Annotated in this window: 35 protein-coding genes, 2 tRNA genes and 1 riboswitch (1 of these 38 only partly in view); of the genes, 22 read left to right on the top strand and 15 right to left on the bottom strand. The window is 46.8% G+C overall.

What is annotated here, in order from left to right; all coding sequences use genetic code 11:
- On the top strand, positions 1–363 hold a 363-nt coding region (locus tag V2I46_02085; GenBank protein MEE4176277.1), incomplete at its 5' end, for a hypothetical protein.
- A 14-nt stretch (positions 364–377) separates the two neighbouring features.
- A complete protein-coding gene (locus V2I46_02080) occupies positions 378–1,919 on the top strand; it encodes an aldehyde dehydrogenase family protein (GenBank protein MEE4176276.1) in 1,542 nt (513 codons plus the stop codon).
- 691 nt (positions 1,920–2,610) lie between these two features.
- On the opposite strand, the gene V2I46_02075 is transcribed toward V2I46_02080, so the two are convergent.
- Together V2I46_02075 and V2I46_02070 are read right to left on the bottom strand one after the other, a co-directional pair.
- Positions 2,611–2,697 (bottom strand) — tRNA-Leu (locus V2I46_02075).
- Between the two features lie 37 nt (positions 2,698–2,734).
- Positions 2,735–2,818: transfer RNA gene (locus V2I46_02070), tRNA-Leu, on the bottom strand.
- Between the two features lie 177 nt (positions 2,819–2,995).
- Here V2I46_02070 and V2I46_02065 point away from each other — a divergent pair.
- Positions 2,996–4,636: a sodium/sugar symporter gene (locus V2I46_02065; GenBank protein MEE4176275.1), complete on the top strand. Its 1,641-nt coding sequence runs from the start codon at positions 2,996–2,998 to the stop codon at positions 4,634–4,636.
- Positions 4,637–4,665: 29 nt separating this feature from the next.
- Here the strand turns inward: V2I46_02065 and V2I46_02060 are convergent, their stop codons facing one another.
- Positions 4,666–5,751 carry a nitronate monooxygenase gene (locus tag V2I46_02060; protein ID MEE4176274.1) on the bottom strand — a complete coding sequence of 362 codons (1,086 nt, stop codon included), beginning with the start codon at positions 5,749–5,751 and terminating at the stop codon, positions 4,666–4,668.
- Positions 5,752–6,029: 278 nt separating this feature from the next.
- On the opposite strand from V2I46_02060, the gene V2I46_02055 reads away from it, so the two are divergent.
- A complete protein-coding gene (locus V2I46_02055) occupies positions 6,030–6,581 on the top strand; it encodes a DUF5063 domain-containing protein (protein MEE4176273.1) in 552 nt (183 codons plus the stop codon).
- Positions 6,582–6,654: 73 nt separating this feature from the next.
- Positions 6,655–8,076, top strand: coding sequence for a thioredoxin-like domain-containing protein (locus V2I46_02050; protein MEE4176272.1), 1,422 nt, complete (start codon positions 6,655–6,657; stop codon positions 8,074–8,076).
- Here V2I46_02050 and V2I46_02045 read toward each other — a convergent pair.
- Together V2I46_02045 and V2I46_02040 are read right to left on the bottom strand one after the other, a co-directional pair.
- Positions 8,073–9,608, bottom strand: a complete 1,536-nt coding sequence (locus V2I46_02045; GenBank protein MEE4176271.1) for a DUF4301 family protein — start codon at positions 9,606–9,608, stop codon at positions 8,073–8,075. The genes V2I46_02050 and V2I46_02045 overlap by 4 nt on opposite strands.
- An 87-nt stretch (positions 9,609–9,695) precedes the next feature.
- Positions 9,696–10,079 (bottom strand): co-chaperone GroES family protein, encoded by a 384-nt coding sequence (locus V2I46_02040; GenBank protein MEE4176270.1) that lies wholly within the window; start codon positions 10,077–10,079, stop codon positions 9,696–9,698.
- A gap of 98 nt (positions 10,080–10,177) precedes the next feature.
- On the opposite strand from V2I46_02040, the gene V2I46_02035 reads away from it, so the two are divergent.
- From V2I46_02035 to V2I46_02025, 3 genes are read left to right on the top strand one after another with little or no spacing between them, the layout of a single operon-like run.
- Entirely contained in the window at positions 10,178–11,362 is a 1,185-nt protein-coding gene (locus V2I46_02035) for a DUF4831 family protein (GenBank protein ID MEE4176269.1), read from the top strand.
- Between the two features lie 11 nt (positions 11,363–11,373).
- Positions 11,374–12,129: a (S)-benzoin forming benzil reductase gene (locus tag V2I46_02030; GenBank protein MEE4176268.1), complete on the top strand. Its 756-nt coding sequence runs from the start codon at positions 11,374–11,376 to the stop codon at positions 12,127–12,129.
- Positions 12,130–12,136: 7 nt separating this feature from the next.
- A complete protein-coding gene (locus tag V2I46_02025) occupies positions 12,137–13,699 on the top strand; it encodes a bifunctional GNAT family N-acetyltransferase/carbon-nitrogen hydrolase family protein (GenBank protein ID MEE4176267.1) in 1,563 nt (520 codons plus the stop codon).
- 11 nt (positions 13,700–13,710) lie between these two features.
- Here the strand turns inward: V2I46_02025 and V2I46_02020 are convergent, their stop codons facing one another.
- The 3 genes from V2I46_02020 to V2I46_02010 form a co-directional block, all read right to left on the bottom strand.
- On the bottom strand, positions 13,711–16,179 hold the full coding sequence (locus V2I46_02020; protein ID MEE4176266.1) for a hypothetical protein: 2,469 nt from the start codon (positions 16,177–16,179) through the stop codon (positions 13,711–13,713).
- Between the two features lie 41 nt (positions 16,180–16,220).
- On the bottom strand, positions 16,221–17,252 hold the full coding sequence (rlmN, locus tag V2I46_02015; protein ID MEE4176265.1) for a 23S rRNA (adenine(2503)-C(2))-methyltransferase RlmN: 1,032 nt from the start codon (positions 17,250–17,252) through the stop codon (positions 16,221–16,223).
- Between the two features lie 84 nt (positions 17,253–17,336).
- On the bottom strand, positions 17,337–17,987 hold the full coding sequence (locus tag V2I46_02010; protein MEE4176264.1) for a hypothetical protein: 651 nt from the start codon (positions 17,985–17,987) through the stop codon (positions 17,337–17,339).
- 193 nt (positions 17,988–18,180) lie between these two features.
- Between V2I46_02010 and V2I46_02005 the strand changes: the two genes are divergently transcribed.
- The 3 genes from V2I46_02005 to kdsA are packed head-to-tail and all read left to right on the top strand — an operon-like array spanning position 18,181 to position 19,990.
- Complete coding sequence (locus tag V2I46_02005; protein ID MEE4176263.1) at positions 18,181–18,801, top strand: L-threonylcarbamoyladenylate synthase; 621 nt, start codon at positions 18,181–18,183, stop codon at positions 18,799–18,801.
- A gap of 15 nt (positions 18,802–18,816) precedes the next feature.
- Positions 18,817–19,143 carry a cupin domain-containing protein gene (locus V2I46_02000; GenBank protein ID MEE4176262.1) on the top strand — a complete coding sequence of 109 codons (327 nt, stop codon included), beginning with the start codon at positions 18,817–18,819 and terminating at the stop codon, positions 19,141–19,143.
- Between the two features lie 19 nt (positions 19,144–19,162).
- On the top strand, positions 19,163–19,990 hold the full coding sequence (gene kdsA, locus V2I46_01995; protein ID MEE4176261.1) for a 3-deoxy-8-phosphooctulonate synthase: 828 nt from the start codon (positions 19,163–19,165) through the stop codon (positions 19,988–19,990).
- On the opposite strand, the gene V2I46_01990 is transcribed toward kdsA, so the two are convergent.
- From V2I46_01990 to V2I46_01980, 3 genes are read right to left on the bottom strand one after another with little or no spacing between them, the layout of a single operon-like run.
- The gene (locus V2I46_01990) at positions 19,965–21,356 is read right to left on the bottom strand and encodes an alpha/beta hydrolase-fold protein (protein MEE4176260.1); all 1,392 of its coding nucleotides are present in this window, start codon (positions 21,354–21,356) and stop codon (positions 19,965–19,967) included. The genes kdsA and V2I46_01990 overlap by 26 nt on opposite strands.
- Before the next feature lie 19 nt (positions 21,357–21,375).
- A complete protein-coding gene (locus V2I46_01985; GenBank protein MEE4176259.1) occupies positions 21,376–22,644 on the bottom strand; it encodes a peptidoglycan DD-metalloendopeptidase family protein in 1,269 nt (422 codons plus the stop codon).
- A 26-nt stretch (positions 22,645–22,670) separates the two neighbouring features.
- Positions 22,671–23,240, bottom strand: a complete 570-nt coding sequence (locus tag V2I46_01980; protein MEE4176258.1) for a YIP1 family protein — start codon at positions 23,238–23,240, stop codon at positions 22,671–22,673.
- A 61-nt stretch (positions 23,241–23,301) separates the two neighbouring features.
- Between V2I46_01980 and xerD the strand changes: the two genes are divergently transcribed.
- The 5 genes from xerD (at position 23,302) to V2I46_01955 (ending at position 30,570) form a co-directional block, all read left to right on the top strand.
- A complete protein-coding gene (xerD, locus tag V2I46_01975; protein ID MEE4176257.1) occupies positions 23,302–24,213 on the top strand; it encodes a site-specific tyrosine recombinase XerD in 912 nt (303 codons plus the stop codon).
- A 107-nt stretch (positions 24,214–24,320) separates the two neighbouring features.
- Positions 24,321–28,010 carry a chitobiase/beta-hexosaminidase C-terminal domain-containing protein gene (locus V2I46_01970; protein MEE4176256.1) on the top strand — a complete coding sequence of 1,230 codons (3,690 nt, stop codon included), beginning with the start codon at positions 24,321–24,323 and terminating at the stop codon, positions 28,008–28,010.
- Between the two features lie 387 nt (positions 28,011–28,397).
- Entirely contained in the window at positions 28,398–29,831 is a 1,434-nt protein-coding gene (locus V2I46_01965) for an endonuclease (protein ID MEE4176255.1), read from the top strand.
- Between the two features lie 46 nt (positions 29,832–29,877).
- Positions 29,878–30,060 (top strand): PspC domain-containing protein, encoded by a 183-nt coding sequence (locus tag V2I46_01960; GenBank protein ID MEE4176254.1) that lies wholly within the window; start codon positions 29,878–29,880, stop codon positions 30,058–30,060.
- A 3-nt stretch (positions 30,061–30,063) separates the two neighbouring features.
- The gene (locus V2I46_01955; GenBank protein MEE4176253.1) at positions 30,064–30,570 is read left to right on the top strand and encodes a DUF456 domain-containing protein; all 507 of its coding nucleotides are present in this window, start codon (positions 30,064–30,066) and stop codon (positions 30,568–30,570) included.
- Between the two features lie 77 nt (positions 30,571–30,647).
- On the opposite strand, the gene V2I46_01950 is transcribed toward V2I46_01955, so the two are convergent.
- Positions 30,648–30,824: a hypothetical protein gene (locus V2I46_01950; protein MEE4176252.1), complete on the bottom strand. Its 177-nt coding sequence runs from the start codon at positions 30,822–30,824 to the stop codon at positions 30,648–30,650.
- Between the two features lie 12 nt (positions 30,825–30,836).
- Positions 30,837–31,038, top strand: a riboswitch (cobalamin riboswitch).
- A 134-nt stretch (positions 31,039–31,172) separates the two neighbouring features.
- Between V2I46_01950 and V2I46_01945 the strand changes: the two genes are divergently transcribed.
- The 6 genes from V2I46_01945 (at position 31,173) to ligA (ending at position 38,193) form a co-directional block, all read left to right on the top strand.
- Positions 31,173–33,107, top strand: a complete 1,935-nt coding sequence (locus tag V2I46_01945) for a TonB-dependent receptor (protein ID MEE4176251.1) — start codon at positions 31,173–31,175, stop codon at positions 33,105–33,107.
- Between the two features lie 70 nt (positions 33,108–33,177).
- The gene (locus V2I46_01940; protein MEE4176250.1) at positions 33,178–33,687 is read left to right on the top strand and encodes a DUF6452 family protein; all 510 of its coding nucleotides are present in this window, start codon (positions 33,178–33,180) and stop codon (positions 33,685–33,687) included.
- On the top strand, positions 33,641–34,321 hold the full coding sequence (locus tag V2I46_01935; protein MEE4176249.1) for a DUF6048 family protein: 681 nt from the start codon (positions 33,641–33,643) through the stop codon (positions 34,319–34,321). Before V2I46_01940 ends, V2I46_01935 begins: the two co-directional genes overlap by 47 nt.
- A gap of 139 nt (positions 34,322–34,460) precedes the next feature.
- Complete coding sequence (locus V2I46_01930) at positions 34,461–35,132, top strand: HD domain-containing protein (GenBank protein ID MEE4176248.1); 672 nt, start codon at positions 34,461–34,463, stop codon at positions 35,130–35,132.
- Between the two features lie 72 nt (positions 35,133–35,204).
- Positions 35,205–36,056: a universal stress protein gene (locus V2I46_01925; GenBank protein MEE4176247.1), complete on the top strand. Its 852-nt coding sequence runs from the start codon at positions 35,205–35,207 to the stop codon at positions 36,054–36,056.
- An 88-nt stretch (positions 36,057–36,144) separates the two neighbouring features.
- A complete protein-coding gene (gene ligA, locus V2I46_01920; GenBank protein MEE4176246.1) occupies positions 36,145–38,193 on the top strand; it encodes an NAD-dependent DNA ligase LigA in 2,049 nt (682 codons plus the stop codon).
- A 376-nt stretch (positions 38,194–38,569) separates the two neighbouring features.
- Here ligA and V2I46_01915 read toward each other — a convergent pair whose 3' ends face one another.
- From V2I46_01915 to V2I46_01905, 3 genes are all read right to left on the bottom strand, one after another.
- Entirely contained in the window at positions 38,570–39,220 is a 651-nt protein-coding gene (locus V2I46_01915; protein MEE4176245.1) for an ABC transporter ATP-binding protein, read from the bottom strand.
- Between the two features lie 218 nt (positions 39,221–39,438).
- A complete protein-coding gene (locus V2I46_01910; GenBank protein ID MEE4176244.1) occupies positions 39,439–40,149 on the bottom strand; it encodes a hypothetical protein in 711 nt (236 codons plus the stop codon).
- 33 nt (positions 40,150–40,182) lie between these two features.
- Positions 40,183–40,898, bottom strand: partial view of a BamA/TamA family outer membrane protein gene (locus V2I46_01905; GenBank protein MEE4176243.1) — the 3' portion only. 658 nt of this gene lie beyond the right edge of the window; 716 of the gene's 1,374 nt are visible here — the last part of the coding sequence; its start codon lies beyond the right edge, outside the window — the gene reads right to left on this strand; the stop codon is at positions 40,183–40,185.

Raw genomic sequence — 40,898 nt, 5'->3', positions numbered from 1 at the left:
TCAGGGAGGGTTTCTCAACTCCGCTGCGCTCCTGGATTGCTTATCTTTTGCCTTTTCGACCAAACTATGCTTTCGGGAAGTATAAATGTTGGTACCTGGACTAGGCTGTGTTTTAGAAAAGATAGAATGTTTTCCTCCCGGCTATGGGGCCCTTCGCTCGAAGACCTTGGGGTTCGACATGAAATAAGAATGCTTAAGGAGAAAGGGTTAGCAGTGGAGGCCGGAGCACAACGGAAGCGAAGCCCTGAAGAAAAAACCTTCATATTCATTTTTCTTAAAAAACCATCTAAAAAGCGTAAATTAGTAAACAGCAACATTCATCCAATGAATGGTCAGGCATTTCACAATCTAAACAGAAAATAAACATCCTTCAAACAATGAGAAAGAAAGAAGTTTTAGCAGCCCTGGGCATCAACGACATCAATCCCGGGGCCTGCACTGGCACAGCCTGGTTAAAGACCAACGGGAAGGAAACCGTATCCCTCTCCCCCATTGACGGGAAGCCCATTGCAAAGGTCACCAATGCCTCGCTTGAGGATTACGAACGGATCATGGAAAAGGCGAAGGAAGCCTTCCTGGAGTGGCGCAAATGGCCGGCCCCCCTCCGCGGCGAGGTCGTCCGCAAGATCGGGCTGGCGCTGAGGGAAAACAAGGAAGCCCTGGGCCACCTGATCACCATCGAGATGGGCAAGATCATACAGGAAGGACTGGGCGAGGTGCAGGAGATGATCGACATCTGCGATTTCGCCGTGGGGCAGTCGAGGCTGCTGAACGGCTATACGATGCACTCTGAGCGGCCCGACCACAGGATGTACGACCAATACCTGCCCCTGGGCATCGTGGGGCTTGTCACCTCCTTCAACTTCCCGGCGGCGGTATGGGCCTGGAACAGCATGATCGCCGCCGTGGCCGGCGATGTGGTGGTGTGGAAGCCCAGCAGCAAGACACCACTAACAGCCGTGGCCATCCAGAACATCATTGCAGGCGTGCTGAAAGAAAACAAGGTGCCCGAGGGCGTATTCAATATGATCGTTGCCCAGTCGTCGGTGCTGGGCGATAATTTCGCGGCCGACAAGCGCATCCCCCTGTTCTCGGTGACGGGTTCAACGAAAGTGGGCAAACGCATCAACGGCATCGTCGGCCAGCGGCTTGGCAAGGCCATCATGGAGCTGGGGGGCAACAACGCGGTGATCATCTCCGACCAGGCCAACCTGGAAATGGCCATCAAGTCGGTGGTGTTTGGCGCCGTGGGCACGGCCGGCCAGCGCTGCACCTCCACCCGCCGCCTGATCATACAGGAAAAGGTCTATGACACGGTGAAAGAGAAATTGCTGATGGCCTATCAGAGCGTATCGGAAAAGATCGGGAACCCGCTGGATGAAGAAACACTGGTGGGCCCCATGATCGACACCACTGCCGTTGCGGCCTTCGAAAACGCCATTGCACAGGTAAAACAGGAAGGCGGGAAGGTGATTTTCGGCGGGGAGGTCCTCGACGGCGAGCCTTATTGCTGCGGCCATTACGTGGTCCCCGCCCTTGTGGAGGCCGAGAACCATTACCATATCGTCCAGGAAGAGACCTTCGCCCCCATCCTTTACCTGATCAGATACAGCACCATCGAAGAGGCCGTGCGCCTGAACAACGATGTCCCCCAGGGCTTGTCGTCAGCCATCTTCACCCAAAACCTCATCGAGGCTGAGAAGTTCCTTTCAGATGCCGGGTCAGACTGCGGCATTGCCAACGTGAACATCGGCACCTCGGGCGCCGAGATCGGAGGTGCCTTTGGCGGGGAGAAAGACACCGGCGGCGGGCGCGAGTCAGGCTCCGATTCCTGGAAATACTATATGCGCAGACAAACCAACACCATCAACTACGGCGAGACCCTGCCCCTGGCCCAGGGCATCAAGTTTGGGTTCTGATCCAAACTAATTAATCGACACCCTTTTTTCAGGGTTCATTCACAGCAGGAGGGATATCCCGGCAGATTCAACAGCCGGGGTATCTCTCCTCCTTTTTTCATGGCATCATCTTCAGAGTTCAGACGTAGTTCAGACGTAGTTAACACGTAGTTCAGACGTAGTTTAGACGTGCACACACGTCTGAACTACGTGTCATCTACGTTTAATCCTCGTGTTATTTACGTTTTATTTCTGAATGTGATTAAATTTGCTTGTGGATTCAAATCAGTGAAAACTCATTAAAACCAGTGTGTTATGGCATCCCCGCTGAGCGGAAATTGCATTTGGGCTCTGAACATTGCTGAATTTGAAATTGAGCAAAAATGGATAGTTTTGCTAAACCACCCCAGGTAATAATTTAATGATGTTCTTTGTTTTAACAGAGGTCTGGATAATAACAAATTATCCTGTTTTCCGGGCGGCATTACAAATACCGCTCAGCTGGGCTAAGAAACCAGCACGCAGTAAGAAGAAAGAAGAAAATTCGTAAAGATCCGTTGCATTGGTGTCATCCGTGTGCCAAAAAAAGAGTGGTGAGACAAATACCAGAAAGCGGGGGGATTGTTTGGGAAAGGGCCTGGAGCAAATAAATTGGGGCTAAAAAAGAAAAAGGCTGTTTCATTTTCATTTGAAACAGCCCTTTACAATATAATGGTGCCCAGAACAGGACTCGAACCTGCACATTGTTACCAATACTAGTCCCTGAAACTAGCGCGTCTACCAATTCCGCCATCTGGGCAATAAAAAACAGAGCGTTCCCTTTTGTAAAAAACTAGTGCCCAGGACAAGACTCGAACTTGCACAACCTTACGGTCACTACCCCCTCAAAGTAGCGTGTCTACCAGTTTCACCACCTGGGCAAAAGGTTTGGCAAAAGTATAAAAATCTTTTCAATCAGCAACAAAAAGTTTCAGGGCTTTTTAATTTTTTAAGGAATACAATAATGTAAAGAAATTAATATTGTAAATTAGCCGCTGGCAATGATCAGGGCTTACTTCAGCTCCCCATATTTGTTGTTACACTAAAATCTATTGGCAATGAACACCTTTCATACACTTGATTATATTGTGTTTGCCGCATACGGCATTTTGATCCTCTCGGTAGGCTTATGGGTTTCCCGGACCAAGAAAGGGCACAAAAAAACGACAGAGGATTATTTCCTTGCCGGAAAAAGTCTGCCCTGGTGGGCGATTGGGGCTTCACTTATCGCCGCCAACATCTCGGCCGAGCAGTTCATCGGGATGTCGGGTTCAGGTTTTGCCATAGGCCTGGCCATTGCCACTTACGAATGGATGGCCGCATTGACGCTGATCATTGTGGGTAAGTATTTCCTGCCCATTTTTATCAAACAGGGCTTGTACACCATCCCCGAATTTGTAGAACGGCGCTTCAACACCCAGCTTAAGACCATCCTGGCGGTGTTCTGGATCGGGCTGTTTATTTTCGTTAACCTTACCTCTGTTTTGTTTCTTGGCGCCAAGGCGCTTGACACCATCCTGGGCACCGGGGACGGATCGATGATCATATGGTTTATCATTGGCCTGGCCTTTTTTGCTGCGGCTTACTCGATTTGGGGCGGACTTTCGGCTGTGGCCTGGACGGATGTGATCCAGGTGGTGTTGCTGGTCATCGGGGGGTTGATCACCACCATCATTGCCTTGCAGAACGTGACCCCCGATGGTGGGATTTTCAACGGTCTCTCGCATGTATACAATGTGGCGGGCGATAAGTTCCATATGATTCTGAAGAAAAATGACCCCGAATATATAAACCTTCCGGGCATCGGGGTGCTAATCGGGGGGATGTGGGTTGCCAACCTTTATTACTGGGGCTTTAACCAGTATATCATCCAGCGTGCCCTTGCCGCCAAGTCCTTGCAGGAAGCCCAGAAAGGGCTTGCCTTTGCCGCCTTCCTGAAGATGCTGATCCCGGTGTTTGTAGTCATTCCCGGCATCATTGCCTATGTGATGTTTACCCAGCCTGCCGGCACCACGATCATTGATGGCGTAAAAACAGTTTTCACCCGTCCCGATGGTGGCGTGAATTATGACGTGGCTTATCCCTGGCTGATCCGTACCTTCATCCCGGTAGGGTTGAAAGGCCTGGTGGTTGCGGCCCTGGGCGCGGCTATTGTTTCTTCGCTGGCCTCGATGCTGAACTCCACAGCCACTATTTTCACAATGGACATTTATAAGCCCTATTTTGCCAAAAAGGAGAGCAAGACTAACCTGGTGACCGTTGGGCGGATCACGGTGATACTGGCCTTAGTGATTGCAGTGGTGCTGGCACCTGCCCTGAGCAGCATGCCGCAGATGTTCCAGTACATCCAGGAGTACACCGGCCTGGTGAGCCCGGGTATCCTGGCCGTGTTCCTCATGGGTCTGTTCTGGAAGAAGACCTCGGCCAAAGGGGCCATTGTTGGGGTGCTGGCTTCCATTCCCATTGCCATCCTCCTTAAGGTGCTCCCCATCGAGATGCCATTCCTCGACCAGATGTTTTACACCTGTGTCATGACCATGGCCGTAATCCTGATGGTAAGCCTCACCACGGCCGATGGCGATGATGATCCCAAAGGGATTCCTTTACAAAAAGCGTCCTTTAAAACTCCAAAGTCGTTCAATGTTTCAGCATATATTATTATGCTGCTACTGGCATTGATTTATACTATTTTTTGGTAATTGGGTAAATTTCATTCAAAGAAGCAGGGTTAAAGCCCTGCTTCTTTTTTTATTGCTGCCTGAAATTCAGTGGCCAGGTCAGAAAATATTTGCTTCACGGTAGTGATTCCTTTCGCCAGGTAAGCATTGGTGCCAGCAAAGGCAAATCCGCTTTTCATATTGCCTTTATAGGCATTATATAAAGCATTAACGATACAATAAGGACTGTTGGTCACATCACAAGTCTTAATGCAATGAAATGGGCATTTAATGGGTCGTTTTAAGCCAGCCCTGACCTTGTCAATAAAGAGGTTGTTAACTGCCCGGCCAGGCATTCCCACGGGACTTTGAATAATTTGAATATCCTTTTCAGATGCATCGATGTAGGCTTGTTTGAAACCCATGGAGGCATCGCACTCTTCGGTGGTAACAAAACGAGTGCCCATTTGAACTCCTTTGGCTCCTAACTCCATGATATTGAAAATGTCAGCGCCAGAGTATATCCCTCCGGCCGCTATTACCGGGATTTCCCTTTGATACTTTTCTTCAAAAAAAGAGACCTCACGAATGACTTCAGGGATAAGTTCTTCCAGGGAATGCTGGGCATCTTCAAGGTGATCCTTTTTAAACCCTAAATGGCCTCCGGCCTTTGGACCCTCAACAACCACTGCATCTGGAAGGTAATTGTGTAATGACATCCATTTCTCGCAGATGAGCCTGGCAGCCCTGCCGGAAGAAACAATAGGGACCAGTTTGGTAGTGCTTCCGGCTTGTAAAAATGCGGGGAGCTGAAACGGCAGACCCGCCCCGGAAAAAATAATATCGACCTTTTCGGAAATGGCAGTACGCACCATATCGGCGAAGTTCGACATGGCCACCATAATGTTTACCCCAATCACTCCTTTGGTTTTTTCCCTGGCAAGCCTGATCTCTTTAATTAACCCATGAATATTGGCTTCCAAAAAATCAAGTGTGGGGTTACGGTGCACCAGCCCAAGGCCAGCTGCGGAAATGACCCCTACTCCTCCCTGGTTTGCAACGGCTATAGCGAGTCCGGACATGGAGATACCGACTCCCATACCGCCCTGGATTACCGGAATCGGAATCGTTAACCCACCTATTTTTAGTTCTCTCATCTGATGTTTTTGTTAAAATGTTTGTTTAATCCAGCATAAAAGTACTTCAACCAAATTAAACTTATTGAAAATGAGGGGTTTATTGTGATTAATTAACATTCGGGATACCTAAAATTCGGCCGATTCTTTCAACCAGGCGGTCTGAACAACGGTTTTCTGTCAAAGTTTTTTGGAACTCCTGGTACTTTCGCAGAAGCATTTCTAAAAAAACTTGATTTCCTTTGCATAACAAAAAGCGGGGGCAAAGCGTTAAATTGCCACGGAAACCAATACAAGAAATGGAAGCCTTTGATTCAGATGACTTGACCCTGTCGAAAGCCGCAATCGAGATGTTGACGGTTGCCAATGAGTATTGCCTGTTTTTTGAGGATGCTGAAAAATTCAAAGCGGAAGACATTCTGACTTATTTTCAGCGACTGGCCCCTCTGCTTTATTTAAAAGGGAGTTTGCTGCCTGTTACTGAGGTTGAGGATGAGGACTTCGCTGAGCGCTTTGTCACCGAAGAACAATGGGAGGAAATCTTCAAGGCACTTCGTGAGAAGCTGGGTCCTGAGGAGCGCTATTACGTGCACGATCATAACTATGATACGCAGGAAGCCAGCCTGGCTGACAACATGGCTGACATTTACCAGGACATGAAGGACTTTGTCATGGCCTATCAGAAAAACACCCTGCCAGCCAGGCAAAATGCCCTGGCAATGTTCGGGGGGCTTTTTGCCAGCCATTGGGGACCTATCGTTTTGCATGCCCTGGGAGCAATACACCGTTTGTTATACAAGGATGCATTAGACCCTGACCTCTTTGAAGGTGAAGAACCTTCGCTGCTTTAACATTTTTGCACGTTTTTTGTTACCTTACAGGAAAACCTGCGTAAAATATCCTGAAAAAGAAAAATATCTACTTATGAATTTAAAAAGAATCTTCCTTCTGATCGCCTTTTTGACTTATACCTTTGGCTGTGCAATGGCCGATAAGGGATACCGCATCACTGTTGAGGTTGAAGGCCTGAACGAAGGTGACTTGCTGCTGGCTTATCATTTTGGTGACAGGCAGTATCTTCAGGACACTGCCCGAATGGTTCAACCTGGATATTATGTCTTTGAGAAAGAGGAGGGCCTGGATCCTGGCATGTACCTGGTGGTCGTTCCCGGGCAGAAATACTTTGAGGTGATCATTGATGACAACCAGCACTTTGGCATAAAAACCGTGATGGACGGGTTTATTGAAAAAACCCAGTTTGATGGTTCGCCTGACAATGAGGCATTTTATGAATACCTGGGGTTTGTTCGCTTGATGGGTGAAGAGATCGGATTGATCAGGGAGGAATTGACCCGGGAAGACCTCAGCGAAGCTGACCGGGAAGAGATCACCGCCCGAATGGACAACATCAATGAACAGGTGACCCAAAAACAGGAATCCTACCTAGAGCGTTTCCCAGACGGGTTGTTTAGCAAAATCCTGCTGGCGCAGAAAGAGCCTGAGGTTCCGGAGAAACCCTTAAAAGAAGATGGCAGTCCGGACCAGCAAGCGCTTTACCAGCTTTACAAAACGCGTTACTGGGAGAATGTTGATTTCTCGGATGACCGCCTGCTTCGCACCCCTGTTTTCCACAACAAGCTTCAGACCTATTTCTCCAATGTTGTAGTCCAGCTCCCCGACAGCATCATAGCAGAGGCGGACCGAATGGTGGAGAAATCCAGGGCCCACGATGAAGTATTCAAATACACCATTTGGTTTATTACCAATCATTTTGAGCGTTCACAAATCATGGGGCACGATGCGGTATTCGTCCACATGATCGAGAAATATTACATGAGTGGGGAGGCCCACTGGGTGGAAGCCGAAAACCTGGCCCGAATCAGCGAACGTGCCATGAAATTAAAGCCCCTATTGATTGGCAAAGCAGCGCCTGACATTAACATGTTCAGCCCTGACCAGACCCGGATTTCACTTCATGAGGTAAACTCCAAATTTACAGTGTTGTATTTCTGGGATTCGGAATGTAGCCATTGTAAGCGGGTCACCCCACAGTTAAGATCTGTATCGGAAAAATTGAAGTCTCTGGGCGTTACCGTTTTTGCGGTGAATCTTGAGGAAGAGAAAGAGTCGTGGCTTAAATCAGTCGATAGTTACCAGATACAAGGCTGGATCAATGTTTTCGACCCCGCCAATCTTTCGGGCTTCAGAGAAAAATACGACCTCTACGCCACGCCAATGATTTATTTGCTGGATGCCGACAAGAAGATCATAGCCAAGCGCATTTCAGCAGAACAGGTGGAGGAGATTATCCAGCATGAGTTAGGACGGGAAACCAGCAGCAATTAGCTGTGTTCTTTGCGCAGTAAATCGTTAACGGTTTTAACCGGGTTGAATGTAATAAGGGGCACTTCCACAAAGAGGGTGATCCAGTTGGCCATGGCACCATTCCATAGTCCCGGTAGTTCAAGGGCTTTTAAATCCATACCGTCTTTTGATTTCTGACTGATAAAGCCAGTATCAGGGTCTACAAAATTGGGTAAATGGAATTTCTCGCCTTTATTATTTTTCAATGCACATACAAGGTCCACGGGATTAAAGTGGGTTGATGCCTTAAAAATTCTATTCTGCGCCTCATCGTTCAGGTTTATTTGAGAGGACTCAACGATTTGCAGAGAGTTCCTGCCAGTTTCTGGGTCAGTGACCCAAAATGGACCACCTCCGGGTTCCCCTTCATTTTTCACCATTCCGCAAACCCTGAAAGGCCGGTTCAGGAATGCGATCAGGTGCTTCCGGCAGGCTTCGTCATTTTCAGGAATTGAGCCGGGTTCAAGGTTAAGGTGTTTAACAGCAAAATCAAGGACCTTTTGGCAGGTTTCCCTGGAAGGAATTTCCTTTTCAAGAATGTTAAGCCAATCGAAAACCTCTTGCTGGCGTTTGAGTAAAACACCTGCAATTACTTTTTTGTAAAGGAAGGTTTCCAGTTTTAAATGGTCGGGGACAACATTATCGATATTCTTAATGAATACCACATCGGCATCCAGGTCATTCAAGTTTTCGATGAGTGCACCATGACCAGCGGGTCGGAAAAACAGGCTGCCATTACTTTCGCGGAAAGGGTTGTTATTTAAATTAACAGCAACCGTATCGGTAGAGGGTTTTTGAATGGAGAAGGAGATTTCATAATTCACGCCAAACTTCTTCTCATATCCAAGGGCTGTATTCTGCACCAACATTTGAAATTTCTTAAGGTGCTCGGGTGAAACGGTGAAGTGGATATGAACCTGTCCATTTTTATTTTGCGCATATTCGGCACCTTCCACCAGATGCTCCTCCAGAGGGGTCCTGGCATCGCGTCCATATTTATGAAACATCAGCAAACCTTTGGGAAGGGCAGCATAATCTAAACCGTATTCAAAGAGGATATAGTCGAGCAGGGTCAGATAATGCCCGGTAGCCAGCATATGGTCGGCGTCCACGCGGTCGCGTTGCATGATAAGCGCGAGGTCATCCCAGAAGGCAAAGGATTTAATATCAGAAAAGAATTGCTTTGCTGAAGGGTCGCTATCCATGAGTTCCCGGGGCAAGACTCCGCTTTTTAGCTTCTCACGCCAGGTAAAAAGATCTTTAAACATCCGGGTGGCGGCTCCGCTTGCAGGAACAAATTTCACCACTTTTTTTTCAGGAGCACTGCTGCTGAAGAAATTGACCAGTTCAACGACATCTTCTTCTCCCAACCGAAGAATTCCATCGCCGGGAATAGCAGGCCGGTGAAGCCTGACAGGTGGAAAACCCTTAATAAACTGATCGAGTTGATGCTGAAGCTGCTCCGGGCTAATGCCCTTATCCTTTAACTGCTGATGATCTTTCTCGCTGAGCATGGTATATGTGAATTAAGGTTAAACAAAAATAGGAAAATTGTGAGAATCAAGTCTATAAGCTTACTTTCCTCCCGCTGGAAAAGTGGTTTATTCAAAAAGGGTATCATCGCGAATAAGCATCAAAATGGCCGAGTGAGGGAGGATGATGTATTTCTCACGGTTAAATTCAATGTCAATTCCCCCTTCCTGCAGAAAAACGGCCAGGTCACCTTCATGGGCCTGAAGGGTAATATACTGGGTTTTGTCCTTTTGCTCTTTCCAGGGTTCATCGGTTTCAGGGCTGGAGGGGATAGGGTATCCAGGGCCACATTTGATGACATAGCCCCACTGCACACGCCTTTTTTCCTCTACTCCGGGAGGGAGGTAAAGCCCGCCTTTGGTTTTCTCTGAACCTGAACGGGGTTTTATCAACACCCGATCGCCAACCATTATTAACCGGGCAATATCCTGATCTTCTATCTTTAATAGCATAGGAATGTATTTACAAACAAATTTAGAAAAATATTCTCCCATTATTTTTCCTATTTTTGAAGATAATTATAACTTATCCTCATAAAATTCCGCTCTTCATGAAAAGGATCTTCCCCATTCTGCTCATTATTTTTTTTCTCACGGTTCCAGCCTGTCAGAGTCAAAAGCCTCTGATTGTAACGCATGTGCGCAGTGCAGATATTAAGGCAGGAACCCAAGGGCTGTTCTATGTTCTACCCCGGACGGTAATAACTGTAGATGTTACTGTGAAACGGATGCAACAGGTTCCCGGGCCCTATGCAGAATTTGCCATGAAATATCTTGGCTTGCAAAATGTAATCCGGTATCCCTCCACCAGTTATGAAATTTCGGAGATCACCATCAACAGCTATTCCGAACCTGATCCCGACCAGTTTTATTTTGTGGAGTTTCCTGAAAAAGCTGATGAAGCCTACCCCCTGTTTCTTTCCCTTAGTGAAACCGGCTTAATTCAGAGTATCAATAAGTCCTTCAACAACCAGGAATTCCTAAGGGGAATGGATGAAACCAGGGAGCACGGATATTATGGTTCGGATGCTACTTTTAATTACTTCATCGATTCCAACTTGCAGGAAAAAGTTGACACCATTCTGGAGCGAGTGCGTGTGGACACTTTGACTGTAGAGCGCCAGACACTCCGCAGGAGTATGGTAGAAAAAAGCCCGGAGGTGAGGGCTAAGGAAGTGGCTGATTTTATCCTTGAGGTAAGGGATAAGCGTTTTGAGATCATTCATGGCTATGCCGAGGTTCCTTACAGCAAGGAAGCCCTTGAATATATGTTCACCGAAATGGCAAAGATGGAAGAGGATTATCTTCAGCTTTTCAAAGGGCTGGAATCCACCAGCGAAATCTATTACCGTTACACTATTGTCCCAAATCCTGATCTGGGCACATCTCCGCGTACTCTTTTCTATTTCAGTGAACGGGAGGGGGTATTGCCGGCAGAAAAACGTGAGGGTACTCCGATCACCCTTTCGACAGAAAGGAATGAGACTACGCGTCAGCTTGGGGTTTTCGTAAACCGTAATGTTGATCCTGAACTACCTGCCAATGGTTTTTATTACAGAGTGCCAGAGCATGCCAATGTGGTAATTCGCACAGGCAATACCATTCGGGCCAGTGCAAGACTGCTAATCAATCAATTTGGAGTAGTTACGAATCTTCCTGATTACATTGAAGAAGTGGAGTTTTATCCTAACACAGGTTCAGTCAGGTCTTATGGGAAATTAGAAGAGAAAGAATAAAACAAAAACATATGAACTATATCATCATTACCGGGGCCAGCAAAGGCCTCGGAGAGGGCATTGCCCTTGAATTACTGCATGAGACGCATCACCTGATCTGCGTTTCCCGTGGAAAAAGTGAAAAGCTGGAAAAGCTGGCTTCTGCCAGAAACTGTCCGATAACCTTTATTTCATTCGATTTTGGGGTTACAATGGATGTTCCTGAACTGGGCCGAATGATCTTTGAGGAGATACCCCTGGATAAAGCCAGCGGGGTTTATTTGATTAATAATGCAGGGGTCATTCATCCTGTTGGCAGAATTGAGGATTGTTCCCCGGAGGAGGTGGAACAGCATATGCGTATCAATTTGATTGCTCCCATGTTATTAACTTCAGCATTTATTAAATACACCAAGGGGTGGAAAATGGAAAAGCGAGTGATCAATATATCATCAGGTGCTGCAAAAAATCCTTATCATGGATGGAGCAGCTATTGTACCGGAAAGGCTGGCATGGACATGTTTACCCGTTGTGCAGGAACAGAGCAGGAAGACCTTGATTATCCCGTTGAGGTCATGGCAGTGGCTCCCGGGATCATAGACACAGAGATGCAAACAGCCATCAGGGCCACTACCGATGAACAGTTTATTCACCGTAAGAGATTTATTGAATTAAAAGAGACAGGACAGCTGGTTCCTCCCCAGGTTGCAGGGAAGCACCTTGCAAAATTGTTGTTCTCCCCGGAGTTCACCAATGGTGGCATAATAGATATCCGCGAAAAATATTAAGACTTATATGGAAAAGTTTGATCTCCACGAATTTGAAAATAAACTCCATATCCGGCAATTAATGCCGGAAGACTTCGAGCAACTCATAGACATGCAGAAACGCTCCTTTCCGGGGATGAAGGTATGGACAGAAAACAATGTTAAAAATCAGCTTGCCCGATTCCCGATGGGTCAAATAGTCATTGAGATCGATGACCGCCTGGCGGCATCAAGTTCGAGCCTCATCATAGACTCGGGAGATTTTGACATGAACATGTCTTGGGATGATATCTGCGATAATGGGAATATCGGGACACACGATCCGGAAGGCGACACACTTTACGGAATGGAAATGATGGTTCATCCTGATTTTAGAGGGATGAAATTGTCCACCCGCTTATACGAAGCCAGAAAAGAACTTTGCAGGAAACTGAACCTGCGCCGGATTGTAGTAGGAGGCCGGCTGCCAGGTTATAAGGATCACCGGACTGAGCTTAGCATTAGCCAATATGTGGACAAAGTAACCAGCCGCGCCATTTTTGACCCCGTGCTTACCCCTCAGTTGTCAAATGGGTTTTCGCTCAAAAAGATTATCAGAGAATATCTGGAGGACGACAAGGAGTCTTCAAATTTTGCCACTTATCTTGAGTGGACCAACTTCGAATATAAAGAGGAGAAGGAGCGTCAGTTTTTCGCTGCCTCCCCGGTCAGAATCTGTGTAGTACAATACCAAATGCGCCCTATCCGGGGGTTCAATGAGTTTGCCATTCAGTGTGAATATTTTGTGGATGTAGCCTCGGGGTATAAAAGCGACTTTGTCCTTTTTCCCGAGATTTTCACCTTGCAGCTGTTATCCCTGTTCCCAAAAGAAAACCCCGGCACTGCAGCCCGTAAGATAGGAGAATTTACCCAACAATACCTTGAATTGTTCAGCGAATTGGCTATCAAATACAATATCAACATCATAGCTGGTTCACATTTTACTCCGGAAGGAGAGAACCTTTACAATATTGCCTACCTCTTCAAGCGCAATGGGGAGATTGGGAAACAATACAAGCTACATATCACGCCAAATGAGAAAAAATGGTGGGGTGTAATGCCTGGCAACTCGCTGGAAGTTTTTGACACGGATAAAGGGAAAGTAGCCATTTTGATCTGCTATGACATGGAATTCCCAGAGCTTACCCGTATTGCTGTGGAGCGGGGTGCGCGAATCATTTTTGTTCCTTTTTGCACGGATGACCGTCAGGGCTATTTGAGGGTCAGGTATTGCAGCCAGGCCAGATGCGTTGAGAACCAAATATTTGTTGCCATCGCTGGCACCGTTGGCAACCTCCCTCAGGTTGACAACATGGACATTCAATATGCTCAGTCGGGGATCTTTACCCCTTCAGATTTCTCCTTTGCCAGAGATGCCATTGCCGGGGAATGCACGCCAAATGTTGAAACAGTGATCATCAACGATATTGACCTGGAGTTACTGCGCCGTCACCGTAATCGTGGAACCGTAACCAACTGGAATGACAGGCGTACCGACTTATACCAGGTTCTCGCCCTTGATGCTCAAAAGGAAAAAGAGGAAAAGGATTAGCAGGCAGCAGCTTAATTATTGCCCCAGTATCGAATAAAAGTTTGCTCAAAAAGGCGGAACCAACGATCATTCTGGGTAAGACTATTTACAAGCGACTCAGGCTGTATTTCTGGTTCTTTGGAATAATAATAACGGGCCAGTTTACGTCCTGCGAGTTCCTGCAAGGCACGCGTATCAGAAGAGGGAAGGCCCTGCCCCTTTAAAAACCATAAGAGGGAAACCGATTCTGAAGCATAGTTTTCAGCTTGCTCAGCCATATAGGCCACCCCTGCCTTTGCCAATTCCACATTCTTTGAAGAAGTGATGAAGGTTATTAAATTAACGTGGTTCAGCCCCTGTTGAGTAAGATCCTGTTTTTCAAAATAAAATTCCGCTTCATGGTATTTTCTCAGGAAATCAGGGTACTGTTCCAATGAGGCAGATTGGTAAAACGAAGTCGCAGCATCTGCCAGGTTAAGGTAAATAAGAACAGGTTCCAGATTTATAAGTCGATCAATGGAGTCACTAGCATGAAAGCTGCATTGTGGAAAGCTTTCAATCCGTTCTTTGATTTCCATTCCTGCTTCGAAAGCGCTTTTGTATTCAGAAAAGGCCAGGTATCTCATCCCTTTCTGCAGCAGGGCTTCCAATTCCCGGGCAGCAAGTTCGCATTCTTTTTCCTGAATCATTACGCCGAGTTTATCCATTTCTGAAGCAATTCTGGCATCATTTTTGAGCCTAAGATTTTGGATGGTCAGCAGGATTTTTTCTTCTGCAGCTTTTGCATCCTCCACTTTACCTGCCCATGCAAGAAACTGTCCCTGGCTGATTAGTTCAAGCATTTCTTCCTCTGGTTGCCAGAATATGTCATCAGAAAATCTCTCATTGGATTCTGCCGGATTGACAGACTCAGTATGGATGCGGGAATCAGTTTCTTTTTGCTGAACATAAGCCAATACCATTTGCTGCCTGGAAGAAAGATCATCCGGGCAGAAGAGCCCGGGATATTGACTGCATAACTCAAGGGCAGCATTAAGGCTTTCATAGGAGCGCTGGAATTCTCCTACAGCAAAACGTTCTCCTGATATTTCAATATACCGGTAAACGCATTGCTGCAAAATATCGAAAGCCTCCCTGGCATCAGGAATAAAACGCTGGTTATTTTTCTGGTAATCCAGAGCACTGGAAACATAAGTGCGGCAAAGGGAAAGGTTGTCGTTACGCAATGCTCTTCCACCAACAACCAGGAAGGAGCGGTACATCCCCATATGAGTCTGATTCAACCGGAACTCCAGTTCGTACGGGCATTCAAATTCTCCTTCAACCCTTTCACAAAATTGCTCCAGTGGCGCCAACAGGTCCAGGCTTTCCTTAAAACGACCTTCGCGGTTAAAGTTGAATGCATCCCTGAAAAATTGAGCCATGATTGAATCGGTAAGGATTTCAGATTCCTTCCTCAGCTTCCCATGTGGAATGATTACTGAAAAGACTTCCCCAAGACGCTCTATTGCTTTTCTTTTTTGCCCCCCTTCAAGGTCAATCTTTGCCAGGGCCAGATACGAAGGCACAAACAAGGGATTGAAGACCAGGGAGCTTTCAAAACTTTCACGGGCGGCACTGGGCTGATCTGATGCCAATAAATTCATGCCTTTAGCATAAATGAGACTATCAACAATGGCCATGCGTAGATTAAATTCGTTCCTGAGGAATTGAACGCGTTTGCTCAGCCTTCCATGTTTAAGAAAAATTCCTTCAGGATCACCTGCCTGCGGGTCAAGGTTAACAAAGAACCCTTTTACAGCAAAAGATGCCAATTTTTTTTCGGCTTCGCAAAGGGAAAATTCTTCCAGGATAAGATGTGAGGGATCGGAAAAGTTCAGTGTTGCCAGAACATTTTCCAATTCTTCTATCTGAGTAACTGCAGCATAATAATCTTCAAAAAATGCAAACCACTCATCCAAGCGATGATACATCGACTCACTGTAACTGAAATGAATATCTTCAATTCTGACCACCAAGTCATTATTGCTTTTTCCACCAGGTATTTCTTCCTGAAGAATAACATTGCTGCCAATTACCGGAAGGTCCTTATGTTCTTTTTTGCCAATAAGCTTCCCGTCAGGCTGGCTAATCAAAACATTAAATTGCACCAAATCGGGCATCAGTAGTTTTTCAAGGCTAAAGCCACCATAAGAAATATCGCCGCTGACCCTCAGGGTTTCAAGCGAAACGAAAGCCAATTGCCTTCCGTCATCCATCACATCTAATTGAAGAGCAATTTGGCCTTCAAGGGAATAAGATACCATCGACCTGAGTCGGCCACTCCCATCTGCAATATGTTGCAACAGGTGGTTGGTAATTCTTTCTTTTGAATCCGGGTAGGGTTCAAAAACGATTTTCTGATCAAAATGAAAGCTATTAGCAGGGCTTTCCTGCGCAGCACAAGGCTTTACTGCAAACAGAATAACCCAAAAAATAAAGGAAAGAAAACGTAAAGGCACTGGTCAACAAATTTATTGATCGCAAAGGTAGTATTTTCCATTTACCTTGGCTGTTGTTCCTTTGTGGAAAGCAGGCCGCAAGCAGCATAAATATCCTGTCCGCGTGACTTTCGGATTGTTGTAGTAAGGCCCTTTTTTTCGAGGGCTGTTTTGAATTCCTGAAGGGTCTTCTCATCCGGGGCTTTCAATGGAGTGCCTGGAACTGGGTGAAAACGCAACAAGTTGATGCGGCACCGAATTCCATTGAGAATGCGTGCCAGTTCTTTAACATGCCGCGGGCTATGGTTAAGGTCCTTGAAAACAATGTACTCAAAAGAGATGCGTCTTTGTTTCCCTAGGGGAAAGCTCCGGATGGCCTCCAGGACTTGGGTAAGGGAATAAACGTGCTCGATAGGCATAATACGACGTCTCTCTTCCTCAAAGGGTGAGTGCAAACTTACAGCAAGATGACAGGAGCTTAATTCAAGGAAAGTCTTTATGGCAGGAATAATACCAATGGTTGAGACCGTAATGCGCCGCGGGCTGATGGCAAGACCATACTCAGCAGTCAGAATTTCCAGACTTTGCATAACGGCCTCCATGTTATCAAATGGCTCACCCATCCCCATGTAAACAATATTGGTAATCAACTGCCTTTCCGGAAGGCTCCAAATCTGGTTCAGGATTTCACCGGCATTAAGATTTCCCTGAAAACCCTGTTTGGCAGTAAAGCAAAAAAGACAACCCATTTTACAGCCAACTTGTGAGGAAACGCATAATGTATGCCTGTCTCGCTCAGGAATATAGGCGGTTTCAATAAACTTACCGTTATGAGCGCGATAAAGATATTTTTTTGTCCCATCCACCGATACCTGAACTTTCACAGGCTCTGAAAGCCCCATTTCATATCGCTCAGAAAGCTTCTCACGGGCTTCTTTGGAAAGGTTGCTCATTTCATCGATGGAAGTCACATCCTTTTTGTAAAGCCAGTCGGTGATCTGTGTGGCTGTATATCGGGGAAGGCCTAATTCAAATACCTCCGATTCCAGTTGCCTTAAAGTCTTACCAAAAAGCACACCTTGTTTCTCTTCCATGCTCAGCAGCTTTTTAACTTTGAAAAAAAAATCCATTCCAATGATTTCTCATTGGACTTGCATAACCTGAATTTTACACCAAAGTTAAAAGAATATCTCGGCAACCACATTTTCAAAAGGCACGCCTCGTTCAATCAGAAGGTCTCTGACATCGACCACCATTTCGGCGCTCCCGCAAAGGTAATATTTCAGCCCAGGGTCCAGGGTTTCCTTTTCAGACAGGAACTTCAGCACGCGGCCGTAATAAAGGCCTTCTACTTCCTCACGGGTGCAGGAAGGGAAATAACGATTTCCCATTCCTTTCTCAAAATCCTCACGAAAATAAAGCCCGCTGGCAAAGCGGTTCCCCTGGATAAGAACCTTATTGTTTGAAACTCCAGAATAGAACATGCTTGCAAATGGGGCTATCCCTGTGCCCGTAGCCACCCAAAAAGCTGGTTCTTCGCCGCAGATAAAACCACCAAAAGGCTCTGAGACAAATATGGAATCGCCAGCCTGCAACCTTGCCAACCCAGGCGTTAACTTCCCACCTGGTTTTATGGTATAAAGAATACGAATCACCTGTTCTTTGTTACCACTAGCTATGCTGTATAAACGGGGTTTCTCCTCAGGATTCATGGCAATCCCGATCACCTGTCCGGGCACAAAATCAAAGCTGCGAGGAAAACTCAAAATATATGCCCCAGGGGCTGTTTCAAGGTTGGATATTATGGTTGATTTTTTTAGTGTCTTCAAAGTTATTACCGATTAATAATTTTTTCACACATTAAACCAATCAAAAAGCCATATGTTCAAAAACAGTAGTGACCTTTTCAGTAAAAAGCCAGCAAGAGATCAGAATACAAAATCCAAGGACCATAAAATGGACATCAGAAACAAGATTACTCTAAAAATGTGTATATTTATTGCTGTTTTAAACGAGGTAAAAATGCTGTTACGAATATATCCTGAGAATCCAAACGCCAAATATATACAATTGGTTGCGGGTTGTTTGCGCAGTGGAGGGGTTGTGATTTACCCTACTGACACGGTTTATGCTATTGGTTGTGATATTTACCAGTCAAGGGCAGTGGAACGAGTCGCCCAGATAAAGGGGATCAGGGCTGAGAAAGCCAATTTCTCCTTAATCTGCCAGGACCTCAGCCACATTTCTGACTTCACCAGGCCATTCAGCACCAGTGTATACAAGGTGATGAAGAAAGCTCTGCCCGGGCCCTTTACCTTTATTCTCAATGCAAACAACCAGGTGCCCCGTATATTCCAGAGCCGAAAGAAAACCGTGGGAATCCGCGTTCCCGATAATAATATCACCCGTGAAATCGTCAGGGAATTAGGAAACCCCATCATTTCTACCTCTGTTTACGATGAGGATGAAATTCTGGAATATACCACCGACCCTGAATTGATTTACGAAAAATACAAGGACCAGGTAGACATTGTGATTGACGGCGGTTATGGGGATAATGAGGCCTCAACAGTCATTGACTGTACCCGCGACGAGATGGAGGTTATGCGCCAGGGGAAAGGCATCCTGGATGAGATCCTTTAAAAAGAACTAACAAAGATGCAGGCAAAAAACATTCTCTCAACAGGACAGATTCCCTTTGTGACTGACCAGGAGCATTTCGAAACCCTCTTCAGTGATCGGGAACTTCACATTGAAAGAATCGTAAGCAAGGGGCAGGTCACGCCTCCTGACATTTGGTATGATCAGGAAGAAAACGAATGGGTTATGTTGATTCAAGGTAAGGCCAGTCTGGAGTTCGAAAAAGGTGAAATGGTGCATCTAAGCCCGGGAGATTATATTTTCCTGCCCGCCCGTCTGAAACACCGGGTGACTTACACCAGTAAAACACCTCCATGTATCTGGCTTGCCATTCATTTTAAATAATATTTTAAATTTACCGGCTATGAATTCTGTCCTTGAATCCATTGTAAACCGTGAAGCCCTCAAAGGAAAGCCCTTTTTCCTGATGTCAGGCCCCTGTGTGCTTGAAAACGAAGAAATGGGTTTTGAGATCGCAAGAAAAATTTCAGACATCACCCGTAAGTTTAACATACCATATATCTTCAAGGCTTCCTATAAAAAAGCTAACCGTTCAAAACTGGAGAGTTTTACTGGTATCGGCGATACCATTGCCCTGAATATCCTTCAACAAATTGGCCAGGAACTGGATATTTCGGTGGTCACGGATATTCACACCAATGAGGAAGCCTATATGGCCGCCCGGCATGTGGATGTGCTGCAGATTCCTGCTTTTCTATGCAGGCAAACAGAATTGCTGGTCGCTTCCGGCAAAACCGGCAAGGTTATCAACATAAAAAAAGGGCAGTTTCTTTCCCCATCCGCAATGGAGTTTGCCATTGAAAAAATCCGCTCAACTGGAAATCAAAAAATCATTGTTACCGAAAGAGGCACGACTTTTGGCTATGGTGACTTGGTTGTGGATTTCAGGGGAATACCCATTATGCAGGAACTTGGTGTTCCGGTAGTCCTTGATGTCACCCATTCACTTCAGCAACCCAACCAATCAACTGGTGTAACAGGAGGACTGCCTCACTTAATTGAAACCATGGCCTGTGCAGGTATTGCAGCAGGCGTTGATGGTTTATTCATTGAGGCTCACCCCGATCCAAAGAATGCAAAATCGGATGGTGCCAATATGCTCAAACTTGACAAGTTAGAAGGGCTTCTGGAAAAATTGGTTCGTATCAGGGAAGCCAGATTTTCTGCGTAAACTGAAGGTCATTGCCGATTACCCTAGCAATTACCAGACCTCGCAGGTGAGGAGGGAGATGAATGGCTTGTCCGGCCATTATATTTACACCATACAATGCTTGGCCAAACAGATTAAAGATTTGCAGGTGGTATGGCCCCTCCGGTCTGCCTTGGCCTTGTTCCAGCCATATTCTGTTTCCCTGCTGCCTTAGCTTAATCTCCCTTTCGGGGTAAATTACTGGTGTATAGGTGGCTGAAGTATTGAACAACCACTGGTAGGCCTGCCCAAACTGCGACTGCCACAAAATTTCATTGTGCTGTCCCCCGGGGACCACCACAAGTGTTACCTCACTTTCCCCGAAGCCAATGGAAAACAGGGTATCGACCATGGCTTGCATTTGATCAACCAAACCTGAACTTTCGTTACTGCCTCCCATGATGAAATATTTCATAGGGTGTTGTTTACCTGTTTCGCTGGCAAAGGTGTATACAGAATCTGAAAACCAGAAAGAGGGAGAGAAGATCCCCGCCTTTGAGAAAACATCCTGATGCTTATGGGCAATATAAAAGGAAATTAGCCCCCCAAGGGAACTACCCATTACTCCAGTATGCTCCCTTCCCGGAAAGGTCCGATAATTCTCGTCAATAAATGGTTTCAGCGTTTCAATAATAAAATTGGCATAAAGGTCACCATCGCCTCCCCCATACTGGTTATTCAACCAAGGAGTATATTCATCGATACGATCCCCTCCCCCGTTATCAATACCAACCACAATGGGAACAGGCTGGCCTTCCTCAAACAAATCATTCAGGGTTTCATCAACCTCCCACTCCCCTGCGAAAGATGTGGCCTGATCAAAAAGGTTTTGCCCATCGTGCATATACAAAACCGGATATTGCTCACCCGAATTCTCATAATCCGGAGGGAAATAAATCCAGATACGCCGCGTGCGATTCAACTGAGGCATCTCGAAGTCAGTACTCAGGATAATAACATTCTCTGCAGCAGTGGAGTTTGTTTCCCCAGTATCTTCCCAACTTAAGATGTTTACCTGGAGGGTATCGGCAGTACCAAAAGTAAAACTGCGGTTCGGTAAAAAACCCCCGTTTTCATTGCCTTCAACGGTCTGCCAGCTCCCTCGGGTGAATTTAAAACTAATGGTTCCCTCCCCTGTAAGTACAATCTCAGGTTCACCTTCATCATTGGGTTCAAGGATAAAAGAAGCATGACCCGGGTCCCAATTATTAAAGGTTCCCGCAATAAATATCTGGGCCCCTTCAGGAGTATTAGCAGGTATTGACGTAACAATAACAGTAACCTCTTCTGCGCGAAGGCTGCCAGCCAGCAAGATCAAAAGAATACCCAGGAAATATTCTGGTTTCATGAATTCAAATTATGAATAATTAAACAGGTAATTCCTGACTGAAAGGAATCTTATTCAATTCCCGGGTAAGGCTGTCGCGGATTTCAACAAACGCAGACATATAATCAACTGGGAGCGGATCTGCTGAAGGAAATTCTTCCCTCAGGTGGTCAACTTGATGTCCGTTTTTCCAAAAACGAAAACATACGTGAGGCCCGGTAGCCAGTCCCGTAGCGCCCACATAACCAATTACCTGCCCTTGCTCCACTTTAACACCTGGTCTGATTCCAGCAGCGAAACGCGACATATGGAGATACTGAGTCTCATATACCGAGTTATGGCGGATCCGAACATAATTTCCGTTTCCAGAAGAATAGGCTGTCTGTGTCACTACTCCATCCCCAACAGACAGGATAGGTGTTCCATGTGGGGCAGCGTAATCGGTTCCGTAATGAGGACGCCGGTGCTTTAGGACTGGATGCATCCTGCTTGAAGAAAACCGGCTGGAAATTCGCCCGAATTCAAGAGGGGCCTTCAGAAAAACTTTGCGCAGATTCTCTCCTTCAGGATTGAAGAAGCCTTGAAGGGTATCCGATTCAAAGTGAAAGCCATATATCTCGCGCCCCTGATGAACAAAGTACAAAGCATCAACATCCGGAATACCAACCGATTTATCTCCAACAAAATTCTCTTTATATAGGACCTTAAAACGGTCGCCTTCCTGAATCCTGTAAAAGTCAACTTCCCAGGCCAAAACCTCTGAAAGGCGAATTATCAGCTCAGGACTTAAATTGTTGTCAACCATCGCATTCCACAATGAAGAAGTGATCAGCCCCGAAGCAGTCCTGTCCAGGGTCGTAACTTCCTTCTCCCCTTTCTCAATCGTCAGGCTGTCGCCCAGGCCAACTTTCAAATAGTCAAGCATTGAGATCTCGTAAACAAAATACTGAAGCTGTGGTACGGAGTCGTTTGAATAGTATCCATGGTATGCCTGTCCGGCTTTGATTCGCCGGGGATTAAACACTTCCTGAATCTGGCCTGCAATGACATGAATTATCTCAGGGGATAAACTAAAAGTGGAAAGAATATGTGAAAGGGTTTGATTGGGCTTGACTACCTCGCTTTCTATTAAGTATTGGTCTTCAGGAAAACCAAATTCATCAAAGGTAATCTCGGGAACCTCCTCCTGGTTTTGATGGATTTGGTTTTGAGAAAAGCGGCGAATCATCAAAAATCCAAATACCAGCAAAACGGCAAGGCTTATAACGATAAGAATAATGAGAAAACGTGGTCGGGATCTTTCCGTCATGATCAAGGAAACATTATTTGTAATTATCAAACTGTAACAGGTGCAAAAATAATCAATCTGATCAAATAGAGTCCTATCAAAGAAAGACCCAGGAAGATGAAGAAAGAAAGAAAAGTGAAACCTGCAAGGCGGTTCTTTGGGATATCAAGAATCACGGGGGCTCCACTCCAAAAAAGCACCAATGAAAAGCCCATTCCAACCAGTGCTATGAAGGATATAACCGGTGCCAGTGCTGCAATAAGCTGAGACAATAAAAATGGGATATAAGAGACAACCGATAATTTAAGACTTGAGGAGTAATCGGGGACAAGTTTGTAAGTCCCTGACAGGCGGGCTATCATCCAGGGGCCAGCAAGTAAGACCAAAAGATTCGACAATAAATGGGATAAAAACAAAATACCAAGAGGGCGGTCAACAAAAGCTTCCAAATCCTGATCACTGAGCGCCCGTCCAAAAGAGCCCAGCAAAATAAAAGGTAAACCAAATACAAGAAAAAAACGTATAAGAGATATGGGATGACTCTTGACTGTTTGCCAGGCACGCGGTGGATTAAAAAATACGCCGGGCACGATTGAAAAAAATATATCTGAATGCATTAATGCAATTTTTGTACCGTTATTGAAAAGGAATGACAAAATTACCAATAATATTGCGGTCATGAACTGGAAAGCCTGGGAAAAAGGATTTGAGTCATATCTTCAACTTGAGCGATCACTTTCGTCCAACAGCGTGGCTGCCTATTTGCGTGATCTTGGAAAGCTCACTGATTTTCTAAATACCCATCACCCAGTTCTCAAGCCACAGGATGTCACCATAAATCACCTCTCCGCTTTTATGAATTGGGTGGGAAGTCAGCAGGCGTCTAGTGGCAGCCAAGCCCGAATTCTTTCCGGTGTACGCGCCTTTTTTAAATACCTGCTGGTTGAAGATATTATTTCAGTAAATCCGGCCAAGACGCTGGAAACCCCCAGAATAGAACGGAAACTTCCTTCCGTTTTAAGCAATCAGGAAATTGAAGACATCCTGAATGCAATTGATTTGAGTAAACCAGAAGGTCCCCGCAACAAGGCTATCATCGAAACCCTTTATGGTTCAGGCCTGCGGGTTTCAGAACTGGTGAACTTAAAAATAAGTGATATAAATTTCCAGGAAGAATACCTCTTGGTGACTGGCAAAGGCGATAAACAACGTCTGGTCCCTATAGGACTGGAAGCCTTGAAATTCATCCGTATCTATCTTGACTCTAGTCGGCTGCAAACCATGCCCAAAAAAGGGCATGAAGACATCGTTTTTCTGAATAAGAGGGGGGGCCGTCTGAGCCGAAACATGATCTTTCACATCATTAAATCCCTCTGCAGAGAAGCAGGAATTCATAAAAATGTCAGCCCCCACACCCTCAGGCATAGTTTTGCAACCCACCTGGTTGAAGGCGGAGCCGACCTGCGTGCAGTGCAGGATATGCTGGGGCACGAATCCATCACTACGACCGAAATATATACCCACCTCGACCGCGAATTTCTGCGCGAAGCCATTGTCTCCTATCATCCAAGGTCAAGAAGGAAGAACTAAACCCTTCCAGTTTTTCAACAGTCCCTTTTTTAGTACTCAGGGAATGATTAACTTTGCCTGCTACTATTGAATCTTTTCAGGCATTTTTTAAACATAATCCTATTGTGATGAAGAAAATTTCTTTTCTTAAGACCTTGGCCTTCGCCTTACTACTTTTTTCCTTTTCCCTTTCTGCCTGGTCGCAAGTTGTGATCAGCCAGGTGTATGGCGGTGGTGGAAACTCAGGGGCTACCCTGAAAAACGACTTTATAGAGATTTTCAACCAAAGCTCAGAACCTGTTAATCTGGCAGGATGGTCTGTGCAATACGCCTCATCCACTGGCACAAGCTGGCAAGTGACCCAACTTACTGATTTTACGCTTCAACCCGGTCAGTACTACCTGGTTCAACAGGCCCAGGGTTCTGGTGGAACGGTAGATCTTCCCACGCCCGATGCAACTGGAACAATGGCCATGGCTGCCAGCAATGGCAAAGTGGCCCTGGTTAACAACACAACTGCACTTTCAGGCTCGTGCCCCACAGGCTCAGAAGTCATTGATTTGGTAGGATATGGTACTGCCAATTGTTTTGAAGGCAGCGGTGCAACTGCCCCAATTTCGAATACCACTGCAGCCATCCGTCTCGATGATGGCTGTGTTGATACCAACAACAATAATGCAGACTTTGTGGTGGAAACACCCAACCCAAGCAATACTGCTTCCCCTGTTCACGTATGCTCTACCACTCCCAGCGTGGCAATGCCTTCCTTCGATCCTGCTCCTGGCATGTATACTTCCCCTATTGATGTTACAATAAGTACCACCACAGAAGGTGCTAGCATTTATTACACCCTCGATGGCAATGACCCAACAGAGGCCAGCACCCTCTACACAGGACCGGTAAACATCTCCAGTACAACGACCATCAAGGCCAGGGGATATAAAGCCGGCCTGGATCCAAGTTATGTTGCCACCGGGGTTTATGCTTTCCCCACGACGGTTTCAACCATTGCCGAACTTAAGCAATTACCCACAGGTTCAACCCCCTATATCCTTTCAGGTGAGGCAACCCTCACTTACCAGCAGGATTTCAGAAATCAAAAATACATTGAAGACGAAACCGGGGGAATCCTGATTGATGACAACAGCGGAATAATCACCTCGGCTTATAGCTTATACGACGGAATTACAGGAATTGAAGGCACCCTTACCGTTTACGGAAACATGTTCCAGTTTACGCCTCTGTCCGACCCGGGTCCTGCCACTTCAACCAACAATGTCATTGAACCCCTCGAGATTTCGCTGGCTGAATTCGTAAACAACTTCGAAACTTACGAGTCAAGGCTGGTCACCATCCAGAATGTGTCGTTCGTAAGCCCCGGCGGAAATTTTGAAAACGGACAGACATACTCCATTACCGATGGCATCACCACCGCCACCCTCAGGACCACTTTTTACGACGTGGATTATATTGGTACGCCCATCCCCACCAATCCTTTCCATCTGACCGGCCTGCCCAATTCACGGGCTGAGGGAGATTTTATCACCCCGCGTTTTTTAAGCGACTTTAACTTCGATCTCATCAGCACCGATGCCAGCCTCTCAGCTTTAACCCTTGGGGGGTTGGATGCACTCGACTTGACGGGCGTTGAGGTGAATGATCCTTCTGAAGAGGGTGCTACCATTTTCGTTTCTGACTTCACTGATTTTGAAGGTATTGTAGTCACAACCAGCCATCCTGCAGCTACCTTCGCCGTGTCCCTGAACGGCGACCCCGTTGACGAGGCCGACCTTCCTACCCAGGCCTTATTCTCCGGAGATGTCGTCGTGGTGACTGTCGTGGCTGAAGATGAAACAACCACCAAATACTACAAGGTGACCCTCACCGACGAGATTCGGGAACTGGCATTCACTGCCCCCATCGGCGGTGAAGAATACGAAACGGGAGAACCAGTGACCGTCAGCTGGACTTCCGAAAACATCCAGACCCTTAACCTGTATGTCTACCAGGCAGGGTTCTCAACACCCGTGGCCGAATACACTGACATCACTGCCGCCAACGGCACCTTTACCGAGAACCTCCCCAACGGTGCCCACGGCAGCTATTACTTCAGGCTCAGCGATGCCAGCGACCTCAACTTCTACGCCGAAAGTGCCAACGTCACCTTTATCGACATCCTCGATCCGGAGGTTCTGGCCCTGACCCCTGAAAATAATGCCGTGGAGGTTCCAGCCGACCAGGGCTTCATCATTACCGTAAGCGAAAATATCTGGCCTGTTTCAGGGAAGAACATCATCATCTATACCAGCAGTGATGATGCCATCGTGGAGACCATTTCTTCCACCTCTTCACAGGTAAACATTGAAGACAACCAAATCCATATCAATCCCTCCAATGACCTGGCCTTCGAAACCGCTTATTACATCCTGGTGGATGAAGGTGCCTTTGCCGATCTTGGAGGCAACACCTTGCCGGGAATTGCCGAAGGCGAGTGGAGTTTTACCATAGGGACCGAACCTGTCATTGAAGTTATCTGTAACGGTGATTTCGAAAACTGGACAGATGGCAAGCCCGACTGTTGGTTTGGAGCCAAGACCAACCTGGTTGCTGCAGCCGTCATGCAATACACCGAGAACCCGCAGTCAGGAAGTTCAGCGGTTCAGCTTATCAATGCCGAAGGGAACCACAAACGGTTCACTTCGCAGGCCACCAGCGTTGAGAACGGACAGAATTACAGGGTCACTTTCTGGCTCAAGGGCAAGGGTGACATCCGCACTGGTCTTTTTGATGAACGCGAAGATGCCTATGGATACTTTTATAATGAATACATTATAGTAAACAGTGACACCTGGGCAGAATACTCACAGGTAATCCTTGCCGAAAACTCATCAGATGTGGCGGAATTTATTTTCTCTTTGCGCAATTCTGACGAAGCCATGGGGCACCTTCAACTCGATAACGTAAGTGTTGAGGTCATCAGCAACGAAGCTACCCAGGTGTCCAACTTGCTGGCTTTGCGTGGAGGGGAAACAGGAATGCCTTACCAGCTTACTGGAGAAGCCATACTAACATACCAGCAAAATTTCCGTAACCAGAAGTACATCCAGGACAATAGCGCTGCTATTGTGATAGACGACTTCGATGGAGTTATTAGCACAAATTATGACATTGGTGATGGGATCACAGGCATTACAGGAACCCTGACCATCAACAACGGCATGCTTCAGTTCGTCCCAACCGAAGACCCCGGCGCAGCTACCTCAACAGGCAACCCGGTGGTCCCGGAAGTCCGCACCCTGGCCAGCCTGACATCAGACGACCAGGCCAAACTGGTGAAGATAGAAAATGTCAGTTTCGCCAACGCTTCCGGCAACTTTGCCACCAGCCAGAATTACGAACTGACCTCGGCAAATGGCAATGGCGTATTCCGCACCTCCTTCTTCGATGCTGACTATATTGGAACTGCGGTACCTGTGCAGCCACAAAACCTTAGCGTTTTGGTGAGCCAATACCTGACAACCATCCAGGTTACGGCAAGAGATCTGGATGATTTTGAACTTTCCACCAGTGTCACGTTGACAGAAATGCCCGCTGTGAGCATTTACCCCAACCCTTTCAGCGACCACATCCGTCTGTTAAACCTCGAACAAATTGACATTGTTCGTCTTGTGAACAGCAGTGGGCAGATCGTAAGGGAATATGAGGCTGTGGATGGCGACCTCCAAATTGGCACTTCATCCCTTGAGAGAGGCTTGTACATCATTCAATTGATTGACAAAACCGGACAGGTTTACGTCAGGAAAATGATCAGGCAATAAGCCGTCATTCAACTTTTCTTTTTAAAAAGCTGCCCGGAAAAAACCTCCGGGCATCTTTTTTCTTAAACACCGAACATAAATAATCATAGGTTCCCTGACTGAATCCTTTGCTCAACCTGTTCCTGCCCCATCCCTATTATTCTTACAAAGCTCAATAAGATTGAAAAAAAACATTTCTTTGGAAAACTCTTTTGGAAAATCTGAATCAGCTTTAAACCGGAGTTTAACCGGTGTTTAACCGGTTATAATTGGTTAAACACCGGTTAAACTCCGGTTCAAATCATAATTTGGTTTTTTTAAAAAAAGATGATCAGGCAAGGACTTTTGAAGATGAGGCATTTTATTTCTTGAGCCTTTTCCCTACATTTGCCAATTAATACGAAACGAATGTCAATTTTCACTACTCGCAAGTTCACCCCCTTGCTCCTGGTTTTTGCGCTGATTATGACAAATGTTCAAGCCATCTCCGCGGGCAGCATTAGCCTCTCCGTGTCCAGTCTGCCAGATTTTCGGGGAGTTTTTCCGGGGCATTTCTCCGATGTGCAGTTTTATTACGTTCAGGCCAGTGAGTTGAGCGAAGATCTTTCCATTAGTGCAGATGGGCCCTTCAGGATTTCTTTGGATTGCAGTGAAAATTTCGGAAGCAGCCTGAACCTGACCCAAAACAACGGAACGATTGCCTCCAGGCGGATCTATGTAAGGTTTTTCCCTGAATCAACCGGTGAAAAGCAGGGGACAATAACCCATCAATCCGGTGATTCGGGCCCCGAAATCCTTGGTGTTTCAGGCTTGGGGATTGAAAGTACCATTCCCAGCGGATATTATGATGGAGCCACCGGACAGGGCAGTCAGCTTAAGACCCAGCTGTTTGACATCATCAACGACCACCAGCCCCAAACCTATTCAAGCCTGTGGACCCATTTCCTGGAAACTGACGCCACTTATTCAGGAAAGGTCTGGGATATGTATTCCGACATCCCCTGCCAGGAACCTCCCTACACCTTCACCTTTGGCGATGATCAGGATTCCGGCTCAGGGGGGAATGTTGAGGGCGAATTTTACAACCGCGAGCACTCGGTTCCACAATCGTGGTTTGAGAGCGCCATGCCAATGTACACCGAGCTGTTTCATATTTTTCCCTCCGATAAGATGGTGAATGGCAAAAGAGGCAATTACCCTTACGGGGAGGTCAACAATCCCAGCTGGACATCGCAGAATGGCAGTAAACTGGGACCCAACATCTTATCGGGTTATTCAGGGATTGCCTTCGAACCTATCGATGCTTACAAGGGTGACATCGCCCGGGGATATTTTTATATGGCCACCCGCTATGAGGACGACCTCAGCGAATGGATTGGCAATGGCAATGCCGGTGAAGTGTTCACCAGCAATGAATTCCCTGGCCTGAAAGCCTGGGCGGAAGAGATGTTTCTGGAATGGCATACCCGGGATCCGGTCAGCCAAAAGGAAATCCTCCGCAACCAGGCCATTTACGAGATCCAGGGGAACCGGAATCCTTTCATTGACCATCCAGAGTTTGCCAGCAGAATCTGGGACGAAAATAATGTCTCGGTAAGCGATCCCCAGGCTATCGCAAAAATAACTGTTTACCCCAACCCCGCCCGGGACTGGTTTATTCTTGAAGCACCCGAAGGCACGTACAAGTTGGAATTATTCACGTTGCATGGGGCAAGGGTCTTCACAGAAACCCTGGTTCCCGGTGAAACCCGTATCAGTACCAATAACATGATACCAGGCCTTTATCTATTGATATTAACCACCGAACAGGGGAACTTTCACCAAAAGGTCCTTGTTGAATGAAGCTTTTTCCTGGAAGACCATTTTATAAACCATTAACACCAAAAACATGAACAAAAAATTGACCAAAGGCAGCGACCGGATGATTGCAGGTGTTTGCAGTGGAATTGCCGAATACTTCGACATCGATCCTACCTTGATTCGTATTCTTTTTGTTTTGTTTGGCCTTACCGGCGCTGGCATCATATTTTATTTGATCCTGGCCATTATCATACCATCAAAAGAATACTAGCATATGGCTGAAGGCCTTTTGATTACCCTTAGCATCCTGCTGCTGATACTGGGCACCGTGGGGGCATTTCTGCCTGTATTGCCCGGCCCTCCCCTGAGCTTTGCCGGGATGCTGATTCTACATTTCACCCCGGGTTATGATTTCACCGGCAAACAGCTGATCATTTTTGGCCTGCTGGCAGCCATCATCACCATTGTCGACCTGGTTTTGCCCGTTTACGGAACCCGCAGGACCGGGGGAAGCAAACGGGGGATGTATGGTGCGGCCATTGGTTTAGTGGCTGGTATTTTCTTTTTCCCGCCTGCAGGAATTATTGTTGGCCCTTTTTTGGGAGCCCTCATTGCCGAATTATCGAACAACAGGGACCTGGCCCCGGCCGTCAGGGCTGCCTTTGGAAGTCTTGTGGGGTTGCTGGCGGGCGCTTTGCTCAAATTCGTCTATTCTATTGCCGTGATCTGGATCTGCCTCCGGCTGTTATTCTTTGGTTCACAAACCCTGGCCCTGCTCTGAAGGCAGAAAACCCGAATCCTGCATTATTAAAAGGGATTCTTTATTCCTTTTGCCCGGGAACCTCTGGTCCGGATTATTCAATGGCTTTTCCCGATTCTTGTTTGTCCCCACAAGGGAAATGAAGAAAAAGAAAAAACAGCAACTGAATAAAACCGTTTTTCAGAAAAAACAGGATTTATAAACAAGCTTAGCTTGCTGGCTTTCTTTGTCTTTCCAGCTTTTTTCAGGGAGTTATCAACACCGCTACCTTTCATAGAAAAATCCTCTATCTTTGCCCCGGTTACGGTTCCGGAACCCAATCGGGTGCTCCGGATGAAAAGGGAATCAGGTGAAAATCCTGGACAGTTCCCGCTGCTGTAAGCTCTTTCCAATTGTTACCAATCTATGCCACTGTCCCCTATTATACGGGATGGGAAGGCGGTAAACAAGGAGTAAGTCAGAAGACCTGCCATAACCAGTGAATTTGTAGCTTTCGGGAAAAAAGCGAAGAAAAATTGAGTCCTCTTTTTTTCTCCAACTGGTTTCACCGTTTGTTACAGATGATAGAAATTATATCATTTGTTTAACATTCCCGGATTGTTCCGGGACGAAATTCATGCATTATGCAAAAAGGATTAATGTTTTTTTTGTTTAGCGGGCTTTTCATTGCCGCCACTTATGCAGAAGAACCCGACACCCTGATCACCTTGCAGGAAGTTTCCATTACCGCCAGACGTCAAACGGATTTCGGCACTGGCCACAACACCCAAACGCTCGATAGCCTCGCGCTTCAGCGGCAACCTGATCAGGATTTGGGATATTTACTTGGCAGGCAAACAGGATTGTTTATCAAAAGTTATGGTCCGGGGATTCTTGCCAGCACCGCCTTGCGGGGTGGACAACCGGGCCAGACTGCCCTGATGTGGAACGGCTTCAACCTGCATAGCCCGATGAATGGACAGACTGATCTTGCTTTATTACCGGCCCTGTTTGCCGATGAGGTCCAGGTACAGTATGGCGGAGGAAGTGCCCTGTGGGGCAGCGGAGCCATGGGAGGGGCCATTTTTATCAACAACCATCCCAGCAGAAAACAGGGCCTTTCCGGCAGCCTGGGCTTTTATACCGGAAGCATTGGCGACCTGAGCCAGCAAGTGAAGATAAGCTATGGGAGGCCCCGTTTCTCGACGACCTTGCGGGCCTTCAACCGGAATGCCGGAAACCAGTACCGTTTCGAAAACACCACCCTCCCGGAAAACCCTATCGAGACCCAGGAATTAGCAGGCATCACCCAAAGGGGCATCATGCACGACACCTGGTTTCAGCTGGGGAAAGCCCACCGGTTTGATCTGCGTTGGTGGTGGCAGGAAAGCGACCGCGACATTCCACCCTCACTTGATATGGCGTATTATGAGTCGAGGCAACAGGATCAAAGCCTGCGGCTCAACGCGCAATACCAGCTCAGTCTGCCCAGGTTGCTGATATTTGTCAGGGGAGCCCATTTTGAAGATTACCTCGATTTCAGCGACAACTTCGAATACCTCGCAAACAGTTATTCCAATCAGTTAACAGGGGAAGCGGAGGCTCGCTGGAACCCCCTTAAGGGCTTGATCGTGAATTGGGGTTTCAATGTTCAAAAAACCACCGCCAAGGCGGAAGAGTATGAAGAGGAAAAATACCGGAACAGCCTGGCGCTGTTTGCCTCCACCAAGTGGGAGGCCTTTGAAGACCAGTTGGAAGTGGTGCTGAGCGGGCGCCAGGAGATTGTAAGAGACCGGGAAATTCCCTTTTCACCTTCTCTGGGCCTTGCCTGGAAACCTATCCGTCACTGGGTAGTAAAGGGCAATGCCGGATACAGCTATCTGCTGCCCTCACTGAATGACCTTTACTGGAACCCGGGGGGCAATCCCGACCTGAAACCCGAACAGGGCTGGGGCGGCGAAATGCGTGTTGAACGCAATGTGGCCCGGGCAATCAACAAGCAATCCTTCAATATCTTTGAACATCTGAGCATCGGCGGTTATCACAGGAGCATACGCAACTGGATCATCTGGCTGCCTCAGGGCGACTCGTGGATATGGATGCCCGAAAACAGGCTGGAGGTGAAAAGCTACGGCCTGGAAAGCCGATGGGGAGGCCATTGGCAATTGGGACAGGGCACCATTGAATGGAGCCTAAGATATGACCACACCATCGCGCAAAATTCAAAAGGAGTTGGTGAAGACGACCCTTCGATGGGCAAACAACTTATCTATGTGCCACATCACCGCGGAGGCATCAACCTGAGGTTTTCCATCAGGAGCCTGGGCATCTTCTACAACCACGAGATCACTGGAAAGCGATACACAAACAGCGACAACAGCCAGTCGTTGCCTTCTTACCACACCGGGGATATTGGCTTGTACTGGAAACATAGCGTTTTCAATCACCAGTTGGGGCTGAACCTGACCGTGGAGAACCTCTGGAACACCCCTTACCAGATCATTGCCAACCGCCCCATGCCCCTGAGGTACTTCAGAGGAGGTATTACATTTTCTTTTGCTCAAAAAACGGAAAGCTAATTTTACATTTCTAAGGGTAAGAGAAACTATCCACCACCCTCCTTGGTATTTTTTCTTATTTTTGCCGGATATGAAAGTCATTTCAGGATCGGGTGCAATGATGGTGGTGGCATGTTTGCTCAGCATGTTGTTCCTGGGCTCTTGCCAAAGCGACGAGTTATGCGAGGAAGCCACCTCCAACCCGCTTCGGCTGGGCTTTTACCTGCCCACTGTTATAGATGGGGCGCCAACGGCCTACACCGTCGACAGCCTCACCGTTTATGGTGCAGGCCGGGCCGACAGCCTGATTTACGATAACACCAAAAGTGTCCGTAGCATTGAAGTCCCACTGAACCCTGCATCGACTAACACTGGCTTTGTTTTCATTTTCCCTGAGAACATCACGGACACCCTTTGGGTGGAATATACCCATTCCCTGAATTTTGTCTCTGCCGAATGCGGATTTACAATGTTCTATGATATTCTTGAAGTATCACATACCAATTACCGGATCAGCACCGTTCAACTATCCCAAAACCTGCTTAACCACAGCCTTGAAGAACATATCAAAATACTGCTTTATCCTGACGCTGACCTTTAGTCTTGGAGCCAGGGCGCAAGACATGGACACGCTGGTTTTCAGGCCAACGGTTAGCTTAGGGTATGACCTTTCGGGATTGGCAAGAAATTACTTTGAGCCTGAGGTGATGGTGCATGGTATCTCGGGGAGCTTTGAATGGCAGCCAAACTGGTTTGCAGCCATTGAAGCTGGCAACTTGGACGTAGCTATAGCACGTGAAACCCATAACTACGATGCCCGGGGACTATTTTTCCGGGCGGGAGTGAATTACAACCTGCTTCAGAAAAATCCATCCATGAAAGGAGAAGAGATCTTCCTCTCCTTCCGTTATGGTTTTGGTACGCTAAGCCACGAAGCCCCCAGGATTATCATCAACGATCCTTACTGGGGCTCTGTGGAAGGGGCCTTCGAGGCAGCCAGGTATTCGGCCCACTGGGCAGAAATTGGCGGGGGATTGAAAACCAAATTATTCTGGAACTTATACCTGGGATGGGATTTACGCATCAGGCTGATGCTGGCACGCAAGCCGGGTTCGGACATGGACCCGTATTATATCAGCGGATTTGGGAAAAATGATGGAAATACTTCTGTGATGCTGCATTATAGCCTGTTTTATAAATTTTCTGCCGGAAAAAATAAATTATATATACGATAAATACAAAAACTTCGTTTTACCCTTGTTAGCGTTTGTCCGACGCATACCATGTTGAATGTTAGGCTACTTTGATCGAAAAAACGGGAAAAATCCACCTGTAAGTCTTTTGCCTTTACAGGAAAGGTATGGTTTTCAATCCATGCCCTCTAACCATAGTGATGTTTTTATGGAATTTACCCGTGCAAAAGAATTTATTGTCCAGAAACTTTCACGGGAATTAAGCCCCTCCCTTTTTTACCATAACGCCCAGCACACCCTCGACGTTTGCCGCTCAGTAGAAACCCTGGCCATCATGGAAAAGGTCGGGGATGACAACCTGTTGCTGTTACTTACCGCTGCCCTTTATCACGACACAGGCTTTCTTTGGTCGTATGAAAACAATGAACCCCTGGCCTGCGATTTTGCAGAAGAAACCCTGCCAGGTTTTGGATATTCCGACAAACAGTTGGCGGTGGTCAGACAGTTGATCATTTCAACGACCATGCCACAGCAACCCCGCACCCTGCTGGAGAAAATACTCTGCGATGCAGACCTGGATTATATCGGACGCGATGACTTTTTCATCACCGCCCTCCGGCTGCACCGCGAATGGAGCGAGAACAGCACCCAGAAGATCCCTTTCAGGACCTGGTATGAAAGGCAGCGGGATTTTGTAGAGTCACATGAATTCTTTACCCGTTCGGCAAGACTTTTACGCAACGAGAAGAAGAGAAAAAACCTTTCACAGGTAAAAGAACTCCTTGATTTGATCGAAACCTCCACAAATTTCGATCAAAAAAAGATCAATGGTATAAAGAAACTTTATTTATGATGAAAATTTCGTAATTTGGCTGAGCCTTTCCAATAACCATATAAAGCTAATAGGAACCTAACCCCACAGAATATGGAACCTGAAAAAAAAGAAGTAATCCTCGTTGCAACCGATTTCACCAAAATTGGTGATTATGCCATTGACAACGCGGCACAAATGGCGCGCCTCACCGGGGCAAAACTTGTCGTGCTGCATGTTGTAAATGAAACAACCAAGAGCAAGTTGAAAAAGGAGAAAAAGACCATTGATTCAATTGGCAGCAGACTTAATGATATCTGCAAAAAGATTGAATCACAGTATGGAATAGAAGCGGATTTCATGGCTCCTGAAGGCAGCATTTTCAACACCATTGCCGAAACTGCCAAAACCACTGAAGCCACCTATCTTTTCATGGGTACCCACGGGAAGAATGGGGTACAGTTCTTGCTGGGCAGCTTCGCATTGAAGGTGATTACGACCTCCCCCGCCCCGATGTTTGTGGTAAAAAAACAAAGTGAGAATAACAAATTCAAAAACTTTGTTTATCCCCTGGATACTGAACTAGGATCAAAACAGAAGGTCAAGTGGGCCATTGAACTGAACCAAGCCCTGGGCTCTGCATTCCACATCCTGGTTTATTTCCCCAACGACGAGCCTATCCAGCGCAAAATGACGGGCGACCTGAAGCAGGTAACCAAAATCCTCGATCAATACAAGGTTCCCTATACCATTGGCTACCATAAATCCATCAAAGGCTTTGAGCAGGCGGTCGTAAATCTGGCACTGGAGAAAAAAGCCGATGCCATTATGATGAGCACCGACCCCGAGAAGATCACTTGGAACCCCTTTGGCTCACCCGAGGAAAAGTTAATCTATAACAAAGAAGGCATCCCGGTGCTTTGCATAAACTCGCAAGACCTTAAGGTTATCATTGGTGGGCCATAATCGCCTGACGACATTGAATTAGAAAGCCGGTTGATACCGGCTTTTTTTATAATTTTATGCTATTCTGCGAATTCAAATTTTCATCAGCATGAATCTCCAGCAAGCCCGGGAAAGAGTCAGCGAATTGACAAGCCTGCTCAACGATCACAACTACCGCTATTATGTTCAGGCTCAACCATCCATCAGCGATTATGAATACGATATGCTGATGGAGGAACTCATAAAGCTTGAAACCAGTTTTCCCGAATTGATCGACCCTAACTCCCCCAGTCAGCGGGTTGGCGGTGCAGTCACCAAAAAGTTCCCGGTGGTGCGGCATAAATATCCTATGATGTCACTGGGCAATACCTACAGCAAGGAAGAACTGAAGGAATTTGACAACCGGATCAGGAAAATCATTAACGATGAATTTGAATATGTTTGTGAGTTAAAGTTTGATGGTGTGGCCATTGGTATCACCTACCAGAACGGCATCTTGCTTCGTGCCGTAACCCGGGGCGATGGGATTCAGGGGGATGAAGTGACCACCAATATCAAAACCATACGCAGCTTACCTCTCACCATTGCGAAGGAAGGAATCCCCGCTGAATTTGAAGTGCGCGGGGAGGTTTTTTTGCCCCATAAGAGTTTCCTTAAACTCAACAAGGAAAAGGAAATCAATGAAGAAGAACCCTTTGCCAATCCGCGTAATGCAGCCGCAGGAAGCCTGAAAATGCAGAACTCGGCCCTGGTTTCAAAAAGAGGACTGGATTGTTTCATCTATGGTCTTTTCAGCGACAAGCTGGTGTTTTCTACTCATTTTGAAAGCCTTCAGGTCCTTAAGGACTGGGGGTTCAAAATATCTGAATTCATCAAAAAATGCAAAAACCTCGAAGAAGTGTTTTTGTTCATCGAGACCATGGAACAACTCCGGCCAGAATTGCCCTTCGACATCGATGGCGTGGTGATCAAAGTCAATGACTACCGCCAGCAAGAGCAATTGGGCTACACCGCCAAGTCGCCCCGCTGGGCTATCGCCTATAAATTTAAGGCCGAGCGGGTAGCCACTCGCTTGCTCGATGTCATTTACCAGGTAGGGCGAACAGGGGCAGTAACCCCGGTGGCCGTATTAAAACCAGTGACCGTGGCAGGCACAACCGTAAAAAGGGCATCGCTTTACAATGCCGACCGTATGGCGGAACTCGACCTGCATAAACTCGATGAAGTATATGTAGAGAAAGGCGGCGATATCATTCCGAAAATCGTGGGGGTCAATGAAGCCGTGAGGCCTGCCAATGCACATAAAATTGAATTCGCCACCCATTGCCCCGAATGTGGAACCAAATTGGAACGCATGGAAGGGGAAGCCATACATTATTGCCCCAACAGCGAACACTGCCCCCCGCAGCTCCTGGGAAAAATTGAACACTTTATCAGCCGGCGCGCCATGGATGTAGAAACCCTCGGACAAGGGCGCATCGAGATCCTTATGAGCTATAATCTGGTTCGGAATGTTGCCGATCTTTTCGACCTGAAGTATGACCAGCTGCTGGGACTGGAGAAAACCATAACCGATCCCCTAACCCAGAAAACAAAAAAGATCAGTTTTCGCGAGAAAACGGTCGGGAACATCCTGAGCGCCATTGAGAACTCCAAGAAAGTGCCTTTCGAACGGGTACTGTTTGCCCTGGGAATCCGGCTCCTGGGAGAAACCATGGCCCGCAAGCTGGCCAGGCACTTTGGGAATATTGATAATTTGATGAATGCCAGTTTTGAAGAACTGAACGCTGTGAATGAGGTGGGCGAGAAAATGGCACATAGTATCCTGGATTATTTCAGAGACCCCGAGCACGTGGAAATCATTGAACGGTTGAAAAAAGCTGGGCTGCAGTTTTCAACGGAAAAGAATCCCACCCAAGCAAAAGGAAACCTGGAAGAAAATACCCTGGTCGTATCAGGGGTCTTTTCAAACTATTCGCGCGATGAAATCAAGGCCCTCATCGAAAAGCACGGCGGGAAGGTGACAGGCTCGGTATCCTCAAAGACCAACTATTTGGTAGCAGGCGAAAATATGGGACCTGAAAAACGAAAAAAAGCGGAAGAACTGGGGGTGAAGATCATTTCAGAAGATGAGCTTGAGGATTTGATCAATCAGTAAATCCCGTTCATTTAACAGCACGTAACCAGGGAATTATTCCTTCCTTGAATCAATCCCATTCTAAATCAAATCATTAATATCCAGGCTGGAACAAGCCCCTACCATCCACCTACCTTGGTCGTGTCTACAAGAGCCATGCACGACCCTGACAAGAGCATTACACGACCATGGTACGACCATGGTGGAATATTAGCCTGTTTTTTTATCATCAAACAGCTATTTTTACAGACAAATAAATATTATTAATTTGAATTCAGCCTTATCCAGGAGGATCTTGCTGTGAAGGCTTGTTGTGTTTTTATAACTAATTGATTTACAATTATTTATTTACACAGGGAGGTTCAAGAATTGGTCAAAGGTCAATGGATTTGTAAGCTTAGCCGATTATCCCGTCCTTGATAGTAAGTTTGCGATCGGCCATATTGGCCAGTTCGTTGTTGTGGGTCACGATCACAAACGTTTGCCCCAAACGGTCGCGCAGAGAAAAAACCAATTTGTGCAATTCTTCGGAAGATTTGGAGTCGAGGTTTCCGCTGGGTTCATCGGCAAGCACAACGGCAGGGTTGTTAATCAAGGCCCTGGCCACTGCTACCCGCTGCTGCTCACCTCCCGAAAGCTCCGAAGGTTTATGGTCAAGGCGTTCGGCCAGGCCAAGCATCTCCAATAATTCCCGGCCCCGCTTCTCAGCTTCACCCTTGTTCCTGCCGGCAATGAAAGCCGGAATACAAACATTCTCAAGGGCGGTGAATTCGGGCAACAAATGATGAAACTGGAATACAAAACCAATGTTGCGGTTGCGAAACTCGGAGAGCTTCTGATCGTTAAACCCTTTGATATTTTGATTGTTAACGATTACCTCACCCTGGTCGAAGGGATCGAGGGTTCCGATTATATGCAACAATGTGGTTTTGCCAGCACCGGAAGCCCCAACAATGGAAACGATTTCACCAGCCTTGATCTCAAGGCTAATGCCCTTCAGCACTTTCAGGTTGCCATAGGATTTATGAATATTGTCTGCACGGATCATAGAAACTTCAAAAAATATACTCCGAAAGCCAAATGGTTCAAACTACGGAGCGGTTTAACAGCCAAATGCCGGATAATAGCATTGTTTCCGGCAGCCCAAAGTTATCAAAGTAATTGGCAAATGCCCCAATTTTTTTGCCAATTATATTCAAAACCTACCTGTGGGGGAAAGAGAAAACCCAAAGGATTTGAAGGATCCAGATACCTGGGTTAAAGCTATTATGAAGATCCATCCTGCTTTTCAAAAACAGAATTCTGAATAGCCGTAATCAGTTTTTCCCCGTTGAGGACATTATAATACACGACCGTCACATGGAGCAAATGATTGCCTGTCACAGCCGAAAAGACCTCCTGCCTTTTTTGAACCTGGTCTTCATGGATAAATTCGAGGCTCATTCTTTTGAATGGCACTTGGTCAATCAGCACATCCGAAACTTCACAATCGCAGGGATAAGCGTTCCTTGCAGTGATTGATTGTCTGAGGCGTTGCTGAGTCTGGGTTATTATTTGCTCATTGGTTTGAAAAACGACTCGGCTGTACAGTGCTTCTACGGAGGCATAAGCCACCACAGAAAAGGCGTCGCCCAGGGCAAGGAATAGACCGGTGTCGCCAATGGAGTCAGGGGCAAAACCCGGGACCTGTGGCAACTGGTTCCAGTCCTTCAAATGCTCGTTATCCAGCAGGGTCATCCCTTCGGGGAAGTTAATCTGCCAGCCCAGATCAGGGTTCGTGTACTTGTTTCCCTCAAAATAGCCGGTGTTGAACTCCTGCCCTTCCTTCAAGGCTATTTTTCGGTTTCGGTTACGGGTAAGAAAATAGACTGCGGCAAAGCATACCGCAAAGGAAATAATGGAGAAAAGGATCAGGCGTCTGAATCCCGATCCTTTCCTTTTTGTTATTGTTCTTTTTTCTTCCGGGCTTTCTTCCATGCTGAAAAAATCAAATCCGGGTTTTATTAAATGCTAAAATAAATAATTCAGCCCAATATAAAAACCGGTATTGCCATCGCGTTCATCAAAAGCTTTCCCAAAATCGACGGCAACGATAAAATTCTGGTTAATGGCGACACGCAGGCCAGCTCCTGCGCTCAGGTGCAGTTCATCCTTATCGGCATCGAAATGGATCTGCCGCTCTTCAGCAGGCACCGATGAGAGGTCCAATTCAATGGGATCAATAATCAAACCCCCATCGACAAAGCCGTTGAGGCCAAGATAAACATTGGTATTCCCTATATCAAAACGGACGAATTTCCATCGCAGCTCGACATTACCCATGGCAAAGCCATCGCCTACGATCCGATTTCGCAAAATGCCCCTCAGGCTTTTTGAGCCCCCCAAGCCCTCGGAAGTATTGCCTCTCAGGAAAGATGTCATCACCAGTGGCTGTGCATAAAAGGGGGCATTGCCGGCAACGGTTTTTTGCACCCCCAGTCGGTAGGCCAGCGAGAGGTCGTTCTCAACCAAAGTAAAGTACTGGCGATGGGTGACGGATACTTTGGCGTGGCCAAATTCTTCGCCGCTCACCATAAATCCAGGAGCTACCATCAGCACTACTTCCGACCATACCCCTTTCATGGGATTGGGTTCATTGTCGCGGGTATCGTATGAAAGCCCGGCTTTCAGGTAATTAAGCCAGCCACCTTCAGCTTCTTCTTCGCCGATCAGGCCCCACTCAACAT

It is taken from the genome of Bacteroides sp., assembly GCA_036351255.1.
Lineage (GTDB): Bacteria > Bacteroidota > Bacteroidia > Bacteroidales > UBA7960 > UBA7960.
This window is presented reverse-complemented; position numbering and strand designations above follow the sequence as displayed.

Coding starts and splice junctions, on each gene's coding strand:
- V2I46_01925 (MEE4176247.1), top strand. CDS start 35,205: ATGGAACCTGAAAAAAAAGAAGTAATCCTCGTTGCAACCGATTTCACC.
- V2I46_01915 (MEE4176245.1), bottom strand. CDS start 39,220: ATGATCCGTGCAGACAATATTCATAAATCCTATGGCAACCTGAAAGTG.
- V2I46_02005 (MEE4176263.1), top strand. CDS start 18,181: ATGCTGTTACGAATATATCCTGAGAATCCAAACGCCAAATATATACAA.
- kdsA (MEE4176261.1), top strand. CDS start 19,163: ATGAATTCTGTCCTTGAATCCATTGTAAACCGTGAAGCCCTCAAAGGA.
- V2I46_01940 (MEE4176250.1), top strand. CDS start 33,178: ATGAAAGTCATTTCAGGATCGGGTGCAATGATGGTGGTGGCATGTTTG.
- V2I46_02040 (MEE4176270.1), bottom strand. CDS start 10,079: ATGCTATTAAAGATAGAAGATCAGGATATTGCCCGGTTAATAATGGTT.
- V2I46_01965 (MEE4176255.1), top strand. CDS start 28,398: ATGTCAATTTTCACTACTCGCAAGTTCACCCCCTTGCTCCTGGTTTTT.
- V2I46_02025 (MEE4176267.1), top strand. CDS start 12,137: ATGGAAAAGTTTGATCTCCACGAATTTGAAAATAAACTCCATATCCGG.
- V2I46_01970 (MEE4176256.1), top strand. CDS start 24,321: ATGAAGAAAATTTCTTTTCTTAAGACCTTGGCCTTCGCCTTACTACTT.
- V2I46_02050 (MEE4176272.1), top strand. CDS start 6,655: ATGAATTTAAAAAGAATCTTCCTTCTGATCGCCTTTTTGACTTATACC.
- V2I46_02060 (MEE4176274.1), bottom strand. CDS start 5,751: ATGAGAGAACTAAAAATAGGTGGGTTAACGATTCCGATTCCGGTAATC.
- ligA (MEE4176246.1), top strand. CDS start 36,145: ATGAATCTCCAGCAAGCCCGGGAAAGAGTCAGCGAATTGACAAGCCTG.
- V2I46_01960 (MEE4176254.1), top strand. CDS start 29,878: ATGAACAAAAAATTGACCAAAGGCAGCGACCGGATGATTGCAGGTGTT.
- xerD (MEE4176257.1), top strand. CDS start 23,302: ATGAACTGGAAAGCCTGGGAAAAAGGATTTGAGTCATATCTTCAACTT.
- rlmN (MEE4176265.1), bottom strand. CDS start 17,252: ATGGAAGAGAAACAAGGTGTGCTTTTTGGTAAGACTTTAAGGCAACTG.
- V2I46_02030 (MEE4176268.1), top strand. CDS start 11,374: ATGAACTATATCATCATTACCGGGGCCAGCAAAGGCCTCGGAGAGGGC.
- V2I46_01910 (MEE4176244.1), bottom strand. CDS start 40,149: ATGGAAGAAAGCCCGGAAGAAAAAAGAACAATAACAAAAAGGAAAGGA.
- V2I46_01980 (MEE4176258.1), bottom strand. CDS start 23,240: ATGCATTCAGATATATTTTTTTCAATCGTGCCCGGCGTATTTTTTAAT.
- V2I46_02035 (MEE4176269.1), top strand. CDS start 10,178: ATGAAAAGGATCTTCCCCATTCTGCTCATTATTTTTTTTCTCACGGTT.
- V2I46_01930 (MEE4176248.1), top strand. CDS start 34,461: ATGCCCTCTAACCATAGTGATGTTTTTATGGAATTTACCCGTGCAAAA.
- V2I46_01990 (MEE4176260.1), bottom strand. CDS start 21,356: ATGAAACCAGAATATTTCCTGGGTATTCTTTTGATCTTGCTGGCTGGC.
- V2I46_01985 (MEE4176259.1), bottom strand. CDS start 22,644: ATGACGGAAAGATCCCGACCACGTTTTCTCATTATTCTTATCGTTATA.
- V2I46_02065 (MEE4176275.1), top strand. CDS start 2,996: ATGAACACCTTTCATACACTTGATTATATTGTGTTTGCCGCATACGGC.
- V2I46_02055 (MEE4176273.1), top strand. CDS start 6,030: ATGGAAGCCTTTGATTCAGATGACTTGACCCTGTCGAAAGCCGCAATC.
- V2I46_01955 (MEE4176253.1), top strand. CDS start 30,064: ATGGCTGAAGGCCTTTTGATTACCCTTAGCATCCTGCTGCTGATACTG.
- V2I46_02000 (MEE4176262.1), top strand. CDS start 18,817: ATGCAGGCAAAAAACATTCTCTCAACAGGACAGATTCCCTTTGTGACT.
- V2I46_01945 (MEE4176251.1), top strand. CDS start 31,173: ATGCAAAAAGGATTAATGTTTTTTTTGTTTAGCGGGCTTTTCATTGCC.
- V2I46_02045 (MEE4176271.1), bottom strand. CDS start 9,608: ATGCTCAGCGAGAAAGATCATCAGCAGTTAAAGGATAAGGGCATTAGC.
- V2I46_02080 (MEE4176276.1), top strand. CDS start 378: ATGAGAAAGAAAGAAGTTTTAGCAGCCCTGGGCATCAACGACATCAAT.
- V2I46_01950 (MEE4176252.1), bottom strand. CDS start 30,824: ATGAAAGGTAGCGGTGTTGATAACTCCCTGAAAAAAGCTGGAAAGACA.